Origin of the sequence: Pseudomonas sp. 13B_3.2_Bac1 (assembly GCF_025466205.1) — a bacterium.
GTDB lineage: Bacteria > Pseudomonadota > Gammaproteobacteria > Pseudomonadales > Pseudomonadaceae > Aquipseudomonas > Aquipseudomonas fluorescens_H.
This window is the reverse complement of record NZ_JANLOG010000023.1, coordinates 57,672-115,342: the sequence shown is the minus strand read 5'-3', so window position 1 is coordinate 115,342 and position 57,671 is coordinate 57,672. Positions and strand designations below refer to the sequence as shown.

Sequence of the window (57,671 nt, the reverse complement as noted above, 5' to 3'; positions counted from 1 at the left end):
CTACGGCGGCGAGACTGAAGTCCTGCGCGTCTCGACGCCTTCGACCTTCGGCGCACGCTGGCTGGTACCGCGTCTGAAGGGCTGGCGTCTGCGCCATCCGTCGATCCATCTCGACTTGTGCAACGAGCAGGAGGCCGACGATTTGCTGCAGGGGCGCAGCGATCTGGCGTTCTATTTCGGTCAGGGCTCACGCCCCGGCACCGAGTGCCTGAAACTGTTCGGCGAAGAGCTGGTGCCGGTCTGCGCACCCGGCAGCCTGCCGGATCAGCCGTTCACCGACCCGACGCAACTGACCGATCTGGTGCTGCTGCAAAACGCCTCGCGCCCACAGGCCTGGCACGACTGGTTCGACAGTCAGGGCTACCACACCGAACACAGCTACCACGGGCCGCGCTTCGAAACCTTTTACATGTGCATCCGCGCTGCTCAGGTCGGCTGCGGTGTGGCGCTGTTGCCACGGTTTCTGGTGGAAGAGGAATTGGCCGACGGCAAACTGGTCATTCCCTGGCAGCATGCAATGCCCAGTTCCGACGCTTACTACCTGGCCTACCCGGAGCATGCGGCGGAAGTGCCGAAGGTGCGGGATTTTGTGAAGTGGATGCTGGAGCAGATTGATAGCCCGGACCTGACGCCGATATAGAGTTTTCAACAACCCTGTGGGAGCGGGCTTGCTCGCGAATGCGGTGGGCCAGTCAATTCAAATGTGACTGATGCACCGCATTCGCGAGCAAGCCCGCTCCCACAGGTGATCTCGGCGCTCTTAAAAAATGCTGGCAATCCCCACCGCTGATATGCGCCACTAGCGTCATTGATTGATCCCGCGCATCCGCGCGGTGCACCTGGAGACCCCGTTTATGAGCGAGAGTGTGTTTGCCGATCGCATCGTGCAGAACCTGCTCGACACCGACTTCTACAAACTGACGATGATGCAGGCGGTGCTGCACAACTACCCCAACGTCGAAGTCGAATGGGAGTTCCGTTGCCGTAACAGCGAGGATCTGCGCCCGTATCTGGCCGAGATTCGCTATCAGATCGAGCGCCTGGCCGAACTGAGCCTGAGCGCCGACCAGTTGAGTTTTCTCGAGCGCATCACCTTCCTCAAACCGGACTTCCTGCGGTTTCTCGGCCTGTTCCGCTTCAACCTGCGCTACCTGCACACCGGGATCGAGAACGGCGAACTGTTCATCCGTCTGCGCGGCCCGTGGCTGCACGTGATTCTCTACGAAGTGCCGCTGCTGGCGATCGTCAGCGAAGTGCGCAACCGCTATCGCTACCGGGAAATCGAGCTGGTGCAGGCGCGCGAACAGCTGTATCGCAAGTTCGACTGGCTCAGCGCCAACGCCTCGGCCGACGAACTGGCGCAATTGCAGGTCGCCGACTTCGGCACCCGCCGGCGCTTTTCGTACCGTGTGCAGGAAGAAGTGGTCAACGTGCTCAAGCACGATTTCCCCGGGCGCTTTGTCGGCACCAGCAACGTTCACCTGTCCCGCGAGCTGGACATGAAACCGCTGGGCACCATGGCCCATGAATGGATCATGGCCCACCAACAACTCGGCCCACGCTTGATCGACAGCCAGATCGCCGCCCTCGATTGCTGGGTGCGCGAATACCGTGGCCTGCTGGGGATTGCGCTCACCGATTGCATCACCACCGACGCCTTCCTCGGCGACTTCGATCTGTTCTTCGCCAAGCTCTTCGACGGTCTGCGCCACGATTCCGGGGATCCGGTGCAGTGGGGCGAAAAATGCATCGCCCACTACCACAAGCTCGGCATCGACCCGATGAGCAAGACCCTGGTGTTCTCCGACAGCCTGACTCTGCCCAAGTCGCTGGAGATCTTCCGCGCGCTGCACGGGCGGATCAACGTCAGCTTTGGCATCGGCACCAACCTGACCTGTGACATTCCGGGTGTCGAACCGATGAGCATCGTGCTTAAAATGACCGCCTGCAACGGCCAGCCGGTGGCGAAGATCTCCGACGAGCCCGGCAAGACCCACTGCAAAGACCCGAATTTCGTCGCCTATTTGCGACATGTGTTCCAGGTTCCTGCCGATTCCAGTCTATCTAGCAAGGAGTGAATTCATGCAAGCCGTACAGCGTGAGATTGCTGAACAGCTCAAGGTGCAACCGCCATTCGCCGGGCATCAGGCCCTCGAAGCGGAAGTCGCCCGGCGCATCACCTTTATCCAGGATTGCCTGGTCAATTCCGGCCTCAAGACCCTGGTGCTGGGCATCAGCGGCGGCGTCGACTCGCTGACCGCCGGCCTGCTGGCCCAGCGCGCCATGCGTGAGCTGCGCGAGCGCACCGGCGACAACGCCTACAAGTTCATCGCCGTGCGCCTGCCGTACGAAACCCAGTTCGACGAGCACGACGCCCAGGCTTCGGTGGACTTCATCGCCCCGGACGAACGCCACACGGTGAACATCGGCCCGGCGGTCAAATCGCTGGCCAGTGAAGTCGCGGCGTTCGAAGGCAAGCACGCGGTGTCGGTGGATTTCGTGCTCGGCAACACCAAGGCGCGGATGCGCATGGTCGCCCAGTACACCATCGCCGGCGCGGCGCACGGTCTGGTGATCGGCACCGACCATGCGGCGGAAGCGGTGATGGGTTTCTTCACCAAGTTCGGTGACGGTGCCTGCGACCTGGCCCCGCTCAGCGGTCTGGTGAAAAACCAGGTCCGGGCGATTGCCCGCAGCTTCGGCGCACCGGAATCGCTGGTGGAAAAAGTGCCGACCGCGGATCTGGAAGACCTGTCGCCGGGCAAACCGGACGAAGCCTCCCACGGCGTGACCTACGCCGAGATCGACGCCTTCTTGCACGGCGAGCCGGTGCGTCAGGAAGCGTTCGACATCATCGTCAACACCTACAACAAGACCCATCACAAGCGGGTCATGCCGTTCGCACCTTGATCGGCGACTGAATGAAAAAGCCCGCTGAGGAGCGATCCTCAGCGGGCTTTTCTTTGGCCAGTTCACCTGTCGATGCTGATGGCCTCTTCGCGGGCAAGCCCGCTCCCACAGTGTCCCGGTTGTTCACAAAATGTGTGACCGACACAAACCCTGTGGGAGCGGGCCTGCTCGCGAAGAACGATAACGCGGTGAGCCTGCTTACTTCACAGCAATGGTGCCTTTCATCATCGAGTTGTGGCCCGGGAACGAGCAGAAGAAAGCATAATCATTGTTGGCTACCAGCTTCGAAACGTCGAAGGTCAGCGAATCTTTCTCGCCTGCACCAATGATCTTTGTGTGAGCGATGACACGCTCGTCGCCGTCTTTCAGGTAGTTCTTGTCGATGCCAGCACTCATGCCGTCAGTAGCGATACCGGCCATATCAGCCGCTTTGCTGATTACAACGTTATGACCCATGACGTTCTTCGGCAGGCTGCCGGAGTGGGTCAATTCAACGGTAAACGTCTTGCAGCTCTTGTCGATCACGATCGACTGGGTGTTGAAGGACATCTGGTCGGTGGAATCAACGGTGGTTTTGCACTCGGCAGCCATCAATTGGCTGCTGGCCAGCGCCAGCAGGGATACCGCAACAACTTTGGAAAACATGGTGAATCTCCAAGGCAGGGTTAACAAAAACACTAATGGTGGAAAGACTGCCTGAAATCTTCGCAACTTCCTATGACTTGAGTCAAAAATTGTATACAACTTTCAGGCTATGACACTCATCGAAACAATCTACCGGCCAGAATCCACGGCCGGGCCTATGATCGGCGCATCTACTGAAACGGAGTGCCTGTCATGTTCTTTAACGGTCTGTTGTGCAGTTTGCTCGCCGCCTACGCCTGTGGCGCCAGCGGTACCTTTGAATCGCCAGAACGCGAAGCTTAGTCCTTGGATCAAGGCGTGCCAGCCATTACCCTGTGACGGATTGACCCAGGAGGAAGGCATGTCTCTCAAATCCGTTTGTGTATTTTGCGGTGCCAACGCCGGCACTGATCCGGCTTACACCGAAGCCGCCCAAGCCCTTGGCCGGGCACTCGCCGAGCGCCAACTGACGCTGGTTTACGGTGGGGGTGCCGTGGGCCTGATGGGCCTGGTGGCGGACGCCGCACTGGCCGCCGGCGGCGAAGTGATCGGGATCATTCCGCAAAGCCTGATGGACAAGGAGATCGGTCACAAAAGCCTGACGCGCCTCGAAGTGGTCGATGGCATGCACGCGCGCAAGGCCCGCATGGCTGAACTGAGCGATGCGTTCATCGCGTTGCCCGGCGGCCTCGGCACGCTGGAAGAGCTGTTCGAAGTCTGGACCTGGGGCCAGCTCGGTTACCACGGCAAGCCGCTGGGGCTGCTTGAGGTGAACGGTTTTTACAGCAAACTCACCGCTTTTCTTGACCATATCGTCGGCGAAGGCTTCGTTCGCGCCCCACACCGTGACATGCTGCAAGTGAGCGAATCAGCACAAACGCTGCTCGACGCCCTGGATAACTGGAAGCCGACCGTCACGCCCAAGTGGGTCGACCAAAAACCCGGCTAACCGCCGGGCACCGATACAGGGCAGAATACGCGCCGCTCAACCTCACCTTCGACCCCAGAGGATCGCCCATGGCCAAACCCAATTACTCCTTCGCCAAACGTCAACGAGACCTGGAAAAGGAAAAGAAGAAAGAGGAAAAGCTCCAGCGCAAGAAACAGTTGGCTGAAGAAGCGGCACTGAACCCTGACGGGGAAGTGGCGACTGACAACGATGATGATGTTGTTGATGCACCGAAAGACCAGGCGCCTGACGCCTGAGCTGATTGCTGATTCGCTCCCAGAGGGAGCGATCTGTGGCGAGGGAGCTTGCTCCCGCTGGGTTGCGCAGCGACCCCAAATTGTTTTGCGACTGCTTCGCAGTCGAGCGGGAGCAAGCTCACTCGCCACAAAAGCTCCCCACTCTCGATTGTCTTCATTCCAATGGCATCACCGTGACCCGCACTTCCGGATCATGCGAGCCGCCCCCCAGAATCACCCCGCGCAACGGCGACACATCGGAAAAATCCCGGCCCCACGCCAAGGTGATGTGCTCCAGCGCCGGCTGCACGTTGTTGGTCGGATCGAAATCCACCCACCCCAGCACCGGACAAAATACTGACACCCAGGCATGCGACGCGTCGGCGCCGATCAGCCGTGGCTGCCCCGGTGGCGGCTGGGTCAGCAGATAACCACTGGTGTAACGCGCCGCCAGCCCCCGTGAACGCACGCAGGCAAGCATCAGGTGGGCGAAGTCCTGACACACGCCGCGTCGGCGCTCCAGCACCTCGACCAGCGGCGTCGCCACTTGCGTCGCCTCGGCGTCGAAGGTGAATTCGCTGAAAATCTTCTGCATCAACGCCTGCACGCCCAGCAACAAGGGCCTGCCCGGTGGAAAACAGCTTTCGGAAAACTCGACGAAACTGCGTTTCAAATGCACGTAGGGTGACTGAAAGCGATAGCGACAAGCCTCCAGCATTTCGGCGGACAACGGCTGGCTGCTGTAGGTCAGCGCGTTGCGCGTCTGCTCCCACGCCGGGGACAGATTGAAATCCGCCAGCGGCCGCGCCAGCACCTCAACCGTGAGCCGGGCGTTGACCTGCAATTCATCATGCGGGCGCTCAAAGGCCAGCCGGGTCAGTGGATTGCCGAACACATCCAGTTCATCCCGCCGCGTGGTCGGCTCCGGGCTGATCAGCAATTGCTGCTCGGTGCAGCGCTGCCATGTGCACTCACGCGGCCACAGGTGCGCCAATTGCTGTGCCAGGGAAACCGGGCTGTCGTAGTGGTAACAGGTGTCGTGAAAGATCTGGTAATGCGCGCTCATCAGACGGACACCGTACGCTGGCTGACATCATCGACATGGGCAAAGTGGCGCAGCGCCAGACGATCGGACACCTGACCGCTGGCCTCGGCAATCTCTTGCAGCAGGTCCGCCAGACCATCGAGCGCGGCACGCACGCTTTTCTCCCCGAACAGCGGATTCTCCAGACAGCCCAGATCGAACCGCGCCAGACGCTCGACCAATTGCGGCAACCCCGCCTCGCGAGGCACGCCGAAATCATCATTCAGGCGCTTGAGTGTGCGGGTCACCAGTTTCAACTGGAACAGCACCGCGTGCGGGTTCTGCTCATCCAGCAGCAACAGGTCGAGCACCGGAATCAACTGCGCCACCGCCAGATACCGCGAACGGTAGGTGATGCTGCTGTTGCCCAGTTCCAGCAGCCATTCCAGCCCCGCCTGATCGAACGCCCCGGCGCCGCGCAGAAATGCGGCCAGACTGCGGCTGAGAAACTGCAAGCGTTCGATCCGCCGACCGATCATCAGAAAGCGCCAGCCTTCGTCGCGGGTCATGTCGTCGAGCGCGAAACCCGAAAGCGCCGCCAGCGACATCACCAGCCGGTTGAGGAAATCCAGCAACTCGCCGAAGTCCGGCTCTTCGGTGTCCAGTTCCAGCGCCTCGCGTTGCAACTCGACCAAGGCCTGCCAGTTCTCCCGCGAGAGCTTGCCGCGCACCTGCGAGGCCGCCCACTGCAGGCGCTGCAGGTTGGAGCGCAGGCTGAACGACCAGTCCTCGCCGAGCAGCGCCGCCAGCAGCCGCTCCGGCAACTCGCCCTCCTCCGGCAGCAACATCAGACGCTCGCCCAGCTCCACGGCGGCCTGCAAGGCTTGCGGATCGTCGCCATCGACATAACGCGCGAGCATGATCCGCAGCAGTCGCGCACTGTCGTCGCAACGCTCGCAGTAGCGGCCGAACCAGAACAGGTTCTCCACCACCCGCGAGGGCAGGTACGGGTCGCGGCGCACCAGATCGTGCACGCCGACGTTGCGCTGGGTTTTCCACTGTTCGCCGCTGGGCGCACGCTCGCCCAGCACCCAGGTGTCCTTGCTCGCTCCGCCACGTTGCATCGACACCACTTCGGCATCGGCCTCGGCGGCGACCCGGGTCAGCCCACCGGGCAATACGCGATAGCCGTCACCACTGGCCACCGCGTACACGCGCATGCCGATCGCTCGCGGTTGCAGTTGACCGTCTTCGGCCTGCCAGATCGGCGCCTGGGACAGCTGCGCCAACTCTTGCGCGACATACGCGTACGGCCGCGCCTGCATGCGCTCGGCAAGTGCCTGGCGCTGTTGTTCACTCAGATCGCGGCCGAATACCGGCGCGAAGCTTTGCGAGGGGAATGCCGGTTTGATCAGCAGCTCGGGAAGCTTTTCCAGCGCCTGCGCCAGCACCGGCGCCTCGCCGCACCACCAGGTGGCGATAGACGGCAGGAGCAGTTCTTCGCCGAACAGGTACTGATTGATCTTCGGTAAAAATCCGAGCAATCCCGGTGATTCCAGCACGCCGCTGCCCAAGGCGTTGGCCACCAGCACCCGGCCCTGACGCACCGCTTCCAGCAGGCCAGGCACACCAAGTGCCGAATCGGTGCGCAGCTCCAACGGATCGCAGAAGTCATCGTCGAGCCGGCGCATGATCGCGTGCACCCGGCGCAGACCACTGAGGGTTTTCAGGTACACCGTGGCATCGCGCACGGTGAGGTCGCCGCCCTCCACCAGTGGATAACCGAGCTGGCGCGCCAGATAAAGGTGTTCGAAGTAACTTTCGTTGAAGCGCCCGGGCGTCAGCAACACCACCAGCGGCGCGTCGTCGGCACACGGCGCCTGACGCGCGAGGGTTTCCTGCAGGGTGCGGAAGAAGCCGGCCAGGTGCTGCACTTTCAGATCGCGGTACAACTCGGGAAACGCCCGCGAAACGATGGTGCGGTTTTCCAGCGCATAACCCGCGCCCGACGGCGCCTGGGTACGATCCGCCGTGACCCACCAGCGTCCGTCCGGCGTGCGCGCCAGGTCCACGGCGTACAGATGCAGAAAGGCCCCTTCAGGCGGAGCAATGCCCTGACAGGGCCAGAGAAAATTGTTGTGACCGAACACCAGCTCCGCCGGTAACAACCCTTCGCTGATCAGCCGCTGCGGCCCGTACAGATCAGCCAGTACCGCGTTGAGCAGGCGTGCTCGCTGGGCAATCCCCGCCGACAGGTGCTGCCACTCATCAGCAGCGATCACGTGCGGCAGCAGGTCCAGCTCCCACGGGCGGTCGGCGCCCTTGGGATCGGCATAGACGTTGTAGGTCACGCCGTTTTCCTGAATCTGCCGGGCCAGCAGCGCCTGCCGCTGCACCAGTTGCGCCGGGGTGCTGCGCTGCAATTGATCGAACAGCCGCCGCCAATGCGGGCGCACTTCCCCGCTGTCATTCAGCAGTTCGTGATAAGTGCCCGCGGTCAGCGGGTAGCGGTCTAGCAGGTCAGGCATGGAAAGCTCGGCAGACAGCAGGGAACGGTCAGACTAACGCAGGCACATGACGTGCGGATATACGAAAAATCCGCATGTCGTGCAGGACTTAGAAACGTCGCAAATCGAGTGTCATCGGCAGCTCGTCGGAGATTGTCAGGTTAGGTATCGGAAGTTTCCCCGGCGTGTGTCCGATGCGGAAAAACCGCGCCATGCGCCGGCTCTCCGCTTCGTTGGCATTGACCGGCAAGGTCTCGTAATTGCGCCCTCCCGGGTGTGCAACGTGATACTGGCAACCGCCCAGCGAACGCTGCATCCAGGTATCGAGCAAATCGAACACCAGCGGCGCGTGCACCGGAATGGTCGGTTGCAGACAATTGGCCGGTTGCCAGGCCCGAAAGCGCACACCCGCGACGAACTCACCGATGCGCCCGGTCGGTTGCAGCGGCACCGGGATGCCGTTGCAGGTCAGCAGATAACGCTGCGGCGGCAGACCGCTGAGTTTGATCTGCAAACGCTCCAGCGACGAATCGACATAACGCACCGTGCCGCCCGCCGTGCCCTCCTCGCCCAGCACATGCCAAGGCTCCAGCGCCTGACGCAGTTCCATCTCGATGCCACTGACCGCGTAATCGCCGACCTTGGGAAAGCGGAACTGCAGATGCGCGGCGAACCACTCGGCGCGCAATGGATAACCGGCGTTGTTCAGTTCGACGATGACGTCGGCAAAATCCTGCTCGATAAAATGCGGCAGCATGAAGCGGTCGTGCAGCTCGGTGCCCCAACGTGCGAGCTTCGGCGGCGCATACGGCTCGCGCCAGAAGCGTGCCACCAGTGCCCGCAGCAACAATTGCTGAGCCAGGCTCATGCGCGCGTGCGGCGGCATCTCGAAAGCGCGCAGCTCCAGCAGGCCGAGACGCCCGGTGGCGCCGTCCGGCGAATACAGTTTGTCGATGCAGAACTCGGCGCGATGGGTGTTGCCGGTGACGTCGATCAGCAGATTGCGCAGCAGTCGATCCACCAGCCACGGCGCGCACGCTTCGCCCGGTTCTGGCATCTGCGCAAAGGCGATTTCCAGTTCGTACAAGGCGTCGTTGCGGGCTTCATCGACCCGCGGCGCCTGCGAGGTCGGGCCGATGAACAAGCCGGAAAACAGGTAGGACAGCGACGGGTGGTTGTGCCAGTAACTGATCAGGCTGCGCAGCAGATCCGGGCGGCGCAGGAACGGTGAGTCCGCCGGGGTCGCGCCACCGAGGACGAAATGGTTGCCGCCGCCGGTGCCGGTGTGGCGCCCGTCGATCATGAATTTCTCGGTGGTCAGCCGCGTCTGTCGCGCCTCTTCATAAAGAAACTCGGTGCGCTCGACCAGTTCGTCCCAGGTCGCGGAAGGCTGCACGTTGACCTCGATCACGCCCGGATCCGGGGTGATGCGGAAATTGCTCAGGCGCGGATCGCTCGGCGGCTCGTAACCTTCCAGCAATACCGGGCAATGCAGCTCCTCGGCGGTGGCTTCGATGGCCGCCACCAGCTCCAGATAATCCTCGACCCGCTCCAGCGGCGGCATGAACAGATACAGACGCCCTTCACGGGCCTCTGCACAGAATGCGGTGCGGGTCAGCCAGTCGGCGGACTCGTCGATTTTCGGCGCACGTTCGGCGGCTGCGGCGGGTTCGGCATGACTGTTGAGCTGCGCGGTATCCGGCAGCTCGGGGAAGTCCTGATTCGGATCGCGGGGATGAATGAACGGGTACTCCGCCGCCTTCACCCACGGCTGCGAAGCGAGCGGCAAGCGGTAACCCAGCGGTGAATCCCCCGGCACCAGTCGGCAATGCTCGTCGCGCAGATACCAGCGCCCGCTCTGCCATTGATCACCCTTGGCGGTACGCGCCAGCGGCAGCACTTGGCCGATCACTTTATCCAGGCCCTGAGCGAAAACCTTGCGCAGTCGCGCACGCTCCAGTGGCTCTTCCAGTCGCGAATCTTCAGCACTGACGTTGCTCGGTAATGCGCCCTCACGCCAGAGGTAATAGAAATGGTCTTCGTGGGCTGGAAACACGAAACGTGCGGGCAGTTTCAGGCGTTCGGCAACACTCGCCAGAAAACGCCCGGCCAGTTCGCCATTGGCGCCATAGTCCTGCTGCTCGTCGGCGATCAGCGCGTTGTTGTGCCAGATCGGCACGCCGTCGCGGCGCCAATAGCAGTTGAGCGACCAGCGCGGCAATGGCTCGCCGGGATACCACTTGCCCTGACCGAAATGCACCAGACCTTTCGGCGCATAGTGCTGGCGCATGCGCTGGAACAGTTCGGCGGAGAGTCGGCGCTTGTCCGGGCCCAGTGCGGCGGTGTTCCATTCGGCACCGTCCGGATCGTCGATGGAGACGAAGGTCGGCTCGCCGCCCATGGTCAGGCGCACATCGCCTTCCAGCAGATCGGCATCGATCTGTCGGCCCAGCGCCTGGATCGCCAGCCACTGCTCATCGGTATAGGGTTTGGTGACCCGTGGCGCTTCCCAGATCCGCTCCACCGACATTTCGTGGCTGAACTGGCACTCGCACGGCTCGACCAGGCCACTGATCGGCGCCGCCGAGGACGGATCGGGACTGCAGGCCAGCGGGATATGCCCTTCACCGGCGAACAGCCCGGACGTGGCATCCAGACCGATCCAGCCAGCGCCGGGCAAGTACACCTCGCACCACGCGTGCAGGTCGGTGAAATCGACGTCAGTGCCGGACGGGCCGTCGAGGCTTTTCACGTCGGCAGTGAGTTGAATCAGATAACCGGAGACGAACCGTGCGGCCAGCCCGAGGTTGCGCAGCAGTTGCACCAGCAGCCACGCCGAGTCGCGGCAGGAACCGGACGCATGTTCGAGGGTGTGTTCCGGGGTTTGCACGCCCGGTTCCATGCGGATCAGGTAGCGGATGTCTTCGCTGAGACGCTGGTTGAGCATCACCAGGAAATCCACGGCGGGCTGCGGCGTGCGGTCGATCCCGTCCAGATAGGCTTTGAAGGCCGGGGTCAGCGGCAAGGTTTCGAGGTACGGCGCCAGCTCTTTGCGCTCATCGGCCGCGTAAGTGAAGGGGATTTTCTCGGCGTAGGGTTCGAGGAAGAAGTCGAACGGGTTGAACACCGCCATCTCGGCCAGCAAGTCGACCTCGATGCGAAGCTCGTCGGTTTTCTCGGGGAACACCAGCCGCGCGAGGTAGTTGCCCTGCGGGTCTTGCTGCCAGTTGATGAAATGCTGCTCGGGCGAGACCTTCAGCGCATACGAGAGGATCCGCGTGCGGCTGTGGGCGGCCGGGCGCAGGCGAACGATCTGCGGGCCGAGTTCGACAGCGCGGTCGTAGCGGTAATGCGTGACGTGATGCAATGCGACATGAATCGACACGGCGTGCCTCCTGCGAGCCTAAGCGTATTCGAAAGCGCGCAAGACTTATGCCATGCAGAGGCTTGGGCGCTTTCCCGGAATGCTCAGGGCAGTACAGCACCAAAATCGGGCGATGCGGGGAAATGGATCGAGGAAGTTGCGCCTAAATGTGGCGGCAGTGGCAGATGCGGCGCCTGAGATGACGCCTTCGCGAGCAAGCCCGCTCCCACAGGAGACCGCATTCTAACTGTGGGAGCGGGCTTGCTCGCGAAGGGGCCAGTCGATTCAGCGCACTTCCTGAGCCCTGAAATGCAAAACGCCAACCCGAAGGTTGGCGTTCTGTTGAAACAAAAAGCGACTTAGCGCGGAACGACGGGCTTGCGCGCCGGCTTCGGCCCCTTGCCCTTGGCCGCTTCCTTGCGTTCCTTGGCCGCCTGCTGGTTGCGGGCGAACGCCGCAGCCTTGGCCTGTTCACGCTTGTCCCAAGGATTGCCACCGTCGCTGGCACGCGGCGGCAGGCCGTTGTGCTGGGTGAGAATCTTGGTGGTCTTCTCTTTCGCGACCTTGTGGCTGCCGGCTGGCGTCGAGTTCTTGCGACGCGCGCTCTGGTAGCTGTCGGTAGCCGGTTGATGCAGCGGAATCAACTGACCCTTGCCCGGACCGATCAGATCACCACGGCCCATGCGGATCAACGCTTCACGCAGCATCGGCCAGCCTTTCGGGTCGTGATAACGCAAGAACGCCTTGTGCAGACGACGCTGCTCTTCGCTCTTGACGATGGTCACACCGTCGCTCTTGTAGGTGACCTTGCGCAGCGGGTTCTTGCCCGAGTGGTACATCGCGGTGGCGGTGGCCATCGGCGACGGGTAGAACGCCTGCACCTGGTCGGCACGGAAGCCGTTGCCCTTGAGCCACAGCGCCAGGTTCATCATGTCTTCGTCGGTAGTGCCCGGGTGCGCGGCGATGAAGTACGGGATCAGGTACTGCTCTTTACCTGCTTCCTTGGTGTACTTCTCGAACATGCGCTTGAACTTGTCATAGCTGCCAATGCCCGGTTTCATCATCTGGTTGAGCGGACCTTCCTCGGTGTGTTCCGGGGCGATCTTCAGGTAGCCACCGACGTGGTGGGTCACCAGCTCTTTGACGTACTCCGGCGACTCGACCGCGAGGTCGTAACGCAGGCCGGAGGCGATCAGGATCTTCTTCACACCCGGCAGGGCACGGGCACTGCGGTACAGCTGAATCAGCGACGAGTGGTCGGTGTTCAGGTTCGGGCAGATGCCCGGGAACACGCAGGACGGCTTGCGGCACGCGGATTCGATTTCCGGGCTCTTGCAGGCGATGCGGTACATGTTCGCGGTCGGGCCGCCGAGGTCGGAGATGACGCCGGTGAAGCCCGGGACCTTGTCGCGGATCTCCTCGATTTCGCGAATGATCGACTCTTCGGATCGGTTCTGGATGATCCGGCCTTCGTGCTCGGTGATCGAGCAGAAGGTGCAACCGCCGAAGCAGCCGCGCATGATGTTCACCGAGAAACGGATCATGTCGTAGGCCGGGATCTTCTCCTTGCCGTACGCCGGGTGCGGAACCCGGGCGTAAGGCATGCCGAACACGTAGTCCATTTCTTCAGTGGTCATCGGAATCGGTGGCGGGTTGAACCAGACGTCGACCTCGCCATGCTTCTGCACCAGCGCGCGGGCGTTACCCGGGTTGGTTTCCAGGTGCAGCACGCGGTTGGCGTGGGCGTACAGGACCGGGTCGTTACGCACCTTTTCCATCGACGGCAGGCGGATCACGGTCTTGTCGCGGGTCATGCGCGGGCTTGCCAGGATCTGTACGACCTTGGCTTCCTCGGGATCATCCACCGGCCCCTTCTCTTGCTCGATGGCGCAAGCCTGGGTGTCCTGGGTGTTGACGTACGGGTTGATGATCTTGTCGACCTTGCCCGGACGGTCGATGCGCGTGGAATCGACTTCGTACCAGCCCTGCGGCGTGTCACGACGGATGAATGCGGTGCCGCGCACATCGGTGATGTCTTCGATCTTGTGCCCGTAGGACAGACGCTGGGCCACTTCGACGATGGCGCGCTCGGCGTTGCCGTACAGCAGAATGTCGGCGCTGGCGTCGATCAGGATCGAGTTGCGTACACGATCCTGCCAGTAATCGTAGTGGGCGATGCGGCGCAGGGAAGCTTCGATGCCGCCGAGGACGATCGGCACGTGCTTGTAGGCTTCCTTGCAGCGCTGGCTGTAGACCAGGCTCGCGCGATCCGGACGTTTGCCCGCCATGCCACCCGGGGTGTAGGCGTCGTCGGAACGGATTTTCTTGTCCGCGGTGTAGCGGTTGATCATCGAGTCCATGTTGCCGGCCGCGACGCCGAAGAACAGGTTCGGCTCGCCGAGCTTCATGAAGTCGTCTTTGGACTGCCAGTTCGGCTGGGCAATGATCCCGACGCGGAAGCCCTGGGACTCCAACAGCCGGCCGATGATCGCCATGCCGAACGACGGGTGATCGACGTAGGCATCACCGGTGACGATGATGATGTCGCAGGAATCCCAGCCGAGCTGATCCATCTCCTCCCTGCTCATCGGCAGGAATGGCGCTGGTCCGAAACATTCGGCCCAGTACTTCGGATAGTCAAATAACGGCTTGGCTGCTTGCATGTCGATAACCGGTGTTGGCTTTCATTGAATTTCGCGGGCGCGGAATATAGCACAAATTTTGACCAATTCCGACGGCTGTGGTCGGAAATTGTGCCATGCCCATTCGCGAGCAAGCCCGCTCCCACATTTGAATGCATTCCAAGTGTGGGAGCGGGCTTGCTCGCGAAGGCGTCAGTTCAAACGATGAAGCATTTACTCGTCGTCGTCGAAGTTGTAACTGCCCGGCGCGAGGTTTTCGAAGCGGGTGTACTTACCGATAAAGGCCAGGCGGATAAAGCCGATCGGGCCGTTCCGCTGCTTGCCGATGATGATTTCTGCGATGCCCTTGTGCTCGGTCTCCGGGTGATACACCTCATCCCGGTACACGAACATGATGACGTCGGCGTCCTGCTCGATCGCTCCGGATTCCCGCAAGTCGGAGTTCACCGGGCGCTTGTTGGGACGTTGTTCCAGGGAGCGGTTGAGCTGTGACAGCGCCACCACCGGGCAATTGAATTCCTTGGCCAGGGCTTTCAGGGATCGAGAAATCTCGGAAATCTCGTTGGTCCGGTTGTCACCGCTGGAACCCGGAATCTGCATCAACTGCAGGTAGTCGATCATGATCAAGCCGACGTCGCCGTGCTCGCGCACCAGACGTCGAGTTCGCGCACGCATTTCCGACGGGCTGATGCCGGCCGTGTCATCGATGAACAGCTTGCGGTCGTTGAGCAGGTTGACCGCCGAGGTCAGGCGCGGCCAATCGTCGTCTTCCAGTTGGCCGGAACGCACCTTGGTCTGGTCGATCCGGCCCAGGGACGAGAGCATACGCATGATCAGCGATTCGCCTGGCATCTCGAGGGAGTACACCAGCACCGCCTTGTCGCTGCGCAGTACGGCGTTTTCCACCAGGTTCATGGCGAAGGTGGTTTTACCCATCGACGGACGGCCGGCGACGATGATCAGGTCGGACGGCTGCAGACCGCTGGTCTTCTCGTCGAGGTCGGTATAGCCGGTGGACAGGCCGGTGATCGCGTCGGCGGTGTTGAACAGGGTGTCGATGCGGTCGATGGCTTTGGTCAACAGTTCGTTGACCCCCACCGGGCCGCCGGTCTTCGGCCGCGCCTCGGCAATCTGGAAGATCTGCCGTTCGGCCTCGTCAAGGATCTCTTCGGCGGTACGGCCTTCGGGGTTGAACGCGGCGTCGGCAATTTCGGTGCTGATACCGATCAACTGGCGCAACGTCGCGCGCTGGCGAACGATCTGCGCATAGGCCTTGATGTTGGCGACGGACGGCGTGTTTTTTGCCAGTTCGCCGAGGTAACCGAGGCCGCCGACCTGGGACGTCTGACCTTCCTTGTCCAGTTGCTCGGCAAGGGTCACGACGTCGATCGGCATGTTCTGATCGGCCAGTTTGGCGATCGCACGGAAGATCAGACGGTGGTCATGTCGGTAGAAATCGCCGTCGGAGACTTGATCGAGCACGCGTTCCCAGGCGTTGTTGTCCAGCATCAGACCACCGAGTACGGCCTGTTCGGCCTCGATGGAATGCGGCGGCACTTTCAGCGCGGCGGTTTGCAGATCGTATTGCTCGGGAGCGGTGATTTCGTTCATGGCCACTTGGAGTCAGGTTTGAAAACGGGATTACCAGAAAGACAAAGGGCACGACCTGTAAACAGGATCGTGCCCGATGTTACCGGCAAGCACCCGAGGGTGCCAGCCGACAAGTATTGCTTAAGCTGCTACCACGACAACGCGTACGGTGGCTTCAACTTCGGCGTGCAGGTGCACAGCCACGTCGAATTCACCCACGTTGCGGATGGTGCCGTTCGGCAGACGAACTTCGCTCTTCTGCACTTCAACGCCGGAAGCGGTCAGTGCGTCAGCGATGTCGTGAGTACCGATCGAACCGAACAGCTTGCCTTCGTCGCCAGCGGTGGCAGTGATGGTCACTTCCAGCTCGGCCAGTTGGGCAGCACGGCTTTCAGCCGATGCTTTACGGTCTGCGGCAGCTTTTTCCAGCTCAGCACGACGCTCTTCGAACGCAGCCAGGTTGGCAGCGGTCGCAGCGGTAGCTTTGCCGAAAGGCAGCAGGTAGTTACGGCCGTAACCGGCCTTAACGTTTACTTTGTCGCCCAGGTTGCCCAGGTTGGCGATTTTTTCCAGAAGGATCAGTTGCATGTGGAAATCCTCTTAACTTTTAACCTTCACCGTTCGCGTTATCGGTGTCTTTCGACACGTGACGACCGCGAAAATCAATCAGGCTGTCGACAATGGCCAGAACCACGAGCAACGGATAGAGCAGCTGCATGAACAACAGCAGCGTGACGTACAACCCCACCAGCCAGAAACCGGCCAGTCGCTTCTGCCCGACCAGCCCGTGAATCAGGGCGAGTCCGGCGAACACCAGCGGTACACTGCACAACGGCGTCAACATGGCCATCTGTGCACCGAGATTCGGGCCCAGAAGCATCAACGCCAGCAGCAACATCGCCGGCCCCAGCGGGATCCGGATGGCGCGAAACTCGCGACCAAAACCACCCGGGTTGTACAACAACGCCTGCCAATGACGCCCGACAATCAGGCTCAGCACGCTGACGATCTGCAACAGAGCCGCAATCAGTCCGGTCAGGACCGGTGCAATCAGGGACGCGAAGCGCGCTTGCTCATCGACCGACAATTGCTTGTAGGTTTCACCAAGAAGCGCCGGCATGACCTTTATCAAGGCCTGCGCGAGCATCTCGATCTGGGCCGCAAACGCTGCCCCGAGCACCACTGAAAACACCACTCCAATCACTACGCTGACCAGCAGCGTGCGGACCCAGGATTCGCTTGCGCGCAACACCAACGCAAGCCCCGAAGACCCCAGCAGCACCAGAAGTGCCCGTGGATCATCGGCATACAGCCACCAGATCAATGCCGGCAGCAGCCCCAGGGACAGAACGCCAATGGCGTCCGTCAGTCCGCGCCGCAGAAGCACCAGGCTCCCGGCGGCAGCACCCAACCAATACAACAACGGCAATGTTGCACACCCGGCCACTACGAGAGTGGCCTGCATGCGGCCGCGCATGATGAACTCAGCTATGGCACGCATGCATTCAATCCTTTGCTACTTGTCGACTGCCCGGTCTCAGCGGCCGTGGCTGTCGGTGTAGGCCAGCAGGGCCAGGAAGCGGGCGCGCTTGATAGCGGTGGCCAGCTGACGCTGATAACGAGCTTTGGTACCGGTGATGCGGCTTGGAACGATTTTGCCGGTCTCGGATACGTAGGCTTTCAGAGTGTTGAGATCTTTGTAATCGATCTCTTTCACGTCTTCAGCGGTGAAGCGGCAGAATTTACGACGACGGAAGAAACGTGCCATTTGATAGGCTCCTTAAAAGGTCCGTGGATTACTCGTCAGCGTTATCGCTGTTGTCGCTGTCATCACCCTCAACGCCATCAGCGTCGGAGTGCTCAGGACGGTCGCGACGCTCACGGCGCTCACTGCGGTTTTCTTCAGCCTTGAGCATCTCGGACTGGCCGGTAACGGCTTCGTCGCGACGGATGACCAGGTTACGGATCACTGCATCGTTGTAGCGGAAGTTGTCTTCCAGCTCGGCCAGGGCCTTGCCAGTGCACTCAACGTTCAGCATCACGTAGTGAGCCTTGTGAACATTGTTGATTGCGTAGGCCAGTTGACGACGGCCCCAGTCTTCCAGACGGTGGATTTTGCCGCCGTCTTCTTCGATCAGCTTGGTGTAACGCTCAACCATGCCGCCGACTTGCTCGCTCTGGTCAGGGTGGACCAGAAAGATGATTTCGTAATGACGCATGAATGCTCCTTACGGGTTGTAGCCTGCCGCTCAAAAACGGTCAGACAAGGAGTGAATGACACTTATGGACTTGCTGGCGCGGGGCACATGCGTGCCTGCCGTCACAGCAAGGGGCGCAATTGTAGAGAAGGGACTGCAGAGGTGCAAGGCAATTGGTGATTATTTGAACAATCACCATTTCTTTGCCTTCGCACAAAACACTGTGGGAGCGGGCTTGCTCGCGAATGCGTTTCATCAGGCAACATTATTGTTGTCTGACACACCGCTTTCGCGAGCAAGCCCGCTCCCACAGTTTGTTTGCGTACAGCCTTATTTCTTGGCTGCAGCCTTGGCCTTGGCACCGCGTTGACGCTGCGCTTCGAACAGGCACACACCGGTCGCCACGGACACGTTGAGGCTGCTGACGCTACCGGCCATCGGCAGGTTCACCAGATAGTCGCAGTGCTCGCGGGTCAGGCGACGCATGCCCTTGCCTTCGGCGCCCATGATCAGGATGGTCGGGCCGGTCAGGTCCTGGTCATAAATGCTGACCTCGGCCTCACCCGCCGTACCGACCACCCACAGACCGCGCTGCTGAAGCTTTTCCAGGGTGCGCGCCAGATTGGTCACCGCCACCAGCGGAATCACTTCCGCCGCGCCGCAGGCCACTTTACGCACCACCGGCGTCAGGGTTGCCGACTTGTCCTTGGGCACGATCACCGCCAGCGCGCCGGCAGCATCCGCCGAACGCAGGCAGGCGCCGAGGTTGTGCGGGTCGGTCACGCCGTCGAGCACCAGCAACAGCGGTGCGCCTTCGGTGCGGTCGAGCAGCTCATCGAGCATCGCCTCGCCCCAGACCTGGCTCGGACTGACGTCCGCCACCACGCCCTGGTGCACGCCTTCAACCCAGGCGTCCATTTCGCGGCGCTCGGCCTGACCGATCTGCACACGATTTTCGTTGGCCAGTTCGATCAGGGTCTGCACGCGCGGATCGTTGCGGCTTTCAGCCAGCCAGATCTGCTTGACGCGTTTCGGGTGGTGACGCAACAACGCTTCTACCGCGTGAACGCCGTAGATTTTTTCCAACTGACTCATGACTTCGCCTTCGGTTTACGCGACCCGCCACTTTTGGCTGGAGCCGAACCCGCTTTCGGCGGGCCTTTACGATGTTTGCTCGGTTTGGCTGGCTTGCCGCCGGCAGCCTTGTCAGGCGCCGACCGTCCGGTCTTTCCCCCAGACGCCGCTTTACCACCGCTTTTGGCGTCGGCCAGCAAGGCCTTCTTCATTTCACGGCTTTTGCGCAGCTCGGCGTTTTTCGCCACGGCATCGCTCGGGCGATAGGCCTCGGCAGCCTTTTCCTTGGCTGGACGACGGCTGGCGGTTTTCGCCGGCGCCTTCTCTTCCACAGCCTTGGTGACAGCCGGAGCGGTGCTTTCGCTACCGCGCTTCTTGCGACCAATCGGTGCGCTGATGGTTTTTTCAGCCATCTCGAAGTCGATCTTGCGCTCGTCGAGGTCGACGCGCATCACGCGCACTTCAACGGTATCGCCGAGACGGAAGCTGCGACCGGTGCGCTCGCCCGCCAGGCGGTGATGCACAGGGTCGAAGTGGTAGTAATCGCCCGGCAGCGCGGTGACGTGCACCAGGCCTTCGACGTAGATGTCGGTCAGCTCGACGAACAGGCCAAAACCGGTCACCGCGGTGATCACGCCCGGGAACGACTCGCCGACGCGATCCTTCATGAACTCGCACTTGAGCCAGTTCACCACGTCGCGAGTGGCTTCGTCGGCACGGCGCTCGCTCATCGAGCACTGCTCGCCGAGTTGTTCCAGCGCCGCTTCGTCGTACGGATAGATGCGCGCCTTCGGAATGGTCATCGCCCCGGCACGACGAACGTGCGGAGTGTCCTGTTTCGAATGGATCACGCTGCGGATGGCGCGGTGCGTGAGCAGGTCCGGGTAACGACGAATCGGTGAAGTGAAGTGGGTATAGGCTTCGTAATTCAGGCCGAAGTGACCTTCGTTCTGGGCGCTGTACACCGCCTGACTCAGGGAGCGCAGCATCACGGTCTGAATCAGATGGAAATCCGGACGGTCCTTGATGCTGGCCAACAGGGCCTGATAGTCCTTCGGCGACGGGCCATCCTTGCCTTTGTGCAGAGACAGGCCGAGTTCGCCGAGGAACGCGCGCAGTTTTTCCAGACGCTCCGGTGGCGGGCCGTCGTGGACGCGGTACAGCGCAGGGATTTCGTGCTTCTTGAGGAATTCGGCGGTGGCCACGTTGGCCGCCAGCATGCATTCCTCGATCAGCTTGTGCGCATCGTTACGGGTGGTCGGACGGATTTCGGCAATCTTGCGCTCGGAACCGAAGATGATTCGGGTTTCCTGCGTTTCGAAATCGATCGCGCCACGCACGTGACGGGCAGCCAGCAACACTTTGTACAGCGCATAGAGCTGCTTGAGGTGCGGCACCACGTCGGTGTATTCGCCGCGAAGCTTGCGCGCTTCGGTGGCTTTCGGGGTTTCCAGCATCGCGCTGACCTTGTTGTAGGTCAGGCGGGCGTGGGAGTGAATGACCGCTTCATAGAAGCAGTAGTCGGTCATTTCGCCGGACTTGGAGATGGTCATCTCGCAAACCATGGCCAGACGATCGACGTGCGGGTTCAGCGAGCACAGGCCGTTGGACAACTGCTCAGGCAGCATCGGCACCACGCGCTCGGGGAAGTACACCGAGTTGCCGCGCACCTGGGCTTCGTTGTCCAGCGCCGAACCGATTTTCACGTAGCTGGAAACGTCGGCAATCGCCACGTACAACTTCCAGCCGCCGGAGAACAGGCGCAGCTTGCCGGGCTTGGCTTCGCAGTAGACCGCGTCGTCAAAGTCGCGGGCATCTTCGCCGTCGATGGTGACAAACGGCAGATGGCGCAGGTCGACACGCTTCTCTTTGTCTTTTTCTTCGACTTCAGGCTTGAGCTTGGCGGCTTCTTTCAGCACGGCTTCAGGCCAGACGTGCGGAATGTCGTAGGTACGCAGCGCGACATCGATTTCCATGCCCGGCGCCATGTAGTTGCCGACCACTTCGACCACATCGCCTTGCGGCTGGAAGCGCGGCGTCGGCCAGTGGGTGATCTTCACCTCGACGAACTGACCGATCTGCGCGTTGGCGTTGCGGCCTGGAGTAACCAGCACTTCCTGCTGGATCTTCGGGTTGTCGGCAACGACGAAGCCGATACCGCCCTCTTCGAAGTAGCGACCGACGATCGTTTCGTGGGCACGGGACACCACCTCGACGATCACGCCTTCACGGCGCCCGCGACGATCAAGACCGGAAACACGGGCCAGCGCGCGGTCACCATCGAACACCAGACGCATCTGCGCCGGGCTCATGAACAGGTCATCGCTACCGTCGTCCGGCACCAGGAAGCCGAAACCGTCACGGTGACCGCTGATGCGGCCGAGGATCAGGTCGAGCTTGTCCACTGGCGCATAGGTGCCACGGCGGGTGTAGATCAATTGAGCGTCGCGCTCCATGGCGCGCAGACGGCGGCGCAGGGCTTCGATCTGGTCTTCGGTGGTCAGACCAAACTCTTCGACCAGTTGCTCACGGGCAGCAGGCGAACCCCGATCAGCAAGGTGCTGAAGGATCAGTTCGCGGCTGGGAATAGGGTTTTCATATTTTTCCGCTTCACGAGCGGCCTCGGGATCGAGGGACTGCCAATCGGCCATTAGAGAGTTTTCACCTTGTCTATATGCGGGTTAGTTTGGCATAGGCGCCATCAAACGGGAAATTTCCGACTCTATAAGGCCCTTCTATAGGCTTGTATCGACGCCTGAAAGCCCTTTTGAACACCGCCGGTAAAAAAATTCATTTTTTTTGCTGACAGGGGTTTACAGTTAAAAAGGCGCTCCGTATAGTGCGCGCCATCGACGACGTACACACGTTGACGAGATGCCCAGGTGGTGAAATTGGTAGACACGCCAGCTTCAGGTGCTGGTGACCTTACGGTCGTGGAAGTTCGAGTCTTCTCCTGGGCACCAATTTCGAGTTTGAGACTAGATCAGTTTCAAGGCTCACACAAAAACCCGCGAAAGCGGGTTTTTTGCATTCTAAGCAACCGATTTGTTAAAACCGATTAACTAAAATTAAATCAGGGGTTTACAGATCAAAAAGCGCTCCGTATAGTGCGCCACATCAACAGCGGCAACGCTCGCGATGAATGCCCAGATGGTGAAATTGGTAGACACGCCAGCTTCAGGTGCTGGTGACCTTACGGTCGTGGAAGTTCGAGTCTTCTTCTGGGCACCAATTCAAACTCAAGGTCGTGACCTTGAGTTTCCCAAAAACCCGCGAAAGCGGGTTTTTGCGTTTCTGCCTTCCAGAAATTCTAAACGCCTCACTCGACATTCGATTGCACCTGTGTAGGAGCTGCCGAAGGCTGCGATCTTTGCTTTTGCTTTAAAAACAAGATCAAAAGATCGCAGCCTTCGGCAGCTCCTACAAGGGCATTCAATCCGCACTTATCAGAGCCTGCCGCAGCCCGCAAGGCGCACTTGAGAAACAATATCGTTTATCATTGTTGCAAGTTTTTGCAATGCGACAGTGAGGAACCCTGCGAATGATGTTTCGAAATACCCTGCGCCGCGGCTTGACCTTCACCCTGCTCGGCCTGGCACTCGCCACTCCCCTCACCCAGGCAGCCGATGCGGTTTCCCTGACGCTCTACAACGGTCAACACAAGGAAGTCGGCGATGCGATCGCCAAGGCCTTCGAGGCCAAGACCGGTATCCACGTCAATGTACGCAAGGGCAGCAGCAACCAGCTCGCCAGCCAGGTCATCGAAGAAGGCGACCGCTCCCCCGCCGACGTGATCTACACCGAAGAATCCCCGCCACTGAACAACCTCGGCGAGCAAGGTCTGCTGGCCAAGACCGACGACGCCACGCTGGCCGTGCTGCCTAAGCAATACGTCGCAGGCAATGGCACCTGGATCGGTGTCACCGCCCGGGTTCGCGTAGTCGCCTACAACCCGAAACTGGTCGATGAGAAAGACCTGCCGAAGTCGGTGATGGAATTCTCCGATCCGAAATGGCAAGGCAAAGTCGGTTTCGTACCAACCAGCGGCGCCTTCCAGGAACAGGCCGTGGCGATCATCAAGATGCATGGTCGCGACGCCGCTGAAGAATGGCTGACCGGCCTGCGCGCTTTCGGCAAGACCTACAGCAACAACATGGTCGCCCTCAAAGCCGTGGAAAACGGCGAAGTCGCCACGGTGCTGGTGAACAACTACTACTGGTTCGCCCTGCAACGCGAGAAAGGCAAACTCGACTCGAAACTGCATTACTTCACCGGCGGCGACGTCGGCGGGCTGATCACTGTTTCCAGCGCTGCCGTCCTCAAATCCAGCAAACATCCAAAAGAAGCCCAGCAATTCCTCGCCTACATGGCCAGCGAGGAAGGCCAGCGCGTGATCACCCAGACCACCGCCGAATACCCACTGCACAAAGGCATGGAATCGGATCGCGGGCTCAAGCCGTTCAGCGAACTGCAAGCGCCGAACGTGACCCCGGCCGATCTGGGCAACGCCGAAGAAGCCTTGGACCTGGAACGTGAAGTTGGCCTGAACTGATGGCCACATCGTTATCCGCCCCCGCCGCGCGCGGGGGTTACGTGCCACGACGCAAGCGGCCGTCAATCTGGCTGGTGCTGCCGGTTTTATTGCTGGTGGTCATGAGCCTGTTGCCTCTGGCCTATGTCGGCCTGAAAGCCTGGCAGGCCGGTTGGGCCGAAGCGCTGCACCTGTTGTGGCGCCCGTACGTATTCGGTCTGCTGCGCAACACCCTGGCGTTAATGGTCGGCGTAACGCTGACTTGCGGCGTGATCGGCCTGTCACTGGCGTGGCTGCTGGAGCGCAGCAATCTGCCGGGACGACGCCTGTGGGGCGTGATTCTGTGCCTGCCGTTTGCGGTGCCGGCGTTCGTCAGCAGCTTCACCTGGGTGTCGTTGAGCGCGCAGTTCGAAGGTCTTGGCGGGGCGATTCTGGTGATGAGTCTGTCGAAGTACCCGCTGATCTTTCTGCCGGTCGCGGCGACTCTGCGCAACCTTGATCCGTCCCTTGAAGAATCGGCCCGCACCTTGGGACAGAACCGCTGGGGCGTGTTTTTCCGCGTCACCCTGCCGCTGCTCTGGCCGTCGCTGCTGGCCGGCTCGCTGCTGATTGCCCTGCACATGCTGGTCGAGTTCGGCGCGCTGTCGATCATCGGCCTGCAAACCTTCACCACGGCGATCTATCAGCAATTCGAACTGGAGTTCAGCAACGCCAACGCGGCGATGCTTTCGGCGGTGTTGCTCGCGCTGTGCCTGATGCTGTTGTGGTTGGAGCTGCGGGTGCGCGGCAAGGGTCGGCATGTGCGCACAGGCCAAGGCGCGGCGCGTCAGGCCGAACAAGTGCGTCTCGGGCCATGGGCCGTTGTCGGTCAGCTGTATTGTCTGCTGCTGGCGATCGTCGGCAGCGGGATTCCGCTGGGCATGCTCGCGTACTGGCTGGCGGTTGGCTCATCGGCGGCCTTCCCGGTCGCAGCGATCACCGAGGCCCTGCTGTCTTCGCTGGCCTTGTCGCTCGGTGGCGCAGCGCTGTGCTTGCTGCTGGCGGTGCCGGTCGGGCTGCTGGTGGTGCGCTACAAGGGTCGACTGGCGATCTGGGCCGAGCGCTTGCCGTATCTGCTCCACGCCTTGCCGGGTCTGGTGATTGCGCTGACGCTGGTGTATTTCGCCCTGCATTACGTGTCGGCGCTGTACCAGACCTCGGCATTACTGCTGATCGCTTATGCGTTGCTGTTTCTACCGTTGGCGCAGGCACCGATTCGTACGGCACTGAACAAGGCTGCGCCGCAGCTGGAAGAAGCGGCACGCACGCTGGGGGCGTCGTCGTTCACCGCGTTTTGCCGAGTGACCCTGCCGATCATCTTCCCGGCACTGGGCGCGGCGTTTGCGCTGGTGTTTCTGGATGCGATGAAGGAATTGACGGCGACGCTGCTGCTCAGTCCGACCGGGCTTAACACGCTGGCGACCGAAATCTGGGCGCATACCGCGAACGTCGAGTTTGCGGCGGCAGCGCCTTATGCGGCGTTGTTGATAGTGGTGTCCGGGTTGCCGGTGTATCTGCTGACGACGCGGATGTATCTGAGCCGCTGACACCGCTTTCGCGAGCAAGCCCGCTCCCACAGCTTGACCGAATCCCTACCTGGGAATGCGATCGAATGTGGGAGCGAGCTTGCTCGCGAAGAGGCCCGCCAGACGACCTCAAGCCCTGAACTGCCCCAGACTCGCTTTCAACTGCGCCGCCAAGCCATCCAGCACCTTGCCACTGGCCGTGGTCTCCACCACCGCCTGCGCGGCTTTCTCGGCCTGGGCATGAATCGTTTCGACCCGCCCACGCACCGCCTGCGCGCCCTGCGCCTGATGCGCCGCCGCCTGCGTCGCCAGACCAATCGCCGCATGCACCTGCTCGACCGAGGCCTGCACCGACTGCTGCAGCCGCGCACTGTCGCGCAACACCAGCAAACCCTCGCTGGCCTGACGCCCGGCCTGTCCGATCGCTTCAACCGCCTCACGCGCGCCCTGCTGCAACGCGACGATGTGCGCCTGAATGTCGCCGGTCGAGCTTTGTGTCTTGCTCGCCAAGGCGCGCACTTCATCCGCGACCACGGCAAAACCGCGCCCGGTCTCGCCGGCCCGCGCCGCCTCGATCGCCGCGTTAAGCGCCAGCAGGTTGGTCTGTTCGGCGATGCCGTGAATCACCGTCAGTACCACTTCGATCTGTTCGCTCTGCTGCGCCAGTCGCTCGATGACTTTCGCCCCGGTGTCGACCTGCCCGGCCAGCGCTTCGATCAGGCTGCCGACCTTCGCCGAGGTCCGAGTGTTTTCATCGGTGGCCTGGCGAATATCCACCACCTGTTTCAACGCCGCCTGCATGGCATGACTTTCCGATTGCGCCTCGTCAGCCATTTGCGACAGCGCGCGCAGACTTTCCGCCACTTCATCACGCTGCATCCCCGCCGCCGCATCGGCACCAGCATTGCGCAGGGTCATGGCGCCGATTTCCACGCCGGTACGCTGGGCCACGTCGCCCGCCTCGCGCACGATCGGCTGCAACTTATCCACAAAGCGATTGACCGCCGACGCCATGTCGCCGATCTCGTCTTTGCTGTTGATCTGCACGCGCTTGGTCAGATCGCCCTCGCCCGCCGCCAGATCATCCATCGCCGCGTTGAGCATCTTCAGGCGATTGACTACCCGATGACCGAGCACCACCGCCAGCAACAGCAATACGCCAAATCCAACCAGCGCCAGGCCCATGCCGATCCGCCAGCGTAGCGTCCCCGCGGCATCCTGCACGGTGCTCGCGGTATTAGCCTTCATCTCGGCAGCCGTGGACTGCGCCGACTGCAGGCGTGCGCGCATGGCCGTGGCGCTGTCAGCAGCCGCCCCCTTCAGGCTGTCGCCAACCAGTTGATCACTGCTGGCGATCAGTGCCGAGAAGCGTTTGTCGAGCGCCGCCAGATCAGTTTCCACCGACGCCGTCGAGACACCCATCAGCACCTTGCCGATTTCCACACCATTGGGGTTGATCGAGGCCTCGAGGTAGTAGACCGACGGATCGTTCTTCGCCGCATCCAGCACTTTATCGAGCGCACGCTCGCCTTGGCCTTTTTCCAGCAAGGCCTTGTTGATCGGGTTTTCGCGATTGAGATAACGCGTCAGGTGCTGACCGGTGGCGTCATCGTAGACCACGAACAGCACGTTGGGATTGCGCTGGGCGCGCCGGGCGAACTCGGAGAGGGTCGGTACGTCGTTATCCCACATGGCACGGGGCGCGACCGAGGCGAGCAACTGGGCCATGTCGTTGGCCGAGTCCTTGAGGTCTTTTTCCAGAGTCGTACGCAGCTGCGCCTGCTCCTCTTCCAGACGCGAAGACAGACCCGCAGTAAGACGCTGACGAGTACTGGCGGACAAGGCGTCGAGGCTCGACGTGACTTCACGCCCTGCCTGCTCCAGCTCACCCGAAAGCTTCTGGCTGTCTGCGCCCAGGCGAGTGCCGAGATCGGCTTCCAGCGCCGTGACGGTGCTTCGTGTCAGGGCGACCGCCACCAGCACTTGCACCAAAAGGGCGATACCAAGGGTAACGAACACGGGCCGCAACAAACGGCTTTGTAACAGTGAGAGAACGGCCGACACTGTGAATCCCTCTACGTCTGACGCCATTAATTTGATGGCACTCTTGTAGGAAGATTTACAGCAAAGGTCATGCCGTCCAACAGGCATAAACGACAAAGGCCCCGATTAAGGGGCCTTTGTTTTTTACATCAACGACTTATCAAGCGAACGGATGACGCAGAACGATGGTTTCGTTGCGATCCGGACCCGTCGAAATAATGTCGATCGGCGCGCCGATCAGCTCTTCAACGCGTTTGATGTAGGCACGAGCGTTAGCTGGCAGCTCTTCCAGGGTTTTGGCACCCACGGTCGATTCGGTCCAGCCCGGCACTTCTTCGTACACAGGCTGCAGGCCCACGTAGCTGTCAGCGTCGGTCGGCGCCACGGCGTTGCCTTGCGCGTCCTTGTAGCCGGTGCAGATGTTGATGGTTTCCAGGCCATCGAGGACGTCCAGCTTGGTCAGGCAGATGCCCGAGATGCTGTTCACATCGATAGCGCGACGCAGGATAACGGCGTCGAACCAGCCGCAACGACGGGCACGGCCGGTGGTCGCGCCGAACTCGTGACCCTGCTTGGCCAGGTGCGCACCCACGTCATCGAACAGCTCAGTCGGGAATGGGCCCGAACCAACGCGAGTGGTGTAAGCCTTGGTGATGCCCAGGATGTAGTCCAGGAACATCGGGCCAACGCCCGAACCGGTGGCCACGCCACCTGCGGTGGTGTTGGAACTGGTCACGTACGGGTAGGTACCGTGGTCGATGTCGAGCAACGAACCCTGGGCACCTTCGAACATGATGTCTTTGCCGGCGCGACGCAGGTCGTGCAGCTCGGCAGTCACGTCCAGCATCAGCGGCTTGAGCAGCTCAGCGTATTCCTTGCACTCGGCCAGGGTCTTTTCGAACTCGATGGCCGGCTCTTTGTAGTAACCGACCAGCATGAAGTTGTGGTAATCCACCAGTTCACGCAGCTTGTCTTCGAAGCGCGGCATGTTGAGCAGGTCGCCCACGCGCAGGCCACGACGCGCAACCTTGTCTTCGTAAGCCGGGCCGATGCCGCGACCGGTGGTACCGATCTTCAGCTCGCCACGGGCTTTTTCACGGGCCTGGTCCAGCGCCACGTGGAAGGACAGGATCAGCGGGCAGGACGGGCTGATACGCAGGCGCTCGCGCACCGGTACGCCTTTCTCTTCCAGCTTGGTGATCTCACGCAGCAAGGCGTCAGGTGCAACCACCACGCCGTTGCCGATCAGGCACTGCACGCCTTCGCGCAGCACGCCCGACGGGATCAGGTGCAAGACGGTTTTCTCGCCGTCGATCACCAGGGTGTGGCCAGCGTTGTGGCCACCTTGGTAGCGCACTACGGCGGCAGCATGTTCGGTCAGCAGATCAACGATCTTGCCTTTGCCCTCATCACCCCATTGGGTGCCCAGGACTACGACATTCTTACCCATAACACTTGTCCTCATTCGCGCAAACTTGGTGCCGGCGATGGCCGGCAGGAAAACTCAAGAAGCCAGTGGCGATACTTGCCAAAGCCCGTTCTGCTGAATCAATTGCCGGTCGCAGTCCGCATCACGGGCGGCGGCCAAAGGTTGTCCAGGCAATGCCTGAACGACACGCTGACCCTCACTGCGCAACTGGCAAACCTGCTGCCAGAGTGCCGCATCCGTACTGTCAGGCATCCAGATACCGCCAGACGGTAGCTCGATCTCAGCACGCCCCAGGGTCACCAGGGTTTTCAAATCGGTAGAGAAGCCGGTCGCCGGACGGGCACGACCGAAGTCGGCGCCGATATCGTCGTAACGACCGCCCTGAGCGATGGACTGGCCCACGCCCGGGACAAATACTGCGAACACCACACCGGTGTGGTAGTGGTAGCCGCGCAGCTCGCCCAGGTCGAAGTACAGCGGCAGCTCCGGGAAGCGCGCCGCCAGACGATCGGCGATCTCCAGCAAATCTTCCAGCGCGGCCAGCACCGGCGCCGGCGCATTGGCCAGACGCTCACGGGCGGCAGTCAGCACTTCACGGCCGCCACACAGGTCGACCAGCGCCCGCAGCATGCCGGACAGATCGGCCGGCAGGCCTTCGGTCAAGGTAATGACCTCGTCGATGGCCTTGCGTTGCAGCGCATCGAACAACTGCTGCTCGACTTCACCGGACAGACCGGCGGCGCGCGCCAGGCCACGATAGATGCCGACATGACCAAGGTCCATGTGCACGTCCGGCACATCGGCCAGTTGCAGCATGGCCAGCATCAGGCTGATCACTTCAACGTCGCTGCTCGGGCTGGCATCGCCGTACAGCTCGGCACCCAGCTGGATCGGGCTGCGCGAGGACGACAGTGCACGCGGCTGGGCATGCAGCACGCTGCCGGCATAGCACAGGCGGCTCGGGCCTTCGCGACGCAGGGTGTGCGCATCGATGCGCGCCACCTGCGGCGTGATGTCGGCACGGAAACCCATCTGCCGGCCCGACTGCGGGTCGATGACCTTGAAGGTACGCAGATCCAGATCCTGGCCCGCACCGGTCAGCAGGGATTCCAGGTACTCGATATGGGGAGTCACGACAAACTCGTAACCCCAGCTCTGGAACAGATCCAACACCTGACGACGCGCGACTTCAATGCGCGCCGCTTCCGGTGGCAGTACTTCTTCGATGCCATCTGGCAGCAGCCAGCGGTCTACCGTTGCCATTACGCCATTCCCCTTTGATCCGGGCGGCCAGCCTGCGGGCGAGCCTTGAGTGAAGCAGAAAATGACCGACTCGTTCAAAACGCACGCGCATGAACGACGCGGCGAAAGGCCTGTTACCGGCTTCGCCCATCACTTTCCTCGAAATACTCTCGGGCCATTCAACCCGATGCCTGCAACAAAAAACAGCAATCAAACGTGCAGACGCAAAAAAGCCGGGAATTTCCCGGCTGCCGCATCATACACACGTTTTCCCAAAGGATCACCCCGCCCGAGGTTTTAGCCGCCGGGCGGAGTGATTCAGGTCAACGTCGCATCAAGGCTTGGACTTTTCCAGATAACGGAAGAAGTCGCTGCTTGGGTCGAGAACCATGACGTCGGATTTGTTCGCGAAGCTTTCACGGTAGGCACGCAGGCTACGGTAGAAACCGTAGAACTCCTGATCCTGACCGTAGGCCTTGGAGTAGATCGCAGCGGCCTGGGCATCGCCATCACCGCGAATCTCTTCGGATTCACGATAGGCTTCAGCCAGCAGCACGCGGCGTTGACGATCGGCGTCGGCACGGATGCCTTCGGCCAGTTCGTTACCCTTGGCGCGGTGCTCGCGAGCTTCACGCTCACGCTCGGTGCTCATACGTTCGAACACGCTGCGGTTCACTTCCTTCGGCAGATCGATGGCCTTGACCCGGACATCGACCACTTCGATACCCAGCTCTTTTTCTGCCATCGAGTTCAGCGACGCGGTGATGTCAGCCATCAACGCATCACGCTCACCCGACACCACTTCGTGCAGGGTGCGCTTGCCGAACTGGTCACGCAGGCCCGATTCCAGGCGACGGGACAGACGCTCATCGGCGATTTGCTTGAGGCCGGAAGTCGCGGTGTAGAAGCGCTCGGCATCTTTCACGCGCCACTTGGCGTAGGCATCGACCATCACGGCTTTCTTTTCCAGGGTCAGGAAGCGCTGTGTCGGTGCATCCAGCGTCATCAGACGTGCGTCGAATTTACGCACCTGGTTAACGTAAGGCACCTTCACATGCAGACCTGGCTGAACATCGGCCTGAACCACACGACCAAATTGCAGCAACACCGCACGCTCGGTCTGAGCCACGATGTAGAAGCAGTTCCAGCCCACCAGCACCACAACAACGCCAACGATCAGGGCGATCAGCGATTTATTGCTCATCAGCGGGTCTCCCTTGTGCGTGTCTGCGGCAGATCAGTGACATGCGGCGCGACATCCGTGTTGTTGCTGGCAGCGGCCGAACCGGTCACCGGTGCATTGCTGCCCGAACTGTTCTGAATCATTTTGTCCAGCGGCAGATAAAGCAAGTTGCTCTGGCCGTTCTTGTTGCCGGTCACGAGTACCTTGCTGGTGTTGCTGAAGACTTCCTGCATGGTGTCCAGGTACAGACGCTGGCGGGTGACTTCAGGTGCCTTGCGATACTCGGCCACCAGTTTGGTGAAGCGGTCAGCCTCACCCTTGGCGCGCGAGACTGTTTCGTCGCGGTAACCGTTGGCATCCTCGAGGATGCGCTGGGCCTGACCACGGGCTTCCGGCACGACGCCGTTGGCGTAGGTTTCAGCCTGGTTGCGCGAACGCTGCTCGTCTTCACGGGCGCGGATCACGTCGTCGAAGGCTTCCTGCACTTCACGCGGGGCTGCCGCGTTCTGTACGTTGACCTGAGTGACGGTGATACCGGTGCGATAGGTATCGAGGAAGCGTTGCAGACGCTCCTTGATTTCGCTGGCCATCAATTCACGACCTTCGGTGAGCACCTGGTCCATGGCGGTCGAACCCACCACGTGACGCAGGGCGCTGTCGGTCGCATGCTGCAGGCTGATTTCCGGCTGATCGACGTTCAGCACGAAGTCCTGCAGGTTGCTGATCTTGTACTGCACGGTCAGCGGCACTTCGACGATGTTCTCGTCTTCGGTCAGCATCTGGCCCTGCTTGGTGTAGGCACGCTCACGCGTGACGTTCTCCATGTACTTCTTGTCGATCGGCGGGAAGTAGATGTTCAGGCCGGGGCCGACCGTCTCGTAGTACTTGCCGAAGCGCAGCACCACGGCTTGCTCCTGCTCGTCGACCACATAGACCGCGCTGTACAGCCAGACAGCCGCCAGCACGACGAGGCCGATGCCGAGCAGACCGCCGAAGCCGCCACCACTCCTGCCCGAACCACCGCCGTCATCACCACCGCGTTTCTTACCACCACCGAACAACCCGTTCAGGCTTTCCTGCAGCTTTCGGAAGGCCTCGTCGAGATCCGGTGGCCCCTTGCGGTCGCCGTTATTGCGGCGCTTGCCACCCCAAGGATCCTGATTATTCGAGTTGCCACCCGGCTCATTCCAAGCCATAGCGCTCTCCATCTGATAAAGCAAAGACGCACCCACGGCGCGCCGACCAATGCTACAGAATGCCTGCCGTCGCGGCACAACCGCTTTGCCAGGCTTTTATTGCAAAGTGTGTTGCTCGATGAATTCCATCGGCTGCAATCCTTCGCGGCTTACCAGTCGATTCAACTCGACCCGGGGCAAACGAACGGCCAGCAGGCAGATGCCTTCTTCGTCATGCTCTTCTTTCTGTACCGCACCGAGCTCGAAGAACTGCGCACGCAGTCGAGCGAACCGTTGTGGCAAGCGCAATGTCCCCACAAACAAATCACTGCCCAGCAACTCGGCAATCGCCTGTTCAAGCAATTCCAGACCCGTGCCATCACGCGCCGACAGCCAGACCCGCTGCGGTTTGCCATCGGCATCGCGCTGGATCTGTGGCTCAACGCCTTCAAGCAAATCGAGTTTGTTGTATACCTCGAGGATCGGCAAGTCCTGGGCTCCGATCTCGCCCAGCACCACCATCACCTGCTCGATCTGCAACATGCGATCCGGTTCGGCCGCATCGATCACGTGCAACAGCAGGTCGGAGTTGCTCGACTCTTCGAGCGTAGACCGAAATGCCTCGACCAGCTTGTGCGGCAAGTGCCGAATGAACCCTACCGTGTCAGCCAGGACAATCGGCCCCAGGTCGTCCAGTTCCAGACGGCGCAAGGTCGGGTCCAGCGTGGCGAACAACTGGTCGGCCGCGTACACCTCGGATTTGGTCACGTTATTGAACAGCGTGGATTTGCCGGCGTTGGTATAGCCCACCAGAGAAACGGTAGGGATATCCGCACGGGAGCGGCCGCGTCGCGATTGCTCGCGCTGGCTGCGTACTTTTTCCAGACGACCCTTGATCTGCCGCAGACGAACCCGCAGCAGACGCCGGTCGGTTTCGAGCTGGGTTTCACCCGGGCCACGCATGCCGATACCACCACCCTGACGCTCAAGGTGAGTCCAGCCGCGAACCAGCCGGGTGCTCATGTGGTCAAGCTGGGCCAGTTCTACCTGGAGCTTGCCTTCATGGGTACGGGCGCGCTGGGCGAAGATATCGAGGATCAGGCCGGTACGGTCGATCACGCGACACTCGAAAACACGTTCGAGGTTACGTTCCTGACTGGGCGTGAGAATGTGATTGAAAATCACCAGATCGGCCTTTTCGGCATGGACCAGGTCGCGTAATTCCTCGACCTTGCCGCTGCCAATCAGGAATTTGGCGGTTGGCCGATGACGCGGTACGTTAAAAAACGCAACGGTCTCGGCGCCCGCCGAATTAGCCAATTCCTGAAACTCCTGCGGATCTTCGCGCGCCTCAGGGTCCTGACCTTCCAAGTGAACGAGAATGACTCGCTCACCACCACCGTGGCGCTCAAAGAACAAAGGAGACTCCTATCAGGCGTTACCTGGCTCAGCGTCACCTGCATCGGATTCGGTTGCGCTAGGCAGACGAATTGGACGTACTGGCACGACTGTCGAGATAGCGTGTTTGTAAACCATCTGGCTCACGGTGTTTTTCAGCAGGATAACGAACTGGTCGAACGACTCGATCGTGCCTTGCAGTTTGATACCGTTGACCAGGTAGATGGAAACCCCAACTTTCTCTTTACGTAAAGTATTCAAGTAAGGGTCTTGTAGCGAATGCCCTTTTGACATGTGCCGCACTCCTTTAAGGATTCAATAATAAAAATAGGTAATTCAGATGGCTTTGGCCGCCACACCCCCAAGGATAGACGGCAATTGCAAGGACTCAGCTCAATATGGAGATGGTCCCAAGGTATTTCAAGGCGCGTGGCAGATTGTCGCAATCAAGACTGTCCAGCCAGTGCAGTTCTTCCCAGCTGCGCAGCCAGGTGAACTGGCGCTTGGCCAATTGACGCGTGGCAATGATGCCGCGTTCCTGCATTTCGGCTAACGACAGCTTGCCATCCAGGTAGTCCCAGACTTGGCGGTAGCCTACCGCACGTATAGACGGCAACCCGGAATGCAGGTCACTTCTTTTACGCAGGGCTACGACCTCGTCGATGAACCCCTGTTCCAGCATATTTGTGAATCTTTGTTTAATGCGCTCGTGCAGTACCTGGCGATTTGCCGGAGCAATGGCCAAGTTCGCGACAGTATAGGGCAATTGTTGCTGTCCCGAAGCGGCTGCTTCAGTACTTTGCGCAGATTGTTGCTGACGCAGGGCGGTCATGCTCTGACCGCTGACCCGATAGACCTCCAGCGCACGACTCAGGCGCTGCGGATCGTTCGGGTGAATGCGTGCCGCCGACACCGGATCGATGAGCGCCAGTTGCTCGTGCAGGGCTTGCCAGCCAAGGCGTGCAGCCTCTTCTTCGATCTGCGCACGAACCTCGGGATCCGCTGCCGGCATGTCCGCCAGACCTTCGACCAAAGCCTTGTAATAGAGCATGGTGCCGCCGACCAGCAGCGGAATTTTCCCGCGCGCGGTGATTTCAGCCATGGCTTGCAGGGCATCGCGGCGGAAATCCGCAGCCGAATAGGCTTCGGCTGGATCGAGAATATCGATCAGCCGGTGCGGAAATTCGGCCAGCAGTTCTTTCGAGGGCTTGGCGGTGCCGATGTCCATGCCGCGATAGACCAACGCCGAATCGACGCTGATCAGTTCGCACGGCAGCACCTTGGTCAGCTCGATGGCCAGGTCGGTCTTGCCCGCAGCGGTCGGGCCCATCAGGAAAATTGCTGGAGGAAGCTGGCTCATCAACGACCGCGCAGGAACAGTTTGTCCAGATCGTCCAGGCCCAGTTGGGTCCAGGTCGGTCGGCCATGGTTGCATTGACCGCTGCGCTCGGTGTTTTCCATGTCGCGCAGCAGGCCGTTCATTTCCGGCAGGGCCAGGCGCCGGTTGGCGCGGATCGCGCCGTGGCAGGCCATGGTACCGAGCAGTTCGTTCAGGTGTGCCTGAATCCGGTCGCTGGTGCCGTACTCCATCAGGTCCGACAACACGTCACCCACCAGCCGATTGGCCTCGGCCTGTTTGAGCAGGGCCGGAATCTGGCGGATCGCCAATGTTTCCGGGCCCAGACGCTGCAGTTCGAAGCCCAGTTTCTGGAACCATGCGGCATGTTCTTCGGCGCAGTCGGCTTCACGCTGACTGACCGCCAGCGACTCCGGCACCAGCAATGGCTGGCCGCTCAGGCCTTCACTGGCCATGGCGATTTTCAGGCGTTCGTACATGATCCGCTCGTGCGCGGCATGCATGTCCACCAGCACCAGCCCCTGAGCGTTCTCGGACAGGATGTAGATACCCTTGAGCTGCGCCAGTGCGTAACCGAGTGGCGGAATATCTTCTTGACCGGCCGGCAGCGCGTTGGCGTTGGCCTCGGGCAGCGGCGCGAAGAACTCGCGGTAAGCAGCTTGCGCCTCGGCGGCCGGCGGCATCGCCGACTGCGGACGTGGCGTGTACTGATACTGGTAAGCGCCGCCAGCGCTTGCAGCGGACGAGGTGTTGAACACCGGTTGCGCCTGCGGCTGCTCCAGCAGCGCGTTGGCCGCCAGACGCATTTCGCCCTGCGGGCCGAATTCACCGGCCTCGATGCCGGTAGGACGCACGACGGCAGTGGTGACCGAACCGGCCAACTGATCTTCCGGACGCACATCGCCCAGTGCGCGGTGCAACGTGCCGTAAAGGAAGTCATGCACCATGCGCCCGTCACGGAAACGCACTTCGTGCTTGGTCGGGTGCACGTTGACGTCCACCGCTGCTGGATCAACCTCGAAAAACAGCGCGAAGGTCGGATGACGACCGTTGAACAGCACATCGCGATAAGCCTGACGCACCGCGTGCGCCACCAGTTTGTCGCGCACCGCCCGGCCGTTCACAAAGAAATACTGCAAGTCCGCCTGGCTGCGGTTGAAGGTCGGCAACCCGACCCAGCCCCACAGATGCAAACCATTGCGCTCGATCTCGATCGGCAGCGCCTGCTCAAGGAAGCCCGAGCCACAAATCGCCGCCACCCGCCGGGCGCGGGCCGCATCATCGTGGGCCTCGTGCAGGCTGAGGATGGTCTTGCCGTTGTGGCGCAGATGGAAGGCTACGTCGAAACGCGCCAGCGCCAGACGCTTGATCACTTCCTGCAGGTGATCGAATTCGGTTTTTTCGGTCTTGAGAAACTTGCGCCGCGCCGGCGTGTTGAAGAACAGGTCGCGCACTTCCACCGAAGTGCCGACCGGATGCGCTGCTGGCTGAACGCGAGGCGCCATGTCACGGCCTTCAGTCTCGACCTGCCAGGCTTGATCGGCGTCGCGGGTGCGCGAGGTCAGAGTCAGGCGTGCCACGGAGCTGATCGATGCCAGCGCTTCACCACGGAAGCCCAGGCTCATCACTTGTTCGAGGTCTTCGAGATTGCGGATCTTGCTGGTGGCGTGCCGGGCCAGGGCCAGCGGCAGGTCGTCGGCGGAAATGCCGCTGCCGTCGTCACGCACCCGCAGCAGTTTGACGCCGCCCTGCTCGACATCGACGTCGATGCGCTTGGCACCAGAGTCGAGACTGTTTTCCAGCAATTCCTTGATCACCGAAGCCGGGCGCTCGACCACCTCACCGGCGGCGATCTGGTTCGCCAGCCGCGGGCTGAGCAGTTCGATGCGTGCGGCGTTCAACACCTGGTTCATTCTTTGGACGCCAGTTCGGTGCCAGGAATGGTCAGATGCTGACCGACCTTCAGCTCATCGCTGCTGAGATTGTTGGCGCTGCGCAGCGTGGCGGGCGACACCTGATAACGCACGGCGATCATCGCCAGGGTCTCACCCGGACTCACGCGGTGATCGCGCGGGCCTTGGGCGATCTTGCCGGAGTCACGCAGCCAGGCAATGTAGGTGCCCGGTGGCGGGTTCTGCTGGAAGAACTGGCGCACACCACTGCTGATCGAACGTGCCAGCGCCTGCTGATGGCTCGATGCAGAGAGCTTGTTCGCTTCGTTGGCGTTGGAGATGAAGCCGGTTTCGACCAGAATCGACGGGATGTCCGGCGATTTCAGCACCATGAACCCGGCCTGCTCCACGCGTTGTTTGTGCAACGGGGTCACGCGGCCAATGTTGGTCAGGACTTTCTGGCCGACGTTGAGGCTGGAAGTCAGCGACGCGGTCATCGAAAGGTCGAGCAACACGCCGGCGAGCATGCGGTCCTTGTCGTCGAGGCTGACGTTGCCGGCACCACCGATCAGGTCGGAACGGTTTTCGCTGTCGGCCAGCCAACGGGCGGTTTCCGACGTTGCGCCGCGATCGGACAGGGCAAACACCGAGGCGCCGAAGGCTGCCGCAGACGGCGCGGCGTCGGCGTGAATCGACACGAACAGGTCGGCGCCCTTCTTGCGGGCGATTTCGGTACGGCCGCGCAACGGGATGAAGTAATCGCCGGTCCGGGTCAGCTCGGCACGGAACCCCTTCATGCCGTTGACCTGACGCTGCAGTTCGCGGGCGATCTGCAGTACCACATCTTTCTCACGCTGACCGCGCGAGCCGGACGCACCCGGGTCTTCGCCGCCGTGGCCGGCGTCGATCACCACAATGATGTCGCGTTTGCCGGCCGGGGCCGGTGGCAGTTTGATCGCCGGTTCCGAAGGCGTCACCGGCACTGCCGGCACGGTCGCAACCGAAGGCGTCGGAGCTGGCGGCGGGGCGGCATCGGCGGCATTGTCGAACAGGTCGACCACCAGACGGTTGCCATATTGCGCGTTCGGCGCCAGCGAGAAACTTTTCGGGGTGACGGCTTTTTTCAGGTCGATGACCACCCGCAGGTCAGTCGGCGTACGCTGGGCCGAGCGCATCGCGGTGATCGGCGTGTTGGCGGTCGAAACTTTCAACGGCGCACCCAGAGTGGCGCCATTGATGTCGATCACCAGTCGATCCGGTGCGGTCAGGGTGAAGACACTGTGCTGCACCGGGCCGCTCAGGTCGAAGACCAGTCGCGTATTGTCCGGCGCCCGCCACAGGCGCACGCTGTTGACCTTTGTGTCGGCCACAGCGTTGACGGCCACTGCCATCAACATCAGTCCTGCGGCAGCCACCAACGCGCGAAAGCGCATACCTAACCCCATCATTTAATTGGATTCCAATGCCAAAGCGGCACACCAGGACTCACCACGCGCGCCCTGGGACAAAATTTTCAGCGAACGGCCGCTGTCTTGCGGGGTAATGGTAATGGTCAGGTCAGGCTTTGGCAAAAAGCCTGCACCTTTATCGGGCCACTCGATCAGGCACAGGGCATCGTCTTCGAAATAATCGCGGATACCGAGAAACTCCAGCTCCTCCGGATCGACCAGACGGTACAGGTCGAAGTGAAAGGCACGGACGTCGCCGATCTCGTAGGGCTCAACCAGAGTGAAGGTCGGACTTTTTACTGCGCCGACATGCCCAAGCCCACGAATGATGCCCCGCGACAGGGTGGTTTTACCCATGCCCAGATTGCCTTCGAGAAAAATCAGGCCATGGCCCTGAGTAACGCGGGCGATCCGTGCGCCAAAGTCGCTCATGGCCTGTTCATCGGCCAGGTACAGGGTTACTTCAGACACGGTGCATGCTCCTCCAACAACTGACGAATGGCTGGAATCAGATCACTGGCCGCCAGCCCACGGCCGAATTTACCTAGTTGCGCGCCGGCATTGGCGTGCAGCCAGACTGCGAGGCAGGCGGCATCGTAGCCGTCCATGCCCTGCGCCAGCAGCGCCCCGGTCAACCCGGCGAGCACATCGCCAAGGCCGGCAGTGGCCATGGCCGGATGGCCCTGATGACACAACGCCAGACGCCCATCGGGATGGGCGATCAGGCTGCCGGCGCCTTTCAGCACGACGACGGCTGAGTATTTTTTGCACAACGCCCGCGCGGCGGCCGGGCGATCTGCCTGCACCTCAGCGGTACTGACGCCCAACAGGCGCGCCGCCTCGCCCGGATGCGGAGTGATCACGCAATTCCCGGGCAGGCTGACAAAACCGCTCGCCAGCAGATTCAACGCGTCGGCGTCCCATACCTGCGGCAGCGGCGCATTGGCGGCAGCGGACAACAGCGCCCGGCCCCAACTCGCCTGTCCGAGACCCGGACCAACCACCAGCACCGAGATCTTTTCCAGCAGCCCCATCAACTGATTGGCCGACGATGTGCCGAGCGCCATGACTTCCGGCATCCGCGTCAGCGCGGCCGGGACATGTTCCGGACGGGTCGCCAGCGACACCATGCCGGCGCCGCTGCGCAAGGCCGCTTCGCTACTGAGCAGAATCGCCCCGCCAAAACCCTGATCGCCGCCGATCAACAGCAAATGCCCGAAGCGCCCTTTGTGCGCAGTGGGCGCACGCGGAGCCAGTCGCGGAAGATTAGCCGTCGTGAGACGCAGGACGCTGACAGGAATGTCACGGTAGATGTCGGCAGCGGCTTGCAGATCGTTAAACACCAGCGCTCCGACCTGATCCGCCGCATCACCGGTGAACAGGCCAAGCGTCAAGCCAATAAAGGTCACGGTAAGGTCGGCGTGAACCGCAACGCCAAGGACATGCCCGGTATCGGCGGACAGCCCCGAAGGAATATCCACCGCCACCACCGGCAGGCCACCGGCATTGATCGCCTTGATCGCAGCGGCATACGGCTCGCGCACATCGCCGGACAGTCCGGTGCCGAGCAAGGCATCGACGATAATGCCGCGCAGCTCGAATTGCGCGGTCCAGCCCTGCACGGCGACGCCATCGCTCAGTGCCTGCGCATAAGCCTGCGCAGCGTCGCCCTGCAAGCGTTGCGGATCACCGACGGCCAGCACCTGCACCGCCCAACCGGCCCGGTGCGCCAGCGCGGCGATCAGAAAACCATCACCGGCGTTGTTGCCATGCCCGGCCAGCACGGTCATTTCGTTCGCCGACGGCCATTGCCGCACCAATGCTCGCCAGGTCGCGTGCGCGGCGCGCTGCATCAATTCGAAGCCCGGGTTGCCCGCAGCGATCAGCCGCGCGTCGAGTGCTCGCACCTGTGCAGCGCCATACAGCGCGTCGGGTAATTGATCTTTCGTGTGCGGCATGCGTCTTCGGGCTCCGATGTCTGGCAGAATTATACGCACCTCAGCTCCGGTTTCTCTCGCCTCATGTCCGCCATCACCACAGATCTTCCCGCCCTCGCCCAATCGATCAAGGATTGGGGCCGCGAGCTGGGCTTCCAGCAAGTCGGCATCAGCGGTCTGGACCTGGCCGAGCATGAGCAGCACCTGGAGCGCTGGCTCGCCGCCGGCTACCACGGCGAAATGGATTACATGGGCGCCCACGGCAGCAAACGCTCGCATCCGGAGGAGCTGGTTCCGGGTACGTTGCGCGTGGTTTCGCTGCGTATGGACTACCTGCCCGGCGACACGCAAATGGCGCAAATGCTCGCGCAACCGGAGAAGGCCTACGTTTCGCGTTATGCCTTGGGCCGCGATTACCACAAATTGATCCGTAAACGTGTGCAGCAATTGGCCGACAAGATTCAGGCCGAGATCGGCCCGTTCGGTTTCCGTGCCTTCGTCGACAGCGCCCCGGTGCTGGAAAAAGCCATCGCCGAGCAGGCCGGGCTGGGCTGGATCGGCAAAAACACCCTGGTACTGAACCGCAAGGCCGGCAGCTATTTCTTCCTGAGCGAACTGTTCGTCGATCTGCCGCTGCCGGTGGACGAACCGCACAACACCGAGCATTGCGGGCGCTGCACCGCGTGCCTGGACATCTGCCCGACCAACGCCTTCGTCGGCCCGTATGTGCTGGACGCGCGACGGTGCATCTCGTACCTGACCATCGAACTGAAAAACGCCATTCCCGAAGACTTGCGCCCGTTGATCGGCAACCGCGTGTTCGGCTGCGACGACTGCCAGATCGTCTGCCCATGGAACCGCTTCGCCCGGCCATCCGGGGAAAGCGATTTCAAGCCGCGGCACAACCTGGACAACGCTGAACTGGCCGAGCTGTTCCTGTGGGACGAGGACAAGTTTCTCAGCAGCACCGAAGGCTCGCCGCTGCGCCGCGCCGGTTACGAGCGCTGGCTGCGCAATCTGGCGGTCGGCTTGGGCAACGCGCCGTCGAGCATTCCAGTGCTGGAAGCCTTGAAGGCGCGTCGTGACTATCCGTCAGAGCTGGTGCGTGAACACGTCGAGTGGGCACTGAAACAGCACGGTCAATTGTAGGAGCTGCCGCAGGCTGCGATCTTTTGACTTTGATTTTTAAAAGACAGGATCAAAGGATCGCAGCCTGCGGCAGCTCCTACAGAGAAATGTATTAATGCTCGTCGTTGTAGACGAACTTGGGCATTTCCCAGTGGAACCGAATCGCCAGCAGCCGCAGCAGAAAGCCGCCGAACAAGGTGATCAGGATCGCCTGCTCGCTCGGCACATTCAGATACAGACAGAACATGTAGCACCACGCGGCGGCGAACGAGACGCTGGCGTACAGTTCGCGGCGGAAGATCAGCGGGATGTCGTTGCAGAAGATGTCGCGCAGGATGCCGCCGAATACCCCGGTGATCACGCCGCTGACCGAGGCCACCAGCATGCCGTGGCCCATTTCCAGAGCGGTCATGCAGCCGATCAGGGTGAACGCCACCAGACCGACCGCATCGAGCACCAGAAACAGTGAGCGCAGGTGACGCATCCAGCGGGCGGTGAACACGGTAAGCATCGCGGCGGCCGAGGTCAGCACCAGGTATTCCGGGTGTTTGACCCATGTCAGCGGATAGTGCCCGAGCAACACGTCACGCACTGAACCGCCACCCAGCGCGGTGACGCAGGCGATCAGCACCACACCAAACCAGTCCATGCCGCGCCGTCCGGCAGACAACGCGCCAGTCATGGCTTCAGCGGTAATGGCGATCAGATAGAGCATCAGCAACATGGCGGCGGTCCTGGCAGGAAGGCGCGCAGTCTAGCCATTTCAGCGCCGCACCAGAAGGGGGCGCGCTCCGGGATGCATTTCTGACTTGAATCTTACGGGACTCTGACGCCCTCTTCGCGAGCAAGCCCGCTCCCACAGGGGGAACGCATTCCAAATTGTGGGGGCGGGCTTGCTCGCGAAGACGTCAGGGCAGACACCCCTCAATCAGAACTTGATGAAGTGCTTGCGGTAGTGCTGCAGCTCGGCGATCGACTCGCGGATGTCGTCCAGTGCCAAGTGAGTGCTGCCCTTCTTGAAGCTGTCGCGCACGTCCGGTGCCCAGCGTGCGGCCAGCTCTTTGAGCGTCGACACGTCGAGGTTGCGGTAGTGGAAGTAGCTTTCCAGCGCCTTCATGTGGGTATAAAGGAAGCGGCGGTCCTGGCAGATACTGTTGCCGCAGATCGGCGACTTGCCCTTCGGTACCCATTTCTCGAGGAAAGCGATGGTTTCGGCCTCGGCCTCGGCCATGCTGATACGGCTGTCACGCACACGCTGGGTCAGGCCCGAGTTGCCGTGGGTGCGGGTGTTCCACTCGTCCATGCGGGCGAGCACTTCGTCACTGTGGTGAATGGCGATCACCGGGCCTTCGGCCAAGGTGTTCAGGTCACTGTCGGTGACGATGGTGGCCATTTCGATGATGACGTCGTTTTCCGGATCCAGACCGGTCATTTCCAGGTCGATCCAGATCAGGTTCTGCGGGTTTTGCATATTCGGGCTCCTAGGCAATGCTGCGCAGTTTAGCCTAGGCCGATGCCCGGGCGTGCTAAACTCGCGGCCGTTTTACCTAATCGCTGCATTCTTCAGACGGAACACCCATGGCCAAACGCCAACTCAATCGTCGTCAAAACTGGCGCATCGAAAAGATTCAAGGCGAGCGCGCCGCGCGCGCCGCCAAACGCGAGTCCTCGGCGGTCGAAGCCCTCGAGGGCGGCGACCTGGGCCCCGAGCAACACGGCCTGGTGATCGCCCACTTCGGTGTGCAGGTCGAAGTCGAGGCCGTGGACGGCGAACAGGCCGGCCAGGTTTTCCGTTGCCACCTGCGCGCCAACCTGCCGGCACTGGTGACCGGTGATCGGGTAGTCTGGCGCGCCGGCAACCAGGGCATCGGGGTGATCGTCGCGCAACTGCCGCGCAGCACCGAACTCTGCCGCCCGGACAGCCGTGGCCAGCTCAAGCCAGTCGCTGCCAACGTCGACATGATCGTCATCGTCTTCGCACCGCTGCCCGAGCCGCACGCCAACCTGATCGACCGCTACCTGGTCGCCGCCGAACACGCCGGCATCCGCCCGTTGCTGCTGCTGAACAAGTTCGACCTGATCGACGAGCAGAACGCCCCGGCGCTCAACGCGCTGCTGGCGGTGTACCGCACGCTGGGTTATCCGGTGCTGGAAGTCTCCGCGCATCACGGCAACGGCATGGAACAGTTGCAGAAGCAGCTCGACGGCCGCATCAGCGTGTTCGTCGGCCAGTCCGGTGTCGGCAAGTCGTCGCTGGTCAACAGCCTGTTGCCGGAAGTCGAAACCCGTGTCGGCCCGCTGTCGGAGTTGTCCGGTCAGGGCACGCACACCACGACCACCGCGCGCCTGTTCCACTTCCCTGGCGGCGGTGAGCTGATCGACTCCCCGGGTATCCGTGAGTTCGGCCTGGGCCACGTCAGCCGCGCCGACGTCGAAGCCGGTTTCATCGAGTTCAACGACCTGCTCGGCACCTGCCGCTTCCGCGACTGCAAGCACGATCGTGAACCGGGTTGCGCCCTGCTCAAGGCCCTGGAAGATGGCCGCGTGCAGCAGCAACGGATGAACAGCTACCGCTCGATCATCGCCAGCCTGCCGGAAAACGGCTACTAAACATCTGCACCGGCAGCCCCTCGTCCGAGGGCTGCCGGATGTCGGACCACGCCTGACACATCCCCCGACCGTTTAAACGTCAGACCTTTCTGACAGGCCTGCTCGCGCCTGCCTGCAGGACATTTCTCTTTCCGCGCGCAGACCTTGCGGGCACTTTAGAGATGCCTAAATTGGGTTGTTCCTTCGCACCTTCGCGACCTTCGAGGAACCCCATGCAGACCTACCATTTGTTCATCAGCCATTCGTGGAACTACGCCCACGCCCACGACAATCTGGTGCGCCTGCTCGGCGCCAAGGCAGATTTCAGCTTCAAGAATTTTTCCGTGCCGCCGCACAACCCGATCATGGGCGCGCAGACCGACAAGCAGCTCGAGGAAGCCATCGAAAACAAGATTCGTCCGTGCTCGGCGGTGCTGATCATGGCCGGGATGTATTCGACCTACAGCAAGTGGATCAACAAGGAAATCGAGATCGCCAAACGCATGGGCAAAGTGATCATCGCAATCAAGCCGTTCGGCGCCGAGCGCATTTCCACGGTGGTACGTGAGGCGGCACACGCCGAATGCGCGTGGAACACCAACAGCATCATCGGTGCGATCCGTCAGCACACGGCGGTGTAAGCATGCGCAAGGGACTGTTTATCGGCATCAACCACTACTCGCACGTTTCGCCCTTGAGCGGTTGCTGCAACGACGCCATGGCCATGGCGTCCGTGCTGAAAACCGACGCCAACGGTGACCCCAACTTCAAGAATGTGGTGCTGACCTCGGCTGAAGACGACCTCGGCCGAGGCAAGCTCGAAGACCAGATTCGCGAGCTGTTCTCCGGCGACTGCGGCGTCGCCCTGCTGTACTTCGCCGGGCACGGCGGCTTCGACAGCGACAACGATGAAGGCATGCTCCTGCCGCAGGACTATCGCAGCGCCAAGGACGGCATCCGCATCAGCGACATTCTCAACTGGGCCGCCAAAGCCACGAAAATCAAAAACAAAGTGATCATCCTCGACTGCTGCCAGAGCGGCGCGGCCGGCGAAGTGCGCGCCTTGCGCAGCGAAAGCAGCGTGGTCGGCGAAGGCATGACCATCCTGACCGCCTGCAAAAAGGAAGAGCCGGCCCTGGAAGGTGCGCAACACGGTGTGTTCACCGGTTTGCTGTTGCAGGCCCTGCACGGCGGTGCGGCGAACATCCTCGGCAAGATCACACCGGGCAGCCTGTATTCCTTCGTCGACAACGCACTCGATGCCTGGGAGCAGCGCCCGGTGTTCAAGACCAATGTCTCGCAGTTCATCTCCCTGCGCGAAGTCTCGCCGCTGATCCCCAAGGAGATCCTGCGCAAACTGCCGGAATGGTTTGCCGAAGCCGAATCGACGTTCCGCCTCGCCCCCAGCTACGAACCCACCGAGGCCACATTCGACCCGGAGCACGGCGAAGTCTTCGCCCAACTGCAAAAGTGCAACCGCCACAGCCTGATCGAACCGGTCGACGCCGAACACATGTATTACGCGGCCATTCACTCCACTGGCTGCCGTCTCACGGCGCTCGGTGCCTATTACCGTGAACTCGCCATAAAAGGACACTTCTGATGCCCGTATTCATCAGCTACCGCCACATGGATCGCCCGCAGGCCATGGCGATCAATGCCCAATTGATGCAGGCCAACATCAAGACCTACCTCGACGTGCTCGACCCGGAATCGCAGACCACCGACGACATCACCGGGGTCATCACGCGCAACATCACCGAATGCACGCACCTGCTGGCGGTGGTGTCGGAGAAAACCGCGTTGTCGTGGTGGGTGCCGTTCGAAATCGGCGAAGCGACGATCAGCAACCGGCGGATCTGCTCGTTCCGCACCGGGCCGGCAAAGCTGCCGGAGTATCTGGACAAGTGGCCGAAGCTGAGCACGCCCACGGATGTCGATTTCTTCATCGAGGCCTATCGCAGCGAAGGCACGATCAAACGCTCGATGACGCTCGACTCGGTGACCGGCAATCAATCGACGCGCAGCGCCAACAAGATCAATGCCGAGATGTTCCATGAGGGGCTGAAGAACCGGATTCGTCGCGGGTTCTGAGGTCAATCGACAGCCACAAAAAAGCCGACATCGCTGTCGGCTTTTTTGTCGGTCACTGCTTCGGCGCGGGCGCCGGTGCGGCGGCTGGTGGAGCCGCCGGCGCTGGCGCCGCAGTCCCCGGCACTGCCGGTTTCGGTGCGGCGTCGTCGAACAGGTTCAAGCGTTCGCGCAACTCGTGCGCCGGCACCGGTTGCTGATCTGCCGGCAGCGCGTTCGGATCGACCGGCGTTGCCGGAGCGGCGCCGTTCTGACCTTCGGCGGCGGGCTTGGCCGGTTCGGCACCTTGCGAGCCTTCGATGGCGGCCTGGGCCTTCTTGGTCAGGACCACGATGTCGATGCGGCGGTTGACAGGGTTGAACGGATCTTCCTTGTCGAACAGCGCCGACGAGGCATAACCCACCACCCGCGCCACTTGCCCGTCCGGATAGCTGCCGGCAACCAGTGCACGCCGCGCGGCGTTGGCACGGTTGGCCGAGAGTTCCCAGTTGCCGAAATCGCCGGTGCCGGTGTACGGCTTGGCGTCGGTATGGCCACTGATGCTGATCTTGTTCGGCACCGCTTTGATGGTGTCAGCCATGGCCAGCAGGATGTCTTCGAAGTACGGTTTCAGGCGTGCGGAACCTGAGTCGAACATCGGCCGGTTCTCGGCGTCCATGATCTGGATACGCAAGCCGTTCGGGGTGATCTCGAACAGGATCTGGTCCTTGAACTTCTGCAGTTGCGGGTTCTCGTTGACCTTGTTCTGCAGTTCTTGCAGCAACAGTTCCAGGCGCTCTTTCTCGACCTGCTCGGCCATGCCTTCGACCTGCTCGGTGTCGACCGTGACCTTGTCCGGTTGCGGCTGCGACTTTACCTCAGGGTTGAGGGTGTTTTCCGGCGCCAGGGTCGGCGTGCCGCCCAGATCGATGATGTACGGCGTACCGCTTTCGGAGAAGCCGACCGGATCCTTGAAGTAACCGGCGATGGCGATCTTCTGCTCAGGCGTTGCGGTGGACAGCAGCCACAACACCAGGAAGAACGCCATCATCGCCGTGGCGAAGTCGGCGAAGGCGATTTTCCACGCCCCGCCGTGGTGCCCACCGGCTATGCGCTTGACGCGCTTGATGATTATCGGCTGATTATTTTCCATGGCTTAACGACCGCGAACGGCTTGTTCCAGCTCGGCAAAGCTTGGACGGTGCGCCGGGTACAGAACCTTGCGCCCGAACTCCACGGCCAGCGATGGCGGCATGCCGGAAGCCGACGCCACCAGCGAGGCCTTGATGGCTTCGTAGACGTTCAGTTCTTCCTTGGCATCGTGCGCCAGGGAGTGCGCCAACGGCCCGAAGAAACCGTAGGCCGCGAGAATACCGAAGAAGGTACCGACCAGTGCCGCACCCACGTGCAGGCCGATGGATTTCTGATCGCCCTCACCCAGCGAAGCCATGGTCACCACGATACCCAGTACCGCCGCGACGATACCGAAACCGGGCATGGCGTCAGCGATACCGTTCACCGCATGGGACGGGTGCTCGAGGTCTTCCTTGAGGCTGTAGAGTTCCATGTCGAACAGGCCTTCCAGCTCATGCGGAGCCATGTTGCCGGAGGACATGATGCGCAGGTAATCGCAGATGAACGCGGTCATGCGCTCGTCTTTGAGCACGGCCGGGTACTTGGCGAAGATCGGGCTCGCGGCAGCGTCTTCGATGTCGCCTTCGATGGCCATCATGCCTTCGCGGCGGCTCTTGTTGAGGATCTCGTAGATCAGGCCGAGCACTTCCAGATAGAACGTGTGGCTGAAACGCGAACTGAACATGCTCAGGGATTTCTTGAGCACGTGCATCGTCATGTAACCGGGGTTGGCCTGCAGGAATGCACCGAGGGCCGCACCACCGATGATCATCACCTCGAAAGGCTGGATCAGGGCGGCAATTTTGCCGTGGGAGAGCACGTATCCGCCGAGCACGCTCGCGAATACGACGATGATGCCGATAATTTTAGCCATAGGTAGGAAAGTACTTACTGAGTCGGGTTCAAGGTCATATTCGGAAGTTAAAAAATCTCTTCTTCTACTTATCGGCAAAACTGCGCCAGACTATAGCCAGTTCAGGCGAAAAGCCAATTTAGCCCATGCCGGGCGCGTCTACAGTCAGTGAAGATCTCGTCCAGACATGGCTAATGAAACGAACGTCCCACATGTAAAACCAACCACGCTCGAGGGCTGGGTCAAGCTGCTCGATGGCGTGCGCCTGCCCGTGCCGCAAGAGGCTCACGACAAGGTTTGCCGGGCGATCCGCGACAACCGCAGCTCGCTGCGCGATATCGCCGACCTGATGCAGGACAGTCCCGCGCTGGCCTTGAGCATCATCCGTGAGGCCAATCGTCACACCCTCGGCACGATGACCGCACCGGCGGAAAATCTCGAGGTGGCGATCAACCGTCTGGGCCTTGCGCGTACCGAAGAATTGCTCGCGCGTCTTCCCGTCGAACCGCAGATGCAGATCCCCAAGGCGCTGCGCCAACTGCAGATGATCAGCCAGCACGCCACACAACAGGCCAACGGTTTTTTCGCCAGTCGCCTCGCGCGGCTGTGGCAGGACATTCATTGGGGCAGCCTGTTGTTTCTCTCGCCGTTATGGCCGCTGGCGCTGACGTTTCCAGAATTGCTCGAAGAGTGGGAAGTGCGAGTTATCCACAAGGGCGAATCGGCCCCGGTCGTCGAGAAGCAACTGTTTGGCGTGCGCCTGCTGAAGATCGCCGAGGCGCTGGTCCAGGTCTGGCACCTGCCGATCTGGGTGCAGCAAGGCTATAAACTGCTGCTCAGCGAACAGCGCGAACTGGTGAAAGTCCTGCGCATCGCCCGTGACAGCGAGCATCCGCTGCGCCAGCAGAATCGCCTCGACGACGATCCGACCCTGCGCCGCTGGCTCAACCAGCCGGCCAACACCGTGTTGCTGGCCAACGGCCTGGCGCTGTCGGCGCAACAGGCCTGGGACAGTCCGCACAGCGAGCGCTGGCAGTACCTGACCAGCCTTTATCTGCAAATCTCGATGGACGAGGTGCAGCAGCAGTTGCACCAGCAAGCGGCCAACAGTGCGCGCCAGCATGCAATGCCCGATCTGTGGCACCCGGCCGTTTCATTATTATGGCCGTGGGGCACCCATCGGTTGCCGGCCGGGATGCTGCCGGCGGCCGCGCCGAGTGCCGAGGATCTGACTCAATGGCGCCGGCAATGCGCCGAACTGCTGGCCGAGCCGAGCCGCTTCACCAATGCCATGAGCCTGACCGTCGCTGCGCGTGATGCGCTGGTCGCCAGCGGCATGCGCCGGGTGATGATTCTGATGGCCGACCGCACGCAGTCCAATCTGCGGGTGCACCAGACCTTCGGTTTGCCGAAGGAAGCCGCCGCGCTGAATTTTGTCGTCAGCCAGAGCAAAGTTCTGCAACGGTTGCTCGCGCAGCAGGCACAGGTGCGGATCAACCCCGAGAACAACGCGCAATTCTCCGCGCTGCTGCCGCAAGGCCTGCGCACGCTGTTCCGCGGCGAACACCTGTTCCTGCGCTCGCTGGTCAATAACGGCCGGGTGATCATGATCGTGGTCGCCGACCAGGGCGGTGGGCCGTTCGCCGACATCACCGTGCAGGCTTTCGGCAAAACCGCGCAGTGCATCGAAAAGGCCCTGCACAGCTTTAGCAGCCGTGGCCGATGAGGCTGCGCTACAATCCCCCCCTTTGTGCTCTGGAGACCTCACATGTCTGACTTCTCTGGCTTGCCGCTCGTCATCGAACCGAGCGACCTGCTCCCTCGGCTGGATGCCAGCGAACTGATTCTGGTGGACCTGACCAGTGCCGCCCGCTATACCGAGGGCCATCTGCCAGGCGCACGCTTTGTCGATCCGAAGCGCACCCAGCTCGGCCAGCCGCCGGCGCCGGGATTGCTGCCAGCCAAGGCCGATCTGGAAGCCCTGTTCGGTGAACTGGGCCATCGCCAGGACGCGGTATACGTGGTCTATGACGACGAAGGCGGTGGCTGGGCCGGACGCTTCATCTGGTTGCTCGACGTGATCGGTCACGACAAGTACCACTACCTCGACGGCGGTCTGCCGGCGTGGCTGGAAGCGGGTATGCCGATGTCGATCCAGGTTCCGCCTGCGGTGGGCGGCCCGGTGGCGCTGACCCTGCACGACGAGCCGACGGCCACCCGCGAATACCTGCAAAGCCGTCTCGGCGCCGCCGATCTGGCGATCTGGGATGCGCGCGGACCGCTGGAGTTTTCCGGCGAGAAGGTGCTGGCCGCCAAGGGCGGACACATCCCCGGCGCGGTCAACTTCGAGTGGACCGCCGGCATGGACAAGGCGCGTCAATTGCGGATTCGCACGGATATGCCGCAGATCCTCGATGACCTCGGGATCACCAAGGACAAAGAAATCATTACCCACTGCCAGACCCATCACCGGTCGGGCTTCACTTATCTGGTGGCCAAATCCCTCGGTTATCCGCGGGTCAAGGGCTACGCCGGTTCCTGGGGCGAATGGGGCAACCACCCTGATACGCCTGTCGAGATTCAAGGTTCTAAGGACAACTAATGAAAGAGCGTCTATTTATCCTCAGCCAGTACCTGCTGCCTCACCACTTGCTGTCGCGCCTGGCCGGTTGCGTTGCCGAGTGCCGCGTGCGCTGGTTCAAGAATGCCTTCACCCAGTGGTTCGCCAAGCGTTATCAAGTGGACATGTCGCAAGCACTGGTTGAAGACCTGACCGCCTACGAGCACTTCAACGCGTTCTTCACCCGTGCCCTGAAGGACGGCGCGCGGCCACTGGATCAGACCCCGGGCGCGATCCTCAGCCCGGCCGACGGTGCCGTCAGCCAGCTCGGCCCGATCGAGCACGGTCGCGTGTTCCAGGCCAAGGGCCACAGCTTCAGCGTGCTGGAACTGCTCGGCGGTGACGCCGCCAATGCCGCGCCATTCATGGGCGGCGACTTCGCCACCATTTACCTGTCGCCGAAGGACTACCACCGCGTGCACATGCCGCTGGCCGGCACTCTGCGCGAAATGGTCTACATCCCGGGCCGGATCTTCTCGGTCAACCAGACCACTGCCGAAAACGTCCCGGAACTGTTCGCCCGCAACGAGCGCGTGGCGTGCATCTTCGACACCGAGCGCGGGCCAATGGCCGTGGTACTGGTCGGCGCGATGATCGTCGCTTCGATCGAAACCGTATGGGCCGGTCTGGTCACCCCACCGAAGCGCGAACTGAAAACCTTCCGCTACGACGAAGCCGCCCGTGCGCCGATTCATCTGGAAAAAGGCGCGGAACTGGGGCGTTTCAAACTGGGTTCGACGGCGATCGTGCTGTTTGGCCCGGATCAGGTGAAGTGGGCTGAAGAACTGGTGGCGGGTTCGCCAGTGCAGATGGGCCAGGCCCTGGCCCTGCCGACTGCCTGAGCCGGCTGATCCGCCCTTTCACACGTCTGTGAAGGGGCGGACACGACCTGGGAGGCGCCGTTACTCTATCTGCCCACGGAAGCCGATCGGCCCTTCGTTGGCGTAGGTATTGGTGCCACTGAGGTTTTTCCCTCCATCGCTGGAAGTGACGCTCAACGCGACCACGTCCTGATTGTCCCGACCACCGATCACCCACTTGCCGCCCGGATGCCATGGGGCATCATTGCCACCCCACTGGTTCTCGACGTTGTATTGATTCTGACCGGTGCGCTGCGCCTTGAAGCCAATCGGGCCTTCGCCGGCGTAAGTCATGGTGCCGGTGAAGCTTTTGCCGCCATCGCCCGACTTGATCTCAATGGCGACGACTTTCTGGTTGTCCCGCCCGCCCAACACCCAGGTTCCACCCGGATGCCACGGTGCCGAACTGCCGCCCCATTGATTTGCCACTGCATATTTAGACATGAACCTCATCTCCTTGAAGTTTCGGGAGACCTGCCCGAGGTTGACGGCAGGCCGTGCAACCGTGCGTTTCCGATCGCACGCCTGAGAGCCTAGTAGGGCTTGTCGAATGGCATCCGGCCAGCAGACCAGCGGTCAAAAAGCCTGCCGCCATCCGGCGAAACGGATCACAGCTGCTAGAGTTCTCGGAGTTGCCTATTTCGCCGCTGGAGCCCGTCACGGCATGAGTGAGTCACGCCCCCAACCCTCCCTGCGCGCCCCGATCCCGACGCAAACGCGCCTGTCGTTCTGCGAAGCCACCCCGCGCGACCTCAAGCGCTGGATCGCCGGCCTGCCCAAGGCCAACATCGGCGAAACCGCTCGCCAGTTGTACCAGGGCCTGGGCGAACTCAACCAATTGCTTACCCCCAGCGACAATCGCCTGCACCTCCTGGAGCTGCTGCGCCCCGAGGTGTATTTCGTTTGTCAGCATCTGGAGCGGCACTTCCTGCTTCAGGCGATCATGCTCGATGACCGTTCGCGCAAGATCAGCAATCTGTGCCAGGCGCTGCAAAGTCAGCTGGCCATCGGCTACAAGCAGATCGTTCTGCGCATTGCGCCCAAGTACACCAAGGATCGTGCGGCGCTGGTCAGTCAGGCGCTGCAACGGGCCGCCCATGCACTCAAGGGGCAACTGCTGCGGGCGACGCAGCTGTATAGCCCGCCGCCGGAGCATCTGTGGTTCGAGCTGCATCAGCTGTATCGCTGCGCCTGCGCATTGCAGTTGCACCAGCGCCGGGTGCCTGACGATCTGGCGAGCCTGAGCAGCGAACTGAGCCTGGAACAGACCTATATCGCCGCGTTGTTGCTGGGCAGCGCCCGTTGCAATCAATTGCGTCAGAACCAGATCGCCCGACTGGGCGAAGTGCTGGAACCGTGGAGCGCCCTGCTCAAGCTGCATCCCGGCAGGCCGGACGATGGACTGTTCGCCATCAGCGCCGAACTGGACGCCGGTCCGCGTTACCGCAGCATGTTTCGCAAAGAACAACAGGGCGCACTGCAGGGCTTCGATCCACAACCGCTGGTGAACGTGATCGAAGCGCATTTACTGCAGCAAGAGACGTCGACGCCGCTGCCCGTCCCGGCAGGACTAAGCCTCGATACCCTGCAGCATTTGCACGCGAGTTGGGGACATACCGCCGAGCGCAGCTTTCAGCGCACCATCGGTCAGGGCAGCCTGAGCGTGTGCGTGGGCATGAGCGCCCTGCACTTTTATCTGGGCGGCGAGCGCACTTTCAGCGAACTGCTGAAACATCCAGGCGCCCGCGCGGCGAACTTCAGCCGCGCCGTGGTTCAGGGCGAAAAGGACAGCTGGAGCCAGGCCTTCGACGCCGCCCCGCTGAGCGCGGCTGAGGAATTGCTGCCGTACGAGGAAATCCAGTACGAGCACTTGGGCGACGATGAAAGCAACGCCAGCAGCACTCCACACTACCCGACCTACACGTTAGCGGTGATCAACCACAGTCCCGGCGGCTATTGCCTGATGTGGCCGAGTGACGTGCCCGCCGAGTTGCAGGCCGGGGAAATGGTCGGTATTCAGGACAGCTCGAATCAGGGCTGGAGCATTGCGGTGGTGCGCTGGATTCGCCAGGTACGCGGCAGCGGGCCGCAAATGGGCATCGAGCTGGTGGCGCCACACGCCGAACCCTGTGGCTTGCAACTGGTGCGTTCGCGGGACGATCACAGCCACTATTTGCGCGGCCTGTTGCTGCCCGAGATCAGCGCCATCGACCTGCCCGCGACCTTGCTCGCCCCGCGCCTGCCGTTTCAGGAAGGCAATAAAGTGCTGATCAACACCCACGGCGAAGAACACCGCGCCGGGTTGGATCGACGGGTGGCGAGTACCCACAGTTTCAATCAGTTTGCCTATCGCTCGCTGGAAGCCGCGCAGAATGGCGGGGGCGAGGAGAATTTCGATTCGTTGTGGAAATCGCTTTGAAGCTTTAAAGAAACTGTGGCGAGGGAGCTTGCTCCCGCTGGACTGCGCAGCAGTCCCACTCTCTTGAGTTAAAGAGCGGGGCCGCTTCGCGCCCCAGCGGGAGCAAGCTCCCTCGCCACAGGGGGCCGTTTCAGGCTCAGAGTTGCCCGTCGCGATCGCGGAAGCCCAGCAGATACAGCACGCCATCCAGCCCAAGGGTGGAAATCGCCTGCTTGGCCGACTGCTTGACCAGCGGCTTGGCGCGGAACGCTACACCCAGGCCGGCAATCGCCAGCATTGGCAGGTCATTCGCGCCATCGCCGACAGCGATGGTCTGCTCCAGACACAAGCCTTCCTTGTGCGCCAGTTCCTTCAGCAGATCTGCTTTACGCTGCGCATCGACAATCGGCTCGATGGCCACGCCGGTGCACTTGCCGTCGACCACTTCCAGTTCGTTGGCGAACACGTAGTCGATGCCGAGTTTGGCCTGCAACTGCTTGGCGAAATAAGTGAAGCCGCCGGACAGGATCGCGGTCTTGTAGCCCAGGCGCTTGAGTTCGGCGAACAGGGTTTCCGCGCCTTCGGTCAGGCGCAGCGAAGCACCGATCGAGTCCAGCACGCTGACATCCAGGCCCTTGAGCAGCGCCAGGCGCTCCTTGAAGCTGGCGCGGAAATCCAGTTCGCCAGCCATCGCGCGCTCGGTGATGGCCGAGACTTGCTCACCCACGCCGGCAGCCTTGGCCAGTTCGTCGATGACTTCGGCTTCGATCAGGGTCGAGTCCATGTCGAACACCGCCAGACGCCGGTTGCGACGGAACAGCGAATCTTCCTGGAAGGCGATGTCGACATTCAGCTCCTGAGCAACGCTGAGAAATTCGGCACGCAGGGCCTGCGGATCAGCCGCTTCGCCACGCACGGAGAACTCGATGCAGCCCTTGCCCTTGTCGGCAGGCGTGTCCAGCGGCATGCGACCCGACAGACGGTCGATATGGTCGATGTTCAGGCCATATTTGGCAGTGATCGAACTGACAGCCTGCAACTGACCGGCGGTCACTTTGCGGGTCAACAGGGTGACGATGTGGCGTTTTTTGCCCTGATTGCCCACCCACTGCTGGTAATCCTCTTCGGACACCGGGGTGAAGCGCACCTGCTGCTCAAGCTCGTAGCCCTTGAACAGAATGTCCTTGAGCACGGCTTTGCCTTGCTCGGAGTCGGGAATTTCAACCAGGATGCCGAACGACAGGGTGTCGTGGATCACCGCCTGACCGATGTCGAGAATGTTCACACCACCCTGGGCCAGAACGCCGGTAATGGCCGCAGTCAGACCCGGACGGTCGACTCCCGTGATGTTAATCAGGACGATTTCGCGCAACGCGCACCCCCGCAACTGGAAAAAAACCGCATTCTACCCACTTTCAGTGACCATCGGGCACCGCGAGCGCTTTGCCGGTCTAGGGCCTGTCGCTATACTGCGCGTCAACTTCACGGACAAAAGAGCCGAGCTCAGTGAACCGGCCCACGCCAGTTAAAACCGATAACTTCTTCCTGCTGATCTTCCGTGCACTGCGCCACCGCCGTGTGCCGATTGCATTGCGCATTGCCAGCCATAACGTGATCCTGGTCGCTCTGGCCCTGGTGATCTATGCCGGGGTGATGGGCTTGCAGTTCAAGCAGGCCATGCACGAGCAGGCCGATGCGCTGGGCGAAAGCCTGACCACGCAGACTGCCACCTCTGCCACTGAACTGTTGGTGTCCAACGACATCCTCAGCCTCAACGTGCTGCTCAACAACCTGACCAAGAACAAGCTGGTGGCACACGCCGCTATCTATAGCGTGGACAACCGCATCCTCGCCGAATCCGGTCAGCGCCCCAAGCACAGCCTGCTGGGCGAAGCCGAGGGCATGTACGAGAGCAAGATCACCTTCCAGGACGTGACTGCCGGGCAACTGCGCATCAGCCTGGACATGGATCAGTTCCAGCAGCCGATGACCATCAGCCTGCAAAGCATGGGTATTCTCAGCGCGATTCTGCTGGCCCTGTCGCTGGCCCTGAGCCTGCGCATGGGTCGCTACCTGTCGACGCCGCTGCTGCAATTGCGCGTCTGGCTGCGCAACATCGACGAATACACCCCGGCCACCGACCGTCAGGACGAGATCGGCGACTTGGCGCGTCAACTGCACGCCAACTTCGCTCCGGAGCCTGCACCAAAACCCGAGCCCGAGCCGGAACCCGAGTTCGAGGAGGAGGATGAGCCAGAGTTTGAGGTACGCAATCTGCGTGACCCGAGCTTTGACGAAACCCGCCCGATGGCCGCGCAAAAGCCTGCGCCGCGCCACGTGGTCAGCACCGTTGAAGACGATGATGACGACGAAGACCCGTTTGCCGATCTGCGCGACGAGTCGCTGACCGAAGCCGCTCCAGCGGCCCCGCGTCAGGCAACCCCGAGCGTGCCGCAACACAGCGCGGTGCTGGCGATCCAGTTGGGTTCGCAAGAGCAACTGCGGCGCCTGCCGCGTGCCCGTCTGGAAGAGTTGCTGGAGCGCTATCGCGACTGCCTCGATCAGGCTGCTTCGCTGTATCAGGGCGAAATCGAAACCCTGAACGATGGCAGCACACTGATGCTGTTCCACACCGAAGACAGCGGTGATGACTACCTGACCAACGCCATCTGCTGCGGCGAGTTGCTGCGGGCGCTGGGCCATCAGTTGCAGATCGAAGTCGCCGACAGCGGCATCACCCTGCAATTGCAGTTGGGCCTGACCCTGGGCGATGACCTGTTCGGTCTGAGCCAGATCGACCTGCTGCTGACCGATTCGGCTCAGGATGCCCTGGCCCTGTCGCAACACAGCCGCAATCTGCTGCTGGTCGAGCGCAAAATCGGTGATGATGCGCTGATTCGCCAGCGTGCGCGGATCCGCCCGATCGCCAGCCCTGAGGGGGCCTGCTGTGTCGAGCGGTTGATGGAGCCTTATCCGTCGATGCTGGAGCGGCAACTGGCGCGGATGCATGAGCGCCGGGCGTAAGCCTTAGGCCAGATGCACAGAAGCCCGCAGACAAGTGATTGTCTGCGGGCTTTTTTGTAGCCTATACCGGCCCTTTCGCGAGCAAGCTCGCTCCCACAGTGGACGGTTGCTGCCACAGACCTTGTGAACACCTTCAAGACCTGTGGGAGCGAGCTTGCTCGCGAAGAGGCCCGCACTGACGGCAAAGATTTCCAGCCCCCAGACACAACAAAGCCCGCACAAGGCGGGCTTTGTTTTGACTCGAACCAGACTCAGAAGCGGAACACTTCCATATCGGTGCGAATCGGCGAAGCCATCGGAATCTTCGGTTGCTTATCGGCATCCGCCGCCGGCGCTGCCGGTTTTGGCGCCGCTTTACGCGGAGCTTCGGCCACTGGTGGCTGATTGGCCAATGGCTTGAGCGCCACAGACAACTGCTCGGCCAGACGCTGCAGCAGAATGCCCTGCGCCTGAACCTGCGAAGCCGTAGTCCCGGCGTGCAGCTCTTGCAGATGAACGATGCGGTTATCGCGCACCTGACCACGACGGTCGATCAGACGCCATTGCGCATCGAGGATCGCCGGTTGTTTCTCACCGGAGTCCAGACGCGTGATGGTCAGCAATACCTGCACATCCGGGGTAAAGCCCAACGTGGCCGGTGCCAGCACCACACGCTGGCTGTCGAGATGACCGGCCAC

General features: G+C 61.5%; 48 protein-coding genes and 2 tRNA genes (2 of these 50 cut by a window edge). 19 read left to right on the top strand and 31 right to left on the bottom strand.

Going from position 1 to position 57,671, the window contains the following annotated elements; genetic code table 11:
- The 3 genes from NTD85_RS04095 to nadE form a co-directional block, all read left to right on the top strand.
- A protein-coding gene (locus tag NTD85_RS04095) for a LysR family transcriptional regulator (RefSeq protein ID WP_098966954.1) crosses the window boundary here: on the top strand, window positions 1–640 show its 3' portion. It extends 272 nt beyond the left edge of the window; only the last 640 of its 912 coding nucleotides appear in the window; the start codon falls outside the window, past its left edge; it ends in the stop codon at window positions 638–640.
- A 214-nt stretch (window positions 641–854) separates the two neighbouring features.
- Window positions 855–2,078: a nicotinate phosphoribosyltransferase gene (gene pncB, locus NTD85_RS04090; protein WP_003221154.1), complete on the top strand. Its 1,224-nt coding sequence runs from the start codon at window positions 855–857 to the stop codon at window positions 2,076–2,078.
- Window positions 2,079–2,082: 4 nt separating this feature from the next.
- A complete protein-coding gene (gene nadE, locus NTD85_RS04085; protein WP_047290995.1) occupies window positions 2,083–2,910 on the top strand; it encodes an ammonia-dependent NAD(+) synthetase in 828 nt (275 codons plus the stop codon).
- 198 nt (window positions 2,911–3,108) lie between these two features.
- Here nadE and azu read toward each other — a convergent pair whose 3' ends face one another.
- Window positions 3,109–3,555 (bottom strand): azurin, encoded by a 447-nt coding sequence (gene azu, locus NTD85_RS04080; protein ID WP_003221151.1) that lies wholly within the window; start codon window positions 3,553–3,555, stop codon window positions 3,109–3,111.
- A 340-nt stretch (window positions 3,556–3,895) separates the two neighbouring features.
- Here azu and NTD85_RS04075 point away from each other — a divergent pair, with 340 nt between their 5' ends.
- The gene (locus NTD85_RS04075; RefSeq protein ID WP_003221147.1) at window positions 3,896–4,483 is read left to right on the top strand and encodes a TIGR00730 family Rossman fold protein; all 588 of its coding nucleotides are present in this window, start codon (window positions 3,896–3,898) and stop codon (window positions 4,481–4,483) included.
- A gap of 68 nt (window positions 4,484–4,551) precedes the next feature.
- Complete coding sequence (locus NTD85_RS04070) at window positions 4,552–4,740, top strand: hypothetical protein (RefSeq protein WP_262141486.1); 189 nt, start codon at window positions 4,552–4,554, stop codon at window positions 4,738–4,740.
- A 154-nt stretch (window positions 4,741–4,894) separates the two neighbouring features.
- Here the strand turns inward: NTD85_RS04070 and NTD85_RS04065 are convergent, their stop codons facing one another.
- The 11 genes from NTD85_RS04065 to rnr all read right to left on the bottom strand — a co-directional run bounded on the left by NTD85_RS04065 (window position 4,895) and on the right by rnr (window position 21,769).
- On the bottom strand, window positions 4,895–5,785 hold the full coding sequence (locus NTD85_RS04065; RefSeq protein ID WP_262141485.1) for a transglutaminase family protein: 891 nt from the start codon (window positions 5,783–5,785) through the stop codon (window positions 4,895–4,897).
- The gene (locus NTD85_RS04060; RefSeq protein WP_262141484.1) at window positions 5,785–8,271 is read right to left on the bottom strand and encodes a circularly permuted type 2 ATP-grasp protein; all 2,487 of its coding nucleotides are present in this window, start codon (window positions 8,269–8,271) and stop codon (window positions 5,785–5,787) included. The genes NTD85_RS04065 and NTD85_RS04060 overlap by 1 nt, the downstream gene beginning before the upstream one ends.
- 88 nt (window positions 8,272–8,359) lie before the next feature.
- On the bottom strand, window positions 8,360–11,635 hold the full coding sequence (locus tag NTD85_RS04055; RefSeq protein ID WP_262141483.1) for a DUF2126 domain-containing protein: 3,276 nt from the start codon (window positions 11,633–11,635) through the stop codon (window positions 8,360–8,362).
- A 338-nt stretch (window positions 11,636–11,973) separates the two neighbouring features.
- Window positions 11,974–14,277: a YgiQ family radical SAM protein gene (locus NTD85_RS04050; protein WP_262141482.1), complete on the bottom strand. Its 2,304-nt coding sequence runs from the start codon at window positions 14,275–14,277 to the stop codon at window positions 11,974–11,976.
- Between the two features lie 192 nt (window positions 14,278–14,469).
- Entirely contained in the window at window positions 14,470–15,867 is a 1,398-nt protein-coding gene (gene dnaB / locus NTD85_RS04045) for a replicative DNA helicase (RefSeq protein WP_047600693.1), read from the bottom strand.
- 120 nt (window positions 15,868–15,987) lie between these two features.
- Complete coding sequence (gene rplI / locus NTD85_RS04040; RefSeq protein ID WP_003221136.1) at window positions 15,988–16,434, bottom strand: 50S ribosomal protein L9; 447 nt, start codon at window positions 16,432–16,434, stop codon at window positions 15,988–15,990.
- 19 nt (window positions 16,435–16,453) lie between these two features.
- The gene (locus NTD85_RS04035; RefSeq protein ID WP_003221135.1) at window positions 16,454–17,347 is read right to left on the bottom strand and encodes a hypothetical protein; all 894 of its coding nucleotides are present in this window, start codon (window positions 17,345–17,347) and stop codon (window positions 16,454–16,456) included.
- A 36-nt stretch (window positions 17,348–17,383) separates the two neighbouring features.
- Window positions 17,384–17,614 (bottom strand): 30S ribosomal protein S18, encoded by a 231-nt coding sequence (gene rpsR / locus NTD85_RS04030; RefSeq protein WP_002551829.1) that lies wholly within the window; start codon window positions 17,612–17,614, stop codon window positions 17,384–17,386.
- Between the two features lie 28 nt (window positions 17,615–17,642).
- Window positions 17,643–18,065, bottom strand: a complete 423-nt coding sequence (gene rpsF / locus NTD85_RS04025) for a 30S ribosomal protein S6 (RefSeq protein ID WP_003221133.1) — start codon at window positions 18,063–18,065, stop codon at window positions 17,643–17,645.
- A 309-nt stretch (window positions 18,066–18,374) separates the two neighbouring features.
- Window positions 18,375–19,139: a 23S rRNA (guanosine(2251)-2'-O)-methyltransferase RlmB gene (gene rlmB, locus NTD85_RS04020; protein WP_003221131.1), complete on the bottom strand. Its 765-nt coding sequence runs from the start codon at window positions 19,137–19,139 to the stop codon at window positions 18,375–18,377.
- A complete protein-coding gene (gene rnr / locus NTD85_RS04015; RefSeq protein WP_262141481.1) occupies window positions 19,136–21,769 on the bottom strand; it encodes a ribonuclease R in 2,634 nt (877 codons plus the stop codon). Before rnr ends, rlmB begins: the two co-directional genes overlap by 4 nt.
- A gap of 225 nt (window positions 21,770–21,994) precedes the next feature.
- Here rnr and NTD85_RS04010 point away from each other — a divergent pair.
- The 4 genes from NTD85_RS04010 to NTD85_RS03995 all read left to right on the top strand — a co-directional run bounded on the left by NTD85_RS04010 (window position 21,995) and on the right by NTD85_RS03995 (window position 25,235).
- Window positions 21,995–22,081, top strand: a tRNA-Leu gene (locus NTD85_RS04010).
- A 181-nt stretch (window positions 22,082–22,262) separates the two neighbouring features.
- A tRNA-Leu gene (locus NTD85_RS04005) sits at window positions 22,263–22,349 on the top strand.
- 310 nt (window positions 22,350–22,659) lie between these two features.
- Window positions 22,660–23,670: an iron ABC transporter substrate-binding protein gene (locus NTD85_RS04000; protein WP_003221127.1), complete on the top strand. Its 1,011-nt coding sequence runs from the start codon at window positions 22,660–22,662 to the stop codon at window positions 23,668–23,670.
- Complete coding sequence (locus NTD85_RS03995) at window positions 23,670–25,235, top strand: ABC transporter permease (RefSeq protein ID WP_262141480.1); 1,566 nt, start codon at window positions 23,670–23,672, stop codon at window positions 25,233–25,235. Before NTD85_RS04000 ends, NTD85_RS03995 begins: the two co-directional genes overlap by 1 nt.
- Before the next feature lie 108 nt (window positions 25,236–25,343).
- On the opposite strand, the gene NTD85_RS03990 is transcribed toward NTD85_RS03995, so the two are convergent.
- From NTD85_RS03990 to NTD85_RS03935, 12 genes are all read right to left on the bottom strand, one after another.
- On the bottom strand, window positions 25,344–27,278 hold the full coding sequence (locus NTD85_RS03990) for a methyl-accepting chemotaxis protein (RefSeq protein ID WP_003221124.1): 1,935 nt from the start codon (window positions 27,276–27,278) through the stop codon (window positions 25,344–25,346).
- A 139-nt stretch (window positions 27,279–27,417) separates the two neighbouring features.
- Entirely contained in the window at window positions 27,418–28,707 is a 1,290-nt protein-coding gene (locus tag NTD85_RS03985; RefSeq protein ID WP_003221122.1) for an adenylosuccinate synthase, read from the bottom strand.
- A 54-nt stretch (window positions 28,708–28,761) separates the two neighbouring features.
- Window positions 28,762–29,949 (bottom strand): ATP phosphoribosyltransferase regulatory subunit, encoded by a 1,188-nt coding sequence (locus NTD85_RS03980; protein ID WP_103522565.1) that lies wholly within the window; start codon window positions 29,947–29,949, stop codon window positions 28,762–28,764.
- 313 nt (window positions 29,950–30,262) lie between these two features.
- Window positions 30,263–31,132, bottom strand: coding sequence for a protease modulator HflC (hflC, locus tag NTD85_RS03975; RefSeq protein ID WP_226499901.1), 870 nt, complete (start codon window positions 31,130–31,132; stop codon window positions 30,263–30,265).
- Window positions 31,132–32,307: an FtsH protease activity modulator HflK gene (gene hflK / locus NTD85_RS03970; RefSeq protein WP_003221116.1), complete on the bottom strand. Its 1,176-nt coding sequence runs from the start codon at window positions 32,305–32,307 to the stop codon at window positions 31,132–31,134. The genes hflC and hflK overlap by 1 nt, the downstream gene beginning before the upstream one ends.
- Window positions 32,308–32,403: 96 nt before the next feature.
- Window positions 32,404–33,705 carry a ribosome rescue GTPase HflX gene (gene hflX, locus NTD85_RS03965; protein ID WP_003221114.1) on the bottom strand — a complete coding sequence of 434 codons (1,302 nt, stop codon included), beginning with the start codon at window positions 33,703–33,705 and terminating at the stop codon, window positions 32,404–32,406.
- Between the two features lie 12 nt (window positions 33,706–33,717).
- Window positions 33,718–33,978: an RNA chaperone Hfq gene (hfq, locus tag NTD85_RS03960; protein WP_003221112.1), complete on the bottom strand. Its 261-nt coding sequence runs from the start codon at window positions 33,976–33,978 to the stop codon at window positions 33,718–33,720.
- Window positions 33,979–34,072: 94 nt separating this feature from the next.
- Window positions 34,073–35,044: a tRNA (adenosine(37)-N6)-dimethylallyltransferase MiaA gene (miaA, locus tag NTD85_RS03955; RefSeq protein WP_003221110.1), complete on the bottom strand. Its 972-nt coding sequence runs from the start codon at window positions 35,042–35,044 to the stop codon at window positions 34,073–34,075.
- Entirely contained in the window at window positions 35,044–36,945 is a 1,902-nt protein-coding gene (mutL, locus tag NTD85_RS03950) for a DNA mismatch repair endonuclease MutL (protein ID WP_262141487.1), read from the bottom strand. The genes miaA and mutL overlap by 1 nt, the downstream gene beginning before the upstream one ends.
- Window positions 36,946–36,950: 5 nt before the next feature.
- Entirely contained in the window at window positions 36,951–38,330 is a 1,380-nt protein-coding gene (locus NTD85_RS03945; RefSeq protein WP_400508169.1) for an N-acetylmuramoyl-L-alanine amidase, read from the bottom strand.
- A gap of 51 nt (window positions 38,331–38,381) precedes the next feature.
- Window positions 38,382–38,852 carry a tRNA (adenosine(37)-N6)-threonylcarbamoyltransferase complex ATPase subunit type 1 TsaE gene (gene tsaE, locus NTD85_RS03940; protein ID WP_103485508.1) on the bottom strand — a complete coding sequence of 157 codons (471 nt, stop codon included), beginning with the start codon at window positions 38,850–38,852 and terminating at the stop codon, window positions 38,382–38,384.
- A complete protein-coding gene (locus NTD85_RS03935; protein WP_262141479.1) occupies window positions 38,840–40,339 on the bottom strand; it encodes an NAD(P)H-hydrate dehydratase in 1,500 nt (499 codons plus the stop codon). Before NTD85_RS03935 ends, tsaE begins: the two co-directional genes overlap by 13 nt.
- A gap of 63 nt (window positions 40,340–40,402) precedes the next feature.
- Between NTD85_RS03935 and queG the strand changes: the two genes are divergently transcribed.
- Window positions 40,403–41,467: a tRNA epoxyqueuosine(34) reductase QueG gene (queG, locus tag NTD85_RS03930; protein ID WP_262141478.1), complete on the top strand. Its 1,065-nt coding sequence runs from the start codon at window positions 40,403–40,405 to the stop codon at window positions 41,465–41,467.
- Window positions 41,468–41,558: 91 nt separating this feature from the next.
- Here queG and NTD85_RS03925 read toward each other — a convergent pair whose 3' ends face one another.
- Both NTD85_RS03925 and orn read right to left on the bottom strand, forming a co-directional pair.
- Complete coding sequence (locus NTD85_RS03925; protein WP_262141477.1) at window positions 41,559–42,170, bottom strand: trimeric intracellular cation channel family protein; 612 nt, start codon at window positions 42,168–42,170, stop codon at window positions 41,559–41,561.
- 204 nt (window positions 42,171–42,374) lie between these two features.
- Window positions 42,375–42,917, bottom strand: coding sequence for an oligoribonuclease (orn, locus tag NTD85_RS03920; protein WP_003221098.1), 543 nt, complete (start codon window positions 42,915–42,917; stop codon window positions 42,375–42,377).
- 107 nt (window positions 42,918–43,024) lie between these two features.
- On the opposite strand from orn, the gene rsgA reads away from it, so the two are divergent.
- The 4 genes from rsgA to NTD85_RS03900 all read left to right on the top strand — a co-directional run bounded on the left by rsgA (window position 43,025) and on the right by NTD85_RS03900 (window position 46,129).
- Window positions 43,025–44,056, top strand: coding sequence for a small ribosomal subunit biogenesis GTPase RsgA (gene rsgA / locus NTD85_RS03915; protein ID WP_003221096.1), 1,032 nt, complete (start codon window positions 43,025–43,027; stop codon window positions 44,054–44,056).
- Window positions 44,057–44,268: 212 nt separating this feature from the next.
- The gene (locus tag NTD85_RS03910; protein WP_003221095.1) at window positions 44,269–44,676 is read left to right on the top strand and encodes a TIR domain-containing protein; all 408 of its coding nucleotides are present in this window, start codon (window positions 44,269–44,271) and stop codon (window positions 44,674–44,676) included.
- Window positions 44,677–44,678: 2 nt separating this feature from the next.
- Window positions 44,679–45,638 (top strand): caspase domain-containing protein, encoded by a 960-nt coding sequence (locus tag NTD85_RS03905; RefSeq protein WP_262141476.1) that lies wholly within the window; start codon window positions 44,679–44,681, stop codon window positions 45,636–45,638.
- The gene (locus NTD85_RS03900; RefSeq protein ID WP_262141475.1) at window positions 45,638–46,129 is read left to right on the top strand and encodes a toll/interleukin-1 receptor domain-containing protein; all 492 of its coding nucleotides are present in this window, start codon (window positions 45,638–45,640) and stop codon (window positions 46,127–46,129) included. Before NTD85_RS03905 ends, NTD85_RS03900 begins: the two co-directional genes overlap by 1 nt.
- Window positions 46,130–46,181: 52 nt before the next feature.
- Here the strand turns inward: NTD85_RS03900 and motB are convergent, their stop codons facing one another.
- Together motB and motA are read right to left on the bottom strand one after the other, a co-directional pair.
- Window positions 46,182–47,258, bottom strand: coding sequence for a flagellar motor protein MotB (gene motB, locus NTD85_RS03895; protein ID WP_262141474.1), 1,077 nt, complete (start codon window positions 47,256–47,258; stop codon window positions 46,182–46,184).
- A gap of 3 nt (window positions 47,259–47,261) precedes the next feature.
- Window positions 47,262–48,113 carry a flagellar motor stator protein MotA gene (gene motA, locus NTD85_RS03890; RefSeq protein ID WP_007952169.1) on the bottom strand — a complete coding sequence of 284 codons (852 nt, stop codon included), beginning with the start codon at window positions 48,111–48,113 and terminating at the stop codon, window positions 47,262–47,264.
- A 166-nt stretch (window positions 48,114–48,279) separates the two neighbouring features.
- Between motA and NTD85_RS03885 the strand changes: the two genes are divergently transcribed.
- Genes NTD85_RS03885 through asd form a run of 3 tightly spaced genes read left to right on the top strand, consistent with a single transcriptional unit; the run spans window position 48,280 to window position 51,554 of the window.
- Window positions 48,280–49,818 (top strand): HDOD domain-containing protein, encoded by a 1,539-nt coding sequence (locus tag NTD85_RS03885; protein WP_262141473.1) that lies wholly within the window; start codon window positions 48,280–48,282, stop codon window positions 49,816–49,818.
- A gap of 42 nt (window positions 49,819–49,860) precedes the next feature.
- Window positions 49,861–50,694: a thiosulfate sulfurtransferase gene (rhdA, locus tag NTD85_RS03880; RefSeq protein ID WP_262141472.1), complete on the top strand. Its 834-nt coding sequence runs from the start codon at window positions 49,861–49,863 to the stop codon at window positions 50,692–50,694.
- The gene (gene asd / locus NTD85_RS03875; protein ID WP_003221083.1) at window positions 50,694–51,554 is read left to right on the top strand and encodes an archaetidylserine decarboxylase; all 861 of its coding nucleotides are present in this window, start codon (window positions 50,694–50,696) and stop codon (window positions 51,552–51,554) included. The genes rhdA and asd overlap by 1 nt, the downstream gene beginning before the upstream one ends.
- Before the next feature lie 60 nt (window positions 51,555–51,614).
- On the opposite strand, the gene NTD85_RS03870 is transcribed toward asd, so the two are convergent.
- Window positions 51,615–52,016, bottom strand: a complete 402-nt coding sequence (locus tag NTD85_RS03870) for a hypothetical protein (RefSeq protein ID WP_003221082.1) — start codon at window positions 52,014–52,016, stop codon at window positions 51,615–51,617.
- A 220-nt stretch (window positions 52,017–52,236) separates the two neighbouring features.
- Here NTD85_RS03870 and NTD85_RS03865 point away from each other — a divergent pair, with 220 nt between their 5' ends.
- Window positions 52,237–53,991 carry a molecular chaperone gene (locus tag NTD85_RS03865; RefSeq protein WP_262141471.1) on the top strand — a complete coding sequence of 585 codons (1,755 nt, stop codon included), beginning with the start codon at window positions 52,237–52,239 and terminating at the stop codon, window positions 53,989–53,991.
- Between the two features lie 136 nt (window positions 53,992–54,127).
- On the opposite strand, the gene serB is transcribed toward NTD85_RS03865, so the two are convergent.
- Window positions 54,128–55,342 (bottom strand): phosphoserine phosphatase SerB, encoded by a 1,215-nt coding sequence (serB, locus tag NTD85_RS03860; protein WP_003221079.1) that lies wholly within the window; start codon window positions 55,340–55,342, stop codon window positions 54,128–54,130.
- A 134-nt stretch (window positions 55,343–55,476) separates the two neighbouring features.
- Here serB and NTD85_RS03855 point away from each other — a divergent pair, with 134 nt between their 5' ends.
- Window positions 55,477–56,994, top strand: a complete 1,518-nt coding sequence (locus NTD85_RS03855; protein WP_003221078.1) for an AhpA/YtjB family protein — start codon at window positions 55,477–55,479, stop codon at window positions 56,992–56,994.
- 251 nt (window positions 56,995–57,245) lie between these two features.
- On the opposite strand, the gene NTD85_RS03850 is transcribed toward NTD85_RS03855, so the two are convergent.
- Window positions 57,246–57,671: the 3' portion of a membrane integrity-associated transporter subunit PqiC gene (locus NTD85_RS03850; protein WP_003221076.1), read on the bottom strand. It continues 285 nt past the right edge of the window; 426 of the gene's 711 nt are visible here — the last part of the coding sequence; its start codon lies off the right edge, out of view — the gene reads right to left on this strand; it ends in the stop codon at window positions 57,246–57,248.

What these genes read in the sequence shown, in the direction of transcription:
- NTD85_RS03900 (WP_262141475.1), top strand. Translation starts at nt 45,638, where the DNA reads ATGCCCGTATTCATCAGCTACCGCCACATGGATCGCCCGCAGGCCATG.
- NTD85_RS03945 (WP_400508169.1), bottom strand. Translation starts at nt 38,330, where the DNA reads ATGTTGATGGCAGTGGCCGTCAACGCTGTGGCCGACACAAAGGTCAAC.
- motA (WP_007952169.1), bottom strand. Translation starts at nt 48,113, where the DNA reads ATGGCTAAAATTATCGGCATCATCGTCGTATTCGCGAGCGTGCTCGGC.
- queG (WP_262141478.1), top strand. Translation starts at nt 40,403, where the DNA reads ATGTCCGCCATCACCACAGATCTTCCCGCCCTCGCCCAATCGATCAAG.
- rpsF (WP_003221133.1), bottom strand. Translation starts at nt 18,065, where the DNA reads ATGCGTCATTACGAAATCATCTTTCTGGTCCACCCTGACCAGAGCGAG.
- hflC (WP_226499901.1), bottom strand. Translation starts at nt 31,132, where the DNA reads ATGAGCAATAAATCGCTGATCGCCCTGATCGTTGGCGTTGTTGTGGTG.
- azu (WP_003221151.1), bottom strand. Translation starts at nt 3,555, where the DNA reads ATGTTTTCCAAAGTTGTTGCGGTATCCCTGCTGGCGCTGGCCAGCAGC.
- dnaB (WP_047600693.1), bottom strand. Translation starts at nt 15,867, where the DNA reads ATGAACGAAATCACCGCTCCCGAGCAATACGATCTGCAAACCGCCGCG.
- motB (WP_262141474.1), bottom strand. Translation starts at nt 47,258, where the DNA reads ATGGAAAATAATCAGCCGATAATCATCAAGCGCGTCAAGCGCATAGCC.
- NTD85_RS04070 (WP_262141486.1), top strand. Translation starts at nt 4,552, where the DNA reads ATGGCCAAACCCAATTACTCCTTCGCCAAACGTCAACGAGACCTGGAA.
- NTD85_RS03870 (WP_003221082.1), bottom strand. Translation starts at nt 52,016, where the DNA reads ATGTCTAAATATGCAGTGGCAAATCAATGGGGCGGCAGTTCGGCACCG.
- NTD85_RS04000 (WP_003221127.1), top strand. Translation starts at nt 22,660, where the DNA reads ATGATGTTTCGAAATACCCTGCGCCGCGGCTTGACCTTCACCCTGCTC.
- NTD85_RS03925 (WP_262141477.1), bottom strand. Translation starts at nt 42,170, where the DNA reads ATGTTGCTGATGCTCTATCTGATCGCCATTACCGCTGAAGCCATGACT.
- NTD85_RS04075 (WP_003221147.1), top strand. Translation starts at nt 3,896, where the DNA reads ATGTCTCTCAAATCCGTTTGTGTATTTTGCGGTGCCAACGCCGGCACT.
- NTD85_RS03935 (WP_262141479.1), bottom strand. Translation starts at nt 40,339, where the DNA reads ATGCCGCACACGAAAGATCAATTACCCGACGCGCTGTATGGCGCTGCA.
- NTD85_RS03905 (WP_262141476.1), top strand. Translation starts at nt 44,679, where the DNA reads ATGCGCAAGGGACTGTTTATCGGCATCAACCACTACTCGCACGTTTCG.
- NTD85_RS04065 (WP_262141485.1), bottom strand. Translation starts at nt 5,785, where the DNA reads ATGAGCGCGCATTACCAGATCTTTCACGACACCTGTTACCACTACGAC.
- pncB (WP_003221154.1), top strand. Translation starts at nt 855, where the DNA reads ATGAGCGAGAGTGTGTTTGCCGATCGCATCGTGCAGAACCTGCTCGAC.
- NTD85_RS03910 (WP_003221095.1), top strand. Translation starts at nt 44,269, where the DNA reads ATGCAGACCTACCATTTGTTCATCAGCCATTCGTGGAACTACGCCCAC.
- rpsR (WP_002551829.1), bottom strand. Translation starts at nt 17,614, where the DNA reads ATGGCACGTTTCTTCCGTCGTCGTAAATTCTGCCGCTTCACCGCTGAA.
- asd (WP_003221083.1), top strand. Translation starts at nt 50,694, where the DNA reads ATGAAAGAGCGTCTATTTATCCTCAGCCAGTACCTGCTGCCTCACCAC.
- NTD85_RS03985 (WP_003221122.1), bottom strand. Translation starts at nt 28,707, where the DNA reads ATGGGTAAGAATGTCGTAGTCCTGGGCACCCAATGGGGTGATGAGGGC.
- rnr (WP_262141481.1), bottom strand. Translation starts at nt 21,769, where the DNA reads ATGGCCGATTGGCAGTCCCTCGATCCCGAGGCCGCTCGTGAAGCGGAA.
- NTD85_RS03995 (WP_262141480.1), top strand. Translation starts at nt 23,670, where the DNA reads ATGGCCACATCGTTATCCGCCCCCGCCGCGCGCGGGGGTTACGTGCCA.
- NTD85_RS04050 (WP_262141482.1), bottom strand. Translation starts at nt 14,277, where the DNA reads ATGCAAGCAGCCAAGCCGTTATTTGACTATCCGAAGTACTGGGCCGAA.
- rhdA (WP_262141472.1), top strand. Translation starts at nt 49,861, where the DNA reads ATGTCTGACTTCTCTGGCTTGCCGCTCGTCATCGAACCGAGCGACCTG.
- nadE (WP_047290995.1), top strand. Translation starts at nt 2,083, where the DNA reads ATGCAAGCCGTACAGCGTGAGATTGCTGAACAGCTCAAGGTGCAACCG.
- rplI (WP_003221136.1), bottom strand. Translation starts at nt 16,434, where the DNA reads ATGCAACTGATCCTTCTGGAAAAAATCGCCAACCTGGGCAACCTGGGC.
- rsgA (WP_003221096.1), top strand. Translation starts at nt 43,025, where the DNA reads ATGGCCAAACGCCAACTCAATCGTCGTCAAAACTGGCGCATCGAAAAG.
- hflK (WP_003221116.1), bottom strand. Translation starts at nt 32,307, where the DNA reads ATGGCTTGGAATGAGCCGGGTGGCAACTCGAATAATCAGGATCCTTGG.
- NTD85_RS03980 (WP_103522565.1), bottom strand. Translation starts at nt 29,949, where the DNA reads ATGGCAACGGTAGACCGCTGGCTGCTGCCAGATGGCATCGAAGAAGTA.
- NTD85_RS03885 (WP_262141473.1), top strand. Translation starts at nt 48,280, where the DNA reads ATGGCTAATGAAACGAACGTCCCACATGTAAAACCAACCACGCTCGAG.
- miaA (WP_003221110.1), bottom strand. Translation starts at nt 35,044, where the DNA reads ATGAGCCAGCTTCCTCCAGCAATTTTCCTGATGGGCCCGACCGCTGCG.
- rlmB (WP_003221131.1), bottom strand. Translation starts at nt 19,139, where the DNA reads ATGAGTCAGTTGGAAAAAATCTACGGCGTTCACGCGGTAGAAGCGTTG.
- NTD85_RS04060 (WP_262141484.1), bottom strand. Translation starts at nt 8,271, where the DNA reads ATGCCTGACCTGCTAGACCGCTACCCGCTGACCGCGGGCACTTATCAC.
- orn (WP_003221098.1), bottom strand. Translation starts at nt 42,917, where the DNA reads ATGCAAAACCCGCAGAACCTGATCTGGATCGACCTGGAAATGACCGGT.
- NTD85_RS04035 (WP_003221135.1), bottom strand. Translation starts at nt 17,347, where the DNA reads ATGCGTGCCATAGCTGAGTTCATCATGCGCGGCCGCATGCAGGCCACT.
- hfq (WP_003221112.1), bottom strand. Translation starts at nt 33,978, where the DNA reads ATGTCAAAAGGGCATTCGCTACAAGACCCTTACTTGAATACTTTACGT.
- NTD85_RS03865 (WP_262141471.1), top strand. Translation starts at nt 52,237, where the DNA reads ATGAGTGAGTCACGCCCCCAACCCTCCCTGCGCGCCCCGATCCCGACG.